The sequence below is a fragment of the Rhodopirellula islandica genome, assembly GCF_001027925.1.
GTDB classification, from domain to species: Bacteria; Planctomycetota; Planctomycetia; order Pirellulales; family Pirellulaceae; genus Rhodopirellula; species Rhodopirellula islandica.
This window is the reverse complement of sequence record NZ_LECT01000043.1, coordinates 1-57,452: the sequence shown is the minus strand read 5'-3', so window position 1 is coordinate 57,452 and position 57,452 is coordinate 1. Positions and strand designations below refer to the sequence as shown.

Genomic DNA, 57,452 nt, shown 5'->3' with positions numbered 1-57,452 from the left:
CAGGCGTTGTTCAGATTCGACCTTGTCACGAATTTCGCGAAAACGGGCGTCTCGTTCGTTGGCTTGCATGGTGAAAACTCGAGAGGAAGGCAAATCGAGAATGAGTCGTTGAAAGCACTCAATGATGAACCGCTAAACGACGCAGTCAATCACTCCGGCGGCCATCAATATCAAACTAACGATGGCATTGGTATGGAAAAAGGCTTGGTTGACACGAGACAGGTCGTTCGGGGAAACCAATCGGTGCTGGTAGACGACCAAGGCCGCGGTCAGCACCACCGCCACGATGAAAATGCCGCCCAGCCCTGACGAGCCGCCGGTCCAGGCCAGCAGGCCCAGAGCCAGAATCATCGCGACATGCGAAGCCGCCGCAACCCGCAGTGCCCCGGAAACGCCGCGGCGCGATGGAACGCTATGCAGTCCTTCGGCGGAATCGAATGCGGCGTCTTGGCAGGAATAGATGATGTCAAAGCCCGCGACCCAGAATGCAACGGCGACCGCCAACCAGCCAGGGACCCAAAAATCGGTGGGGAACTGGAGCACGATTTCGCCTCGGATGGCAGCCCAAACGCAGAGGGGGGAAAGGCTGAGTGCGACGCCCAACCAGAGGTGGGCTGACGAGGTGAAACGCTTCGCGAGCGAGTAACCACACAAAAACAGCAGCACTGGTAGCGAGGCAAACAGCGGCAAACGGTTGGGCAGGAACAACAGCGTCGCGGCGACGAAGCCCAGCCCGCACAGAATCGTGAACGCGAGCACCGCTGGAGCGGACAGCACCCCCGCGGGAATGTGCCGAGTCGCGGTCCGCGGATTGGCGGCATCGATCCGGCGATCGACCCAGCGGTTGAATGCCATCGCGGCACTGCGAGCCAAGACCATGCACAGCAGAATCCCCAGGATGTCTCGCAGCCGGACGTGGGGGTAAAGCAGTGCGTCAGCGGCGCCGGGCAATTCACCGGAAGAGTCGAGTGTCGGCGACGCTGGGATCGTGGTCGCTGTGGGAAGCGGCGTTGCCCAGGCCAGAAACGCGGCCAGAATGGCAAACGGCAGCGCAAAGATCGTGTGCGAAAACCGGATCAGACCCAGCCAGTCATTGAGTTTTGCCATGGTGATCGGTTCCCTCAGGCGTCCTTCCAGCGTTGGATCAACCCGTTGTCCAGCCCGATTTGGTCCATGATGCGGGCGACGACGAAATCAACCAAGTCCTCGAGTCGTTGGACGTCGTGATACCAGCCCGGCATGGCGGGCAAGATCACAGCGCCGGCGGCAGCCAGCCGATGCATGTTCTCAATTTGCAGGACGCTCATCGGGGTTTCTCGCGGCACGACGACCAGTTTGCGGTGTTCTTTCAGGTGCACTTCGGCGGCGCGTTGGATCAGGTTTGACGCGGCGGATCTGGCCACGCCTGACAAGGTGCTGCCGCTGCATGGGCAGAGCACCATGGCATCGGTCAGGAACGACCCACTGGCGATGGGCGTCATGTAGTCATCGTGTTGGTGATAGTGCAGGCGGTCATCGCCGCCGGAATCGATCGGGTCGAACTGCGGGGCTGGTTCGCTGGCCCACGCAGGAACGCAGCCGAGCAATTCATTCAGGTTGATCGCACGCAGGTTCAATTGCAGTCCCATCTCTTGTTGCAGCACCGCCGCGCCACTGGGGCTGATTGTCAGATGCACCTCGACGTTGGGGTCCCGCCGCATGATTTGCAGCAGTCGAACCGCGATCGGGGCGCCGGAGGCTCCCGTGATCGCCAGAACGATCCGTCGTCGACGTTTCGGTCCGTCGCTCATGTGCTCACCAAGGCTTCGTCTTCACGTTGAGCCGCTTGCTCGGCATGCGTGGTTGTCCTGCCTGGTTTTTCACCAACGTAAATCGTCGCGACACCCAGGGTCAGCGGCCGGAAAGTGACATGGAGCAAACCGATGTCACGCATCCGTCCGGCAAGAGCTTCGCCGCAGGGAAATTTGCCCACCGATTCGGGCAGGTACTCGTAAGCGGACTTGTCGTTGCGAGCCATCCACTGGCCGATGCGAGGCAAGACATGGCGGAAGTAAAAGCTGTAGGTCTGCTTCAGAACTGGCAGGGTTGGCTGCGAGAACTCCAGCACCAGGACTTGCCCACCGGGTTGGCAAACGCGAGCCATTTCGGACAAGCCTTGATCGGTGTCGGCGATGTTTCGCAATCCGAAGGCGACGGTCACGCACTGGAACGCGTTGTCATCGAAGGGCAGAGCCATCGAATCGGCTTCCAAGAACGGAATCGTTTGCCGCCCGGAACCGCCCGCCGTGTCGCGCACTCGAGCGGCTTCCTTGTCGCGAGCAATTTCCAGCATCGCGTGACAGAAATCGCTGCCGACGACTTGGATGTCCGGGCCGGCCGCATCGGCAATCGCGATTGCCAGGTCTCCCGTGCCGCAGCACAGATCCAAGATGGGGGCATCGCCTTCGATCTTCAGCGTCTGAACCGCTTTGCGACGCCACCACTTGTCGATGTTCAACGACAGCAGGTGGTTCATCGCATCGTATCTGGGAGCGATCTGGCGAAACATTTCTCGCACTCGCTCACCGCTTTTGTCCAAGCCGTCGACCGTTGCCGGAGGATTCGCTGACTCATTCGCCGAACCATTGGACTGGTGGGACCGGTCTACGTTTGGGACACTCATGCGACGACTTAGAAAGGCAACGAGAAGGAAGGGGAAGTGGTTTCGTGCGAGTGCTGCTATTTGACATCGACGGGACGCTTTTGACGACCGCGGGTGGCGGGAATCGAGCGCTCCGGCAAGCGATTGAACAAGAGTTTTCAGTTGAAAATCCAGACACCGAGATCTCATTTTCGGGCCGCACGGACCGCAGTCTGATGGTGGAATTGTTGCAGCGGAACAGGGTTTCGCCGACAGACGCCAATTGCGGTCGGTTGCGACGTCGCTATGGATCCCTGTTTGGGGGTGAGCTGCGTCGCTCGGGAGGCACACTGCTGCCGGGTGTCTTGCCTTTGTTTCAAGCTCTGCATTTGGTCCCGAACCTGGACATTGCTGTCATGACCGGGAATTTCCCTGAGACGGCAACACAGAAACTGGAGTATTTCGAGATTCGTCGCTGGGTTCGCTGGATCATCGGAGGCGACCTGGACGTGCACCGTGACGACATGGCACGGCGAGCGGCGACGTGGGTGGCTCGGCGGCACGGGGACGCTCACCAGCAAACCATCGTGATCGGTGATACGCCGGCGGACGTGTTGTGCGGGCGAGCGATCGGGGCCAGAACGCTGGCCGTCAGCACCGGCGAATTTTCGCGGGAAGAACTGGCACCGACGGAACCCACGATGTTGTTGGACGATTTGTCGGACACCGAGCGAGTCGTCCGGTTCCTGGTCGACGATGAGCTTTCGCCCGTGCTGGAGCGTTGAAGCTGACCTTGCCGGCGAGCTTGCTGAAATTCAGGCGATTCCGTGGGCGGGCATTCTTGAGCGAATCCGCGAATTTTTTCGCAACTCAATTCGAATCAGTGTTGTGAACAATGGGTTTCGTTTCGTAACGTCCCTGCCATGAACGTTCTGCGTCAACGCTCCGAAACAGCTTTCCTCGCGGTCACACTTTTGTGGGCCTGCGTTGCGACCGGCTGCTCGCAAAACCCGTACTTGGCGGGCGGGGGCACCTCCGTGTGGCAACCACCACCGAGCACCACCGCGGTCAATGGTATCCAAGCCCAGGTCTCCGAACTGAACCGACGTGTTCAGCTCCTCGACGACAACAATCGCCAGCTCACCACTCAGTTGGCACAAAGCGAACAGCAAGCCCAGGTTTACCGTGACGAACTGAATTTGGTTCGCAAGCAATTGTCCGACACAACGCAGCAGTACGAGTCCGCTCGCATTGTTGCTCAAGACGCACAAACGCAAGCACGGAGTTTCCAGGCGTCCGCTCAGATGCGTGGCGGGGCGACGATTCGCGCCAACACGAACCTCAACCAGATGGCGGGGCGTTTGAACCTCGGTGGTTTGAAGGTGGAGCAAGACGGCGAAGTCCTCCGAGTCATTTTGCCAAGCGACCAATTGTTTGCTCAAGGAACCGGGCAACTTCAACCTTCCGCCGGATCGGTCTTGGACCCCACCGCGGCTCAGATTCGGGCGGTGTTCCCTCGCCAGCGAATCGGCATCGAAGGTTACACCGACAATGCACCGGTGTATGGAGGAGCCGCAGGCAGTGCTCATCAGCTCACCTCCGCTCAAACGAGTGCGGTGCTGGATTGGCTGACTCGTCGGAGCGGCATGCCTGCTCAGCAGTTGTTCACCGTCGCTCAGGGTTCCAACAACCCACGTCAAGACAACGCGACTCCCGCTGGACGTGCCGCGAATCGCCGCGTCGAACTGGTGATCTACCCGGAGTCGTTCTGATCTCCCGGGTGGTGGTCGCCGAGTTTGGCGGTGGAGAGCGAAGGCGGGTGTTAAGCAGGTCGGCAGGAATGATCAAGCACAACCATGTGAGCCGTTTGGGCGTTAGCCCCGGTTGTGCGTGAAAACCGTGGCTAACGCCAACGGCTCACATACCCGATGACACATGCGTACCTGCTTAGCTCAGGTCGACCTTGCCGTCGCTGGTTCCGAATTGTTCCGCCTCGATTCCCATCGCGTTGAACATCGAAACATACAGATTGCACAAGCGTGATTTTTCAGGGGTGATCAGGCGCCGACCGGTGCGAATGGCACCGCCGCCCCGGCCAGCCATCAGCAACGGCAGGTTTTCGATGTCGTGTTTGTTGCCGTCTCGAATCGTCGATCCAAACATCACCATCGAGTTGTCCAGCAGCGTTGTGTCGCCTTCTTTGAGCGATCGCATGCGGTCGATCAGGTAAGCGTATTGCTCGATGTGCCAGGTTCCGATTCGCTCGTATTCAGCGATGCGGTCGGCTTCGTTGCGGTGATGTGAGATTCCATGGAAGGAACTGTTCACGCCGTCCAGGAACGAAAAGTTTCTGCCGGTTTGAGCGTTGCCCATCATGAACGTTGCCACGCGAGTGGAGTCGGTCCAAAACGCCAGCACCATGATGTCCATCATCAAGCGAACGTGCTCGATGTGTTGTTCGGGCAAACCTGGTCCAGGTCGCGGGACGTCAATCTTGCCTTCGTTGATCCAACGCCGTTGGGGCTTCATCGAGGCTTCAATGCGTTGCTCGACACTGCGTACGCTTTGCAGGTATTCGTCCAGTTTGGCACGGTCTTCACTGCCGAGTTGTCGGGACAACCCACGGGCGTCTTCGAGGACGATGTCCAGCACGCTGGTTGTGTCTCGCTGGAGTGATTTTGCGATCTGCGGGTCATGCAAGTTCAGTCCGGAGACGGGCGGTGACGCCGCCCCGCCACGGAACAATCGGTCGAATGCGAGTTGCGGAACGATCTCGTTGGGCAACGGTGTGTGTCGGTCACGCCAGGCGATGTGGGATCCGTAGATCCGAGTGAAACCGCCACCGACATTGTCGACGCCGGTGTACGCGGAATCGACGCCCAATTCCAAACTAGGAAGCGGCGTGTGGGAACCGAGCTTGGAAGCGATGAATTGGTCCGCCGACATGCTTCCGGTGTCCATGTCGCGACCGGACGTTCGCAGCACAAAACCGCCCGACAAGAACGCGGGCACTTTCGGCCAGTGACCATTCCGCATGTTCACGTTGGGATGGTGCAAATTCTCCAGCAAGAGGACTTCGTCGCGGACGTCTGCCAATGGTTTGAGCATTGGGGTGAGATCGAACTGGTCGCTGTTCTCCTTCACTTCGGGGGTCCAGTTCGCGGGGTTCACGCCGTTGGGCATGAACAGGAACGCGGCGCGAACGGGAGGCCGATCAAGTGGTTTGACTTTGCCGTTCTCGTCCACTGCTGGCGTGGAATCATCTGCGGGCTCGCCGGCCATCGCATGCAGCCAGGGCAGGCTGATCCCGATCGCGGAGCCTTGCGACAGTCCACGCAACAGGCGACGTCGTGACAGGCGGGCTCGCTTGGTTCGAATCAGCATTGTCTAGCCTCGGTTTTGAAAGGGAACGCTTTGGATGATGGCGTGAATCAATTCGCGAGTTTGCAGATCGTTCTCGAGCAATCGATTGCGAATGGAGTCGATGGTGCAGGCGTCGGCTTCTTCCAGGCTGCGTGCCAGTGCGAACCCAAGCATGCGGCGAATGTACTCGTCCAGGAAAGCCTCTTGGCGAGCCATCAACACCGCCCTCAGTTCATCGACACCGTCAAACGTTTCACCGCTTGGCATTCGGCCGGAACTGTCAATTTCGGGAAGGCTCTTCAGCTTTTCTGGATGCTTCTTCGCCTTCTCTTGCCAGGCTGCTTCGCTCTCGGGACCACGTTCTCGATCACGCCAACGGCCGATCACATCGAAGTTTTCGAGAGCGAATCCAATTGGGTCAATCAAATCGTGACAAGCTGCGCAGGTGGGGTTCTCACGGTGTTGTTCCAGTCTCTCGCGGACGGTGGTTTTGCCAGATTCCTTTTCACCGCCGGGCAGCGATGGCACGTCCGGCGGAGGGGCGGGAACTCGAGTTCCAAAGATGGTTTCCAAGACCCAAGCTCCACGAAGAACAGGGCTGGTCCTTCGCGAATAACTGGTCAGCATGTGAACGGCTCCCAGGCCCAATGCGCCGGCGCGTCGCGATGACTCGGGATCGTTGTCGGTTTCGATGGGCAAGAAGTCGTTCTTGTCGCCGTTCCATTTCTGGGCGGTTTGATCCATGCCATAGTGTTTCGCCAGTCGATGGTTGACGACGACCGTGTTGGAATCAATCCAATCGGTGACCGGCCGATTTTCGCGAATCATCCAAGCCATGGTTTGTCCGACCTGTTCGCGAAGATCGCGGACCAATTCATCGTTGTAGGCCGGTTTGAAGAAGCTGGTGTCAGGGATGACTGTGTTGCCGACGGCCGTCGTTCCGAGCCATTGGCTTGCGAAGGCATCAGCGAAACGTTTCGATCGCGGGTCAGCGAGCATTCGGTTCACTTCTTCGTGAAGCGTTTGGGGGACACTCAATTCATTTTGTTCGGCCAGTTTCAACAGACGCTCGTCTGGCAGCGAGTACCACAGGAAGAACGAGAGCCGAGTTGCGAGTTCCAGGTCCGAAATCGGATGGATGCCTGACGCGTCGTCGTCCGCTTCGCTGATGTAAAGAAAATGAGGCGATGTCAAAACGGCTTGCAGGGCCAACTGCAAGGCCGCCCGTGGTGTTTCACCACGCTTGACCACATGATCGAACAAGAGCATCCATCGATCGATCGTGGACGACTCAATCGGGCGACGCCAGGCCTTCCGGGCAAACCGTGACAATGCCGTCTTGGCATCTTCACGCGACAAGGCGTGTGTGAGCGCATCTTGGTCGGGCGAGAGCCCCAAGATTTTTGCGGTGGCGGACAATCGCTTCTGCAGCGAGTCGCCGCCGTGCTGGGTGAACTCACGAGAGAAATTTTGCTGGAGTTGATCGATGGGAGTCTTCGCGTTTTGGCTCGCGAATTCGCGAACGATCTCGGAGATCTTTTGTCGATCGCGTTCGACTTGTTGGCCTTTGCGATACTCCACGCGAGGCAACTGCAGCAGGCGGACTTGTTCGATCGGTGGTGCATTCGAGCCAGTTGCATTTGCATCGGTGGCATCTGCATCCGCGAGTGAAGTGCGGACTGCAATGACGTGTTGTCCCTTTGGCAATGAGACGGTCATCCAGTGCTGGCCATCGCGTCGATCGTTTGGTGCCAGTGTTCCGGCGACGATGCCGTCGACTCGAACCTGGACGTGCGTCTGTTCGGGGGCATCCGGAGGCAAGCGGATCCACAGCCCGAATGTTTCGGCGGTGCTGCTCAGCAACGAATGCCTTGCGTCGGCTGCGCCGGCAAGCGTTTTGAATTCACTGACGCGTGGCTTCAGCACGATGGCTTGGTCGATGACAGCGGACGTAACCTCCAGGTACCGTTCCATCAACAGGGGCGGCATGAAGAGTGTTTCGCCATTGTTGTTGAAGCCTTCGCCACCGCCACCGTCGGCTGGGAAGGTTTCGACGAAATCAAAGTCCAGACCAGTCAGTTCGTTGATCGCGTGTGTGTATTGGTCTCGGTTCAATCGGCGTGGGACCGGACGCCCGGCGAACTCGTCTCCATCGCACGCGGTGGCGGTCAGGTGATGGCTGATCCACTGAGACAGTTGCAGGCGTTCTGCTTCGGTGGGTTGAGCCACGTCGGCAGGCGGCATCGTTCGGTTGTGCAGTTGCTCGGCGGCGCTCGACCAGATCTCGCGGCGAAGTTGAATCTCGTCCGTCGTCATCGATTTTAAAAAGCCCACCGGGTCTTCTTCGTCATCGGGTGAATGGCAATCACCGCAGTAGGTGACCAACAGCGGGCGAACGCTGTCTTCGAACGAGGTCAGGGCGACGGGGGTTGGGACGATTGAATCTGTTGCTTCGGCATTGTCATCGCTGTAGCAATACGGAGAGACAGTGAGCGAGCCAAGCAAAAGGATCAGTCCCGGCGCGATCATGCCGAGCGGAATTTGAAGCCTGGTACACATAAGCAAGGGGCAGGAAAAGCGTTCGCAAATCGATCGCGAGAGCTTTGGGAGGGAGGGACGAGATCGGCGGGACGAACTCGGGGTGGGTGCCGGGGTGGGGCAGCATTGTCACCGCTGGCGAGAGCCAATGCAAGTTTCTCAGGGCGATGTTTCGACGCGCAGCATGCTCAGGCTCTTCTGAGTGGCATCGATTTCAAATTTGAATTCGCCCAGGTAGCTCATTCCCAGCATCGGGTCAGCGCGGGACGCGATCGGTTCCAAGATCGCACACGACACCTCTTTGGCTTCGAATTGCCCGACGCGGACGGAGGCCAGCTTGACGCGTTTGGCTGAGATCTCATCGCCATTTGCCATCACCAAACGCAACAGCGGAGCATCCGTCGGGATTTCGATTTGAAGCTCTTTCGCGATTTCTGCCGGCAATGTCACCAGCGTGGCGCCGCTGTCGACGACCATGCGGACGGGTTGGTTGTTGACGCTGACGGTCACGTACAGGGATCCGTTGCGTTCAATTTCCAGCGGAATCGATTCCGAGAAAACCTCTTGTTCGACCTTTGCCAGTCGAAGTTCGATCGTTTGCAAGATGTCCTCTGCCGAGATCGATGCCGGGATCCCTTGGTTCGCATTCATGACCTGAATCGCGATTTTGACCTTGGGGTCTTCCAGCTTTTCGGAGATTGAAACACGCATGGTGTTCAAGTCCTTGCGAATTTGAAAGACGGACTCGGCGTAGGCGGCCTCTTTCGAGTTCAACTCCGAACGCTGTTGATTGGCCAGTTCTTGTGTTTTGGTTCGCTGTGATCGGAACTGGCCGACACGAGTTCGGTTGGCGTTGATCAAGGCGACGATTCGGTTGTTGGATGCGACGTCGTTTCCAGCGACGCGAGCCAATTGCAGATTCAGTTCACCGTCTTGGGTTTCCAAGTTGCGAATTTGATCGTTGATTTGCTGGACTTGAGCGAGCAAGCCGTTCAGTTCTTTTTGTTCCAACGTCAATTCACGTCGTTGCTTGGAGAGAGCGGTCATGGCTCGGGCGATGTCAGCGGACTCATTGGCGATGAGCGATTTACCGCTGCGCCGGAGGCCCGTTTCTTGAAGAATCTTTTCCGCCTTCGCTTCGACACTGGCGGAATAGCGAGTCACCTGCGGCGTGTCGGCTGACGTTTGTTCGGAAGGATCGTCTTCGGCGAGCAACGTTTGGGCGGGTAGTTTTGAAAGGGGGAATGTCGCCAACCAACCGAAGGCCACGATCAAGCAACCCGTTCGAATGCAGTTGAAACTCGTTGATTTATGCGCGTTCGCAGAACGCGACGCCTGGTTCGGTCGGCAGTCCAGCAGGTGGCTGCGGAGGCGATGGCAGTTGGTTTGCATCGGACGAGCTTGACGAAAGGACGTGGGAAAGCCAGTTTGGTTGACGACGGCGATGCAGTCGAACGTTTGCCGGGATTGTGATTCGAGTTCGGTCAATCGAACCTTGCCAAAATGAGCAGGGAATTCCGCTGAGCATCGCTTGAGGCGATTGTAACAAGCCCTCCTGCGGAAGGAGTCCCTTTCCGACCCAGAAGGAGGCTTGTGACTTGAAAACACTGATGCTGAACGACCAACCAGATTCAACGAGGATCCTCCCATGCAGCCGCCTGTCAAAGTCAATTGCCCCACGTGCCATCGCCGTTTTCTTTCAGATGAGACGCCTGCGATGCCATTTTGTTCCGAGCGGTGCCAGCTGATTGATTTGGGCCGCTGGATGAACGAGGAGATTGGATTGCCGCATGAAGGTGAGCCTGGCGATGCGCCGGTGGAATACTTGGACGACCGTGATTCGTCTCAGCCCAGCCCGGAACGGCACATGGGGCAGTCGTATCGATTTGAGGATTGAGACGACTTCTTTGTTTGGGCGTTCTCTCAAAGTGCCTGATTGCAGATCGCGTGGCGACTGGGACTGGACTTTTCAATCAGACTGGCCGACAATTCGGGATTGCGAACGAACCTTTCCCTCGGGGAAGGTTTCTTTTTTTATGTCTCCAGCCAAACACACGTAGGATCGCGAAATGGTCGAATTGGTGCCAATGACCCGAGAGGGCTACAACAAGATCAAGGCCGAGATCAATCGCATGGAAAACGAAGAAATGCCGATGATCGTGCAGAAAATCGCAGAGGCTCGCGAAGAAGGTGACTTGAAAGAGAACGCGGAGTATCACGCTCAGCGCGAGAACCAGGGCATGTTGATGGCGAAGATCAACGAACTCCGCGACAAGATCGCGCGTGCGTCGATCATTGATGTCTCGTCGTTGCCCAAAGACGAAGTTGTGTTTGGCTGCACCGTGACGGTGGAAGACGTCGCCTATGGTGACGAAGAACAGTTCACCTTGGTGGGCGCTGGCGATGAAGATTACGACAGCGGCAAGATTCTGGTGACCAGTCCGTTCGGCCAAGGCTTGGTCGGCAAGAAGGTTGGCGAAGTGGCTGAGGTCGATGTGCCGGCCGGAAAGTTGAAATTCAAAATCCTGAAGATTGAATTCAACCTGTGAGTTCCACCAACGATGAAAACTCACCGGCATCGGCCCCGTCCGGTGCCGGTGCCGAATCCAGTTCGCGTTCGACGAGCACGCCCGAACAGCAAGAGCCGGGGTGCATGCCGATCGCGATTGCATGCACATTGCTGATGGGGATTGTGTCGTTTGTGTTTTGTGGCGTCACCACTTGGGTGCTGTTTCAGAAACGAACAGAGGTCGCTGTCCGAACATTGGTCGGGTACGTCGACGTCATCGAGCAGAGTCTGTTGCCACCCGATGAAAAGAAGTCCGTCATCGAGCAGTTGGAAACGACGATTAAAGAGATGCGAGCGGAGGATTATCCGCAAGAGAGAGCGTCTGCCGTGATGCAACGTTTGGTGCGTTTGCCCATTCCTCAGTACGGGGAACTCGACGTGATCGACGCGTTCATCCAAGACAACTTTGATGACGCGGAACGCGACGACGGTCTGAAGCAGATCTCTCGCTTGCGTCGTGCCATTGAACGAGGCAAAGCAACGGTCATTGATGTCAACGATGTCTTGCTGCCGACCACGCAAGTCGACACCACGCATCCGCTGGGACGAGTCCTGAAGCAACCGCTCGCTGCTGATGAGATTCGGGATGTGGTCGAGCGAGCCAAGTTGGTTGGTGACCGCGATGATCTGGCCGATCAATTCTTTGAGCGCAAACCAATCGATGAGATCCTGAAACGTGAGTTGACTGCCGCGGTCGACCAAGGCGGCTTCTGAAGGAATCCGCACCGGGAAAGCGTTGACGTTTGTTCGGCGGTTGGTGTGCCGGGAGCAGCGTTCAGTCGCCTTCGCAGGGGCTTCGCGAACCCAACATTCGTGATCCCTCGATCCAATCCGCCAAAATGTCCAGCTCGGCAATGCTTGCAAATGGGATTCTGTCGTGGCGGCTTCAGGCAGAAAATCTTCGACCGTTCTTCTGAATTTGCTGTGAAACAGCCAGCGTTCATTCGTGCGAATCGACGTCGTTTTGAGAACGTCTCGCATTTGGGGGGGATTGGTTTCGGGCGAATTCGTTGATCGATTGGCGGCCAAACTGTCAGAAAGGCACTCACGAAGGCGTTGAGAGCCGGAAAAGTTGAGTTGACCCGCACCAGTTGGTGCTTTCGTGCCCCACACCAGTGCCAGGAAGGGGTTCTGAGTTGCAATTCCCTCTCGCGCCTGGAATAATGCATACGCTAGCGATCGAACAGACCGGCGACTGCCGGATCGCGTCGTCTCTTTTCTCCTCGCCTTTGGACACCGCCATGAAAACCAAACCGTCCGGTTTCACTCTCGTCGAATTGTTGGTGGTGATTGCCATCATCGGCATCTTGATGGGACTGCTGATTCCTGCTGTCAACGCAGCACGGGAAACCGCCCGCCGCAATCAATGCAGCACCCAAATCAAGAACCTTTCTCTGGCGGCAATCCAATACGCGAACTCCAAGGGCGAACTGCCCGGTTATGTTCAAAGCTTCGGCCGTCACGACAGCTACATCGATCCATCGGATCCAAGTAACTCGGGTGCCGCACTCGCTCCTCACATGAAGATCGGGACTTGGGCAGTTGCATTGTTGCCATGGCTCGACGCACAACCCACTTACGAGCATTGGAGTGAGGATCGTTACCCGATCCTTCACACCAATGTGTCTGGTGCTGAGCATGAAGCCACCAGCGGTGCTTCTGGCGATGGTTTTCACTCGTTGGCCGCTCCTAACCTGGCGCTGATGCAGTGCCCTAGCAATCCCGTTGCTGTTGGTGACTACGCGAAGAACAGCTACATCGCTAACAACGGCCTGTGCCATACGACTGGCCCATCGGGTTTCTTGGCCGCTCCTTCTGGATCGAGCGTTTTCGGTGAGTCTCAGGACCGAGCCAACGGCGTATTCAATTGCAAGTACAACGTGACGAGCATCAACTCGCGCGGCGATGGCGTTCATGAGTACGAAGGTCCCAAGGTTCGTTTGGACGACTTCAAAGACGGTGCTGGTAACACCATGCTGTTCGCCGAAAGCGTTCAAGCCCTTCCTTGGAGTCGTGCTGGATTCATCAACGCCAGCAACGTGACTCTGGCTGATCCAGCTCACAACGACGTTGTGTTTTCGGTTGAAAATGCTCGTTATGTTCACGGGATGGTTTGGCACTACGCTGACCCGAAGAACTCGGATGCCGCCTTGGCTTCTTTCTGGAACAAAAACGGAAATGCCGGTCCTCAGGTTCCAAATGCTGTCTTGAGCTTCTACAAAATCAATGGCGGCGGAACATCGGTCTCCGACGAGATTTTCAATCTTCAGATGTCGACCGGCAACGCAGCCCAGCTTGCTCGTCCTTCGTCGGCTCACGTCGACGGTGTCAACGTTGCCATGGCAGACGGTGGGACTCGGTTCATTCCAGACAACATCGACTATCGTGCTTACCAAGCGTTGCTGACACCTCGTGGCAAGAGCAGCAATGTTCCGTTCCCCGAGTACGTCTACAGCGACGAAGAAAACTAAGAGACGGTTTGTTCGCTAGGTCAAACGAAACGGCATCCTTCGGGGTGCCGTTTTTTTTGCGTTGGTGTCGCAAGGCTTCCGTTTGACTGGGGCCGATTGGCAACGGCAAGGGGCTAGATTTCCAGGTCGTCTAGATTGACTTCATCGAGCGTTTTGGCGGAATTGGATTCGCTGGGTGAGGTCGACGCGTTGGCCGTTGCTGAGTGTTTGATGGCTTGGCTCTCTTCGACGCTCGCTGATCGCACTTGCAATTTTCCTGCTTGGACCCGGACGACCTTGACGGGCTGCCCGCGGTCGATGGGCATTCCGGTGCTGACGGCGTCGACCTTGTGGTCGTCCACGATGATTCGCCCTGCCGGTAGTAAGTCCGAGGCTGCGACGCCGTAGCGCCCCACCAGTTCGTTCAGCGGCGTTCCGTCGGGTGCGGTTGCGATGGGTACCGAGCTTTCTGAGTTCGGCCCACGGCGGTTCAGGATTTCTTTGCCGACGCCGGTTTGCGGCCAGAGTCGCAAGATGATGCTGAGTAGGATCGGGGTGAGCACCAGCAGTCCAAGAACGACCGCCAGCCCAAAGTTCAGGCTGACAGTGAACGCGATCAGCACCGCGGTGATCGCGGCCGCAACCGCGAACAGGCTCAGCAGGCCGCCGCTGGGCACGATGATTTCAGCAATCACCAGCGTCAGAAACAGAACCAGCAATCCAAGTGTGTAGAGAACGGGCATCAATCCACCGCCTCGACGGTGATTCGGTTCCCGAGAACCTGGATGACCCGAATGGACTGGCCCGCGTCAATCGCGGTGGCATCGCTGACGACCGGGACGATTGTCTCGCCGAATTTTGCCTTGCCGCTGGGACGCAGTGGGGTGGTGGCTTCTCCGGTTTGCCCGAGCAGGTCGTCGTAGTGTGTCAATCGTTCGGATTCGTCGAGGTGAGGTTCAGGAACTCCCATGGACAACCCCGTCGCGAGAGCCGCTTGGGGCAAGTACATCCGGACCAGGATCATTCCCAGGACGCATCCGCCCAGACCTCCCAACGCCACCCAGAGACCTCGAGTCAGTTCCCCGAGTTGGTAAGCGTTCTGGGGGACAACGAACGTTTGGCTCATCAGCATCACGCCAATTGACGTCAGGATCAGGCCACCCACGCCAAAAATACCAAAGCCGGGCAGCACAAATATCTCGATCCCGATGCACGCCAGCCCCAATCCGAAGGCGAGCAATTCAGCCCACTCCGCGGTCCCCGCCAGGTACTTGATCCAAAAGAAGAACGCGAAACAAACCATCGAAATGAACCCAGGCAACCCCAGGCCGGGGGCGCTGGCTTCGATCGACAGCATCATGAATCCAACGACCAGCAGGGTCACTGCGAGTCCCGTTTGGCTTCCCAAACGCTCGACCCAGCGGACCAGCCCGCGGTCGGAAAGTTCAGGTGGAACGGCCGGCAAACCGATTGCTGCGGAAGCTTCTTGCAATGACGGGGCGGTGCCTTCGGCCAGCCCCAGTTCCATTGCTTGGGAAGCGTTCAGGCCGGCGGCCAATTCGATCTTTTCCATCCGTTGCCAGTCACTCGCATTGCTTTCAATGGCGGGTCCTTCAGCGTTGGCGTTCGGATTGTCTGGGGGCGGGGCGTCTGAGTCTCGGTCGGGACTCGTTTCTTGGCGAATTTGTTCTGAGGTTGCGTATCGGACTCGTCCTGTTCGGCGGTGAACGTATCGATGCACCGAAATAGAAGGGTCCAGCAACCCGCGAAGGAGAGCAACGCTGCGGCCGGTGGATTCCGCGACCAAGTTGATCAATTCTGATTGTCGCTGCACATCAGCGGGTGACATCGCATCTGCGCCGCTTCCACCGATCGTCGCTTCGGGCGACATCAGCAACGGTTGGCACGCAAGTGCGATCAGTGCTGCATCACCGCGTGCTTCGCCGGTGACGAGGCCACCGACAGCCTGGATGACGGGACCGGGGTCGGCAAGTGTCGCTGCGAGGGAGGCGCTGCGAGTCAGGTTTCCGCCAGGCGAATCAATGGCAACCAGCCAGGTGTTCACATCCGGTGAGTCGATCGTGGCGGCCAGATTGCTTTGCCATCGGCGGACGCGGGATCCGGTGATGTTGCCCGTCACTCGAATCAGGCGTCCGACGGCTTGGTTCATGGAGCGGGAGTCCTCGCTTTGCAGGCGGGCCAGTTCCAGCCAATCAGCGACAGATTCTTCGGTGTCAACGATTGCCGCTGCCGCCCGAATTTGTCGAAGCTGGTCTGCGTCCAGCACGAGGGGTTCGCCCGCGCTCGCCAGCGTGGTTTCGGACACAATGCGACCGTCTGCTCGAGCGGTTTGCAGGGCTTCTCCCGCCAGGAAGCTTGATTCACCGTCAATCTGGTTGACCTTCGCGACTTCTTGGCCGGAATCCACCAAACCCTCCACCAGTTCGGGAGGAATCAACGCTCGACGGCGAGCGATGGACTGGTACAGCACCGCGATGGTCTCGTCGGGCTGCGCCTCAAATCGCCCGGCATCGCCGAGTGAACTCGAGGCGGAAACCAGCAGCGTCTCTGAAGCGAGCGGGAGCAGCACGTCATGCCCGCTCACGTCTCCATCGATCCAGGCAACCACCCGGACGCGATTGAGCTCCGAACTGGAAATCGCCCGTGCCAGTTTCAGGGCGTCCTCGAACTCGGTGGATCCGGCCGCGGAGGGCGGAACATCAGTCGATCGCTCTTGGTTGCCATCCGACTGTCGAGAAACGCGAGGGGTGAGGCCATCGCCCGTCGAGCTGAGCCGCAAGACCGCCGTGGTTCGGCCGCTGTCCAGGGCATCACCGCGTTCGGAGGCGACGGCCAGTTGAGATAGACGGGCCAGGATTTGATCCACGTCACGGCTGGACAGCGGCGACGGAACGTTGATCAACACGCCGATTTGTGGCGAATTGGCCGCTTGGCCCCAACCGAAGTGAAGCGGCATCAAACCCAGCAGTCCAAGCAGCAAGCACCACAGCGGTCGCTCCCAGACGGAGCCTCCCCTGAGCCGGAAACCACGCAAGATGAACCGATGATCTTTCATGCCAAGATTATACGGCGGATGGAAGGCAAAAGACCATGACTGGTCCAGATCGCACGCGATTCGAAGGCCTGAGTGAAGATCAGCATTTCTTCCACGGGCCGCATGCCGACCGCGACTGCTGGGTCAGTTCACCGGCGACGGTTCGGGATCGGGAATTGTGGTGCCAACGACCGCCGCACCAATGCTGTCGCCCAGAACGTTGACCGCAGTGCGGAAACGGTCGAGCAACCAGTCCACTGCCAGAATCAATCCCAGGTACTCCAGCGGCAGCCCCACAGCTCCCAGGACAATCAGCATGGTGACCAATCCGGCTTCTGGAATTCCGGCGGCACCGATTGCCGCCAGGGTCGCGGTGACGGCAATGATCAATTGGTCCGAGAGTGTCAGGTCGAAACCAATCGCTTGAGCGATGAAGATCGCAGCGGCGGCTTCGTAAAGCGCGGTTCCGTCCATGTTGATCGTGGCTCCCAAGGGGATCACGAATTCGGTGGAGCGTTTGGAGACGCCTGCTGACTCGGCGCACTCCAGCGTCACCGGCAACGTTGCGGACGAGCTGGCGGTGGAGAATGCCGTCAGCAACGCTTGGCTCATGGCAGCCATGTACGAGTACGGGTTCTTCTTGGTGACCAAGTAGTAGATCAGTGGCAAAACCACAAACGCGTGGACGGCCAAGCCAATGACCACGGCCGCAAAGTACCAACCGATTTGGCTGATTTCTTCAATGAACCGCCCGTCCGCTTGAGCCTTGCCGAACCGAGCCGTCACGAGGCAGAAGATGCCGAGCGGTGCGACCTTCATCAGCGCCATGACAAACCGCAGCAGCAGGTCGTTGGCTTCGGTGACCAGAGTCGTGATGGCACCGACGCGGTCGATCATGGTCGTCATCAAGGCGGCGATCGCAATCGCGAACACGATGATGGGCAGCAATTGAGTGTCTGCGGCGGCGGCAAAGAGGTTGTCGCTGATCAGCATCAACGCCAAGTTCTCGAGCACGACTCCCATGCCAGGTGCTTCGGTTTGTCCTTCGGGGAGTCTCGTTTCGCTCGCGAGTCTCTCAATGACGGCGGGATCGACCGTTCCGACTCCTGGCCGAATGATGTTGACCGTGATCAACCCAATCACGACCGCCAGCACCGTGGTGCACAGGTAGTACCCAATCGCGGCTGCGCCCGGGCGTCCCAGTTGCCGGACATCGCCCATTCCCAAGACGCCGCACATAACGGACGTGAATACCAGTGGTACCACGATCATTTTCAAGGCTCGTAGAAACAGTTCCCCGCCGATTTCGAAATGAGTCGCGAAATTCGGAACAATGAGTGCAACTGCGATCGCCGCCACAATCGCGCCCGCAATCCAGTACGTCAGCGCCTGACTGTGTTTCGGTGATTCCGTCATGCTTGGTTCCCTTTTGCCGTCCATCACGTAGGTAAATCTGCCTGCAGCGACACAAAATAGCGGTTTCTTTGACTCCCCGCACGGCATCGAGCGTGAGTGCGACCTAAGTTTTGGATGGAATGGTTCGTTCCCCACCCTCACGTTTTTCCATTGGCCATTGGCCACGCTTCAGCCCATTCAACGAGTAGCCTCGGATGCCTTTCTCGAAACGACGTAACACGCGACGTGCCGCAGTTGGCAGTGTTTTGTTTATGGCCGGACTCTTTTGTGGGACTCTGGTCGCGATCCCAAAGCTTCATCGCGCGTTGTTGTCGGAGCAAGTTCCGGTCGACCTGACCTGCGCTGAATTGATGCAACGTGGGATCGGCGAGTCATCGGTTGTTCGATTGACCGACGCAACGATCATGGAACCGACCGATGAGTTGGAATTCGCGATGTTGGAACCCGACCCGGACGCAACGCAAACGCTGCCGGTTGGAACGGGCATGCGAGCTTGGATGTCCGGCGACAAAGTTGCGATGGCAAAGTCAACGATCGCCGATGCACTCAAGCATCCACGATCAAAAAAAATGATGGACCAACTGGTTCGCGGCGAGGTGGTTCCTCGCGGATTCATTGGCGATTCGGTTCCACAACCGTTGAAGCTCACACCAGGACGCGAGATTGCGGCCCATGCTCTCGATGAAGTGCAGACAACCGGAACTCTGACGGCTTTCGTCACCGAAGACCCCACCTCCCACTGGATCGTTCAGGCGGCTGAAGTCTTGGATCTCACGTTGCCAACGCCATTTCTGAAGTCGGCTGAGATGGATCAGTATTCCCTGCATCCCATTTCGCTGACGGAATCCAAAGCCAACGCCGGCATTTGGGTGGGTGCATCCGTATTGGCCATGACAACGGGATGGTTGTTCTGCAGTTCAGCTGGTTGGGGGCTTTGGATTCTGTTTTGTCCCATCGCTGCGATCGTGGGGGTGTTTGGACTGCCGATGCGATCAGGTCGTGGCAACCGAGTCACTTGGATGCTCGCCTTTTTGGCCGGTGCATTCTGCTTGGTCGCCGCTTACGGCCTGGCGTTTGTTCTCGGTGGTTTGGGGCAGTCGCAATCCACGTGGGCGTGGCAAGCCGCCGGGTTCATCGCCGCATGTGCTGGCCTCGCGTTGTGGTTGGGCGTCCGCGGAAGTGTGAAAACCAAACGCAGTTTGGCGCTCTCGCCCAGATCCTTGGATGAATTGATTGCACCGGAAAAGGGACGCTCGAGAGGCAAGGCAAAACGCAAACGCGCTTCCAAAGCCAACCAAGATGACGCGGAACAATTCGCAACGACGGGCGTTCGACAAGACAAGCTCAAAGAGACACTCGAAAAAAACGCCAGTTACTCAAGGAAATACTTGGATCCACGACTGAGCGTTCCCGCCAACGCCGTGGCATCTCCGGAGGCAACGGAACACAGCCTGCATTGGCAAAAATCCGACTTCGAAGAGCCTCTGTTGGTTGAAATCGGACGCGGCGATGCGGCATGTTCCGTGACCATCCAAGTTGGTTGCCAAAGCTTGGTGCTCGGCATGACCGACGAAGTGGACGGCGAGGTTCGCCTGCGAATGGTCAGTGTGCTGGATGATGGCCATTGCCTGGTCAGTGTGGATGATTCCTATCCGGATCTTCAAACTTCCGGATCGAACGATCAAGCCACGCTGTCGGTCTTTGAGTCCGTCACTGCACAGAAGTTGTTGGCGAATCACTTGGAGCAATCCGCCAATGTCGCTGAGCAACGCCACGCTCGTTTGGTGACGCTTGATAGCAACGAGTGGCGAGACGTCGTGCTGCTGTCCGAACGTGTGCTCAAGTCCATCTTGCACGACGAAGGGCATCAGAAGTGGGACATCTGCGACATGACCTATGGACGCTTCACGTATCCAGCTCAACCGGTTCGGATTTACCAAGAAGCCTGAGTCGTTCCTCCGACTTTTGAAGGTCGATTGGATTCGACGTCATGCCTGCTGCATCGCAGCAGGCGTCGGCTGACTAGCGAGGCGGAATCTCGTACACGCTGAACTCTGCCCACACCGGCATGTGGTCACTGACTCGGAGTGCGTCCTCTTCCGAAATCTGCAACGTGGATTTCAGATCCAAGACGCCCGCGCGGCCGGTGAACTCTCGCGTGGTAGCCGTGTCGATCAGAAGATGGTCGTAAGTCTTGGTTTGCAGTGTGTTGGTTGGTTGGTCGCCGACCAGGGACTTCACGTTTGGGATCTGCCCGGTTTCCAGCAACCACTGCGTGTCCACGTTGAGGTCACCCATCAAGACAAAGTCCTCTTCCCCAGTGCTTTGGTACTCGTACATCCGGACGCTGTGAAACACATCGTCCAAGACGTTCATTTCGTTCTTGGGTGAGTCGCCCATGCGAGACCCCACTTCATCGGGGTCAGTGTGAACGTTGATCAACGTGAACCGAAATGGCATCCGATTCGGAGTCGGTGTCACACGAGTTTGAAAGCTGGCCACCATCGGTGCGCGATGCATTCGGTCCAGTTCATCGTTGACCAGGTAGTCGGAGCCCGAAACCAGGTCGATGCGATCAGTGTCCCAGAGGAATCCATATCGCTCCGTCTGCGTGGTCCGTCCCTGCGGCTCGCTGACAGTGGCGTTGTAGCGACCACCGAGGCTGGCGACCTCGTCAAGCAGCCCGTTGATAGGAAGTGCCGGGTCGCCTTTGATTTCTTGGATGGCGACGACATCAAACAGCAAGCAGACTTGCGCCAGGCGTCGCATCACTTCGGGTTTTTCCGATTTGCTTTTGCCGAAGACTTGAATGTTGAAGGTCGCCACGCGAATGGAGGCATCCGGCTTTTGGCTGCGGTCGCTGGCAGGCGTGATCAAGCTGACCGGCGCAATGTCACCGATCGGTGCATTTCCGGAGTATCCTCGAGAGCCCATTTGCTCGGGCGTCAACGATGCAGCGAGCGGATCGTCGTAGACGGGTGCTTCACTGCCTCGCAACGAGTCCAGGGTCGGTAAGTTGACCTGTCCAGTCAGCGCTGCGATGACCATCGCAATCACGCCGGTGACCGAGATGCCAGGTGTGAACCAGCGCAGGATCGAACCGCTGGATCGGCTCGATCGCCGACGCGATTTGGACTGATTGCCCCAGATCATTTTCCACAGAAGTTGGATCACCACGGCCTCCTTGCCGCGTGTATCACAAGCTCATCGATGTTCGCCGAGAATCCTTCTCAATGCGTTTCGATGGCTCTCGCTAGTCAAATTCCTGTTTCACAACGTCAACACAACAAACACCCTCTCAGAGAATGCATCGTCTGTCTTGTGTGAGCAGAACCTGCCTGGGCGATATCCAAAACGGTTCATTCGCGTCAACCGCAATATCTGTCTCACACCATTCAACTGTGGCAAACGAATCCCCCCGGTGAACGTTCGTCAAGGAGGGAACGATGGCGACCGAACCGCGTGAATTCATGTTGTAAATTTGAGCAACTGAATCAATTTTCATCCGCTGTTTCGATTGTGTCGGCATGTCTCATTGCATCCCTCGCTTGCCCATTGCATCCGTGATCACGGGGTTGGTTGTCGCCATGACCACCTTTGGTTTGGTGCAACTGTCGCCCGAGAAGAAGTCTTCCGTCGAACTCGATGCATCCGTCACCATGCCGGTCGAAAAGGCTCCTGCGCAGAGTGGCGTTCTGATTTCGTCGGTGGTCGATGCATCGAGTGTTGAGGGGGCCGCGGCAAAACCGGTGGACCCACACTTGACCATGGGCAGTGAAACTTGTGTCAAGTGTCACGCCAATGAAGTCAAGGTCTGGAAGGCGACGCCACACAACCGCACCTTTGAGGAGCTTCATCGTCGACCGAAAGCAAAGGAAATCGCATCGAAGCTCGGTGTGAGTTCGATCAAATACGATGGGAGATGTGTCGATTGTCACTACACGCAACAGGTCGACGTCGCGTCAGGCAACGTGCATGCGATCGAAGGTGTTAGCTGTGAGTCGTGTCATGGTTCGGCCAAGCAATGGTTGGACCTGCACCATGACTATGGTGGCGAACAGGTCACGCGTGCGATGGAAACCCCCGAACACAGGCAACAGCGATTGGCTCAAAGTGTCGCTGCGGGAATGCGAAACCCGGTCAATGTCTACTTGGTTGCACAAAGTTGCTTGCGTTGTCACACCACCGCGGACGAAGAATTGGTCAACGTCGGCGGTCACCCAACCGGCAGTCTGGACTTCGAATTTGTGTCCTGGAGCCAAGGCTCTCTTCGTCACAACTTCATCGATTCCGACGGCCAAACGAACGATCCAAGCACTCGTGACCGATTGCGAGTCATGTTTGTCAGCGGCATGATCGCTGACTTGGAAGCAAGCCTGCGGGCGACCGCCCAAGCGACTCAGAAAGCGAAGTACGGTGTCTCATCCGCACAACGAGCCGACCGGGCCGCGAAACGATTGTTGTCGGTCTCGCAAAAGGTCACCTCCAAACACTTGGAAGAGATCCTGCTGATCTACAGCGGTGTCACCTTGAAACTGAACAATCGTGAGCCGTTGGTTCAGGCCGCCGACGCCATCGCCGAACTCGGTTTTCGATTTGCTGCGGAAACGAACGGGCACGTGTTGAAACCACTTGATGCGTTCATTCCGCCGTCGAATCGCTGGAAGTAGCAAACAGTTCCTTGACCTGACGTCGAACGGCTTTGGGCAGGGGGCCAGCCGTTGCAAAGTCCGCGATCTGTTCCGGGCGGTGAGCGCCGACCAAAGCGGCCGTGACACCAGGCTGTGAGACCGCCCAAGAGATTGAAAGATTGGCAACCGAGCGACCGGTGTCCGCCGCGATCAGCTTCAGTTGATCGACAATGTCGTGGGCTCGCTGGCGAGCTTCCCCTTGAAAAATGGGATAGTTTGGACGACTGTCGCCTTCGGCAAAGACATGGTCCCGCTCAATCTTTCCGGCTAGCAATCCTTTCATCAGCGTCCAGTAGACCCACACGTCGCAGTCGTTCTCTTTGGCATCAGGAATCACAGTGGAAAGCGTTTCTTGCTGCAGCCCGTTGAGTGGGCACTGAATCGCCGAGCACGGAATCACGCTTGCAAATTCAGCTCGCTGTTCTGGGGTGGCGTTGCACACCCCCACGCGTTTCGCCATGCCACGCTGCATCAAGCGTTGCAGCGCCCAGGCACTGGCCTGGATCGGAACTTCTTCGTCGACACAGTGCAACATCAGGGTGTCAAAGCAACGAATGCCGATGCGTCGAAGCGAGTTTTCTGCGTCAACGACCAGCGTTTCTGGACGCCCATCATTCACACGGACTCCGTCTTCGTTGTAGCGTTGACCCACTTTTCCGATAATCTGGATTTCCTTGCGGGTGGACGCATCGAGGTCTTGGAGGGCCGCCCCCAGACGTTCGTCCGCCTCCCCCTGCAGGCCATAGCTGTAGGCTGTGTCGAATTGCCGGATGCCGGCTTCGATCGCAGTTCGAATTGTGGCAATTGCGTGTTCACGAGTCACGCCAACGGTGGTGACGCCAGCGATGGGCCACAGCCCCAAAATGATGTGTTGGTTCAAAACAGTTGCGAGATTCAAAAAGGGAACTAAGTTGGGCGCAGGACGTGGTTAATTCGGAGTGAGAATTGATCTTCGTTCGATCCGCTGACCTCTAAAAGAACAATTCAACAGCAAGATGGCAACGACTCCCACCACCGCGATCACGGTTGCTCCTGGTATCACCCGTGTCGAAAAAAACAATTCCAAAGGCTATGTGGTTCGAGTTTGCCGCGATGGCGTGAGAAATTCCGAGTACTACTCCGACACAATGTGCGGTGGAAAACGCAAGGCATTGCAGTTGGCCAAGCAAAGCCATGCGGCGTTGCTGGAGGTTCTCGGTCCCGCGAACAATTCCACCAAAGACAAGCTGACCAGTCGGAATACCACCGGGAAGGTGGGGGTTCATCTGGCTCACTCGGTTGATAATCGGTATCCCGGTTGCGAGTACCAAGCCTATTGTGCGTCTTGGAAAACGGAAGACGGCCGACGCAGAAAAATCAGTTTCGCCTTCAATCGATATGGCGAGGACGAATCCTGGGAACTCGCCTGCATTGCTCGGGATCGCGAAACCACGGATCGTGAAGAGGTGATCGCGGTTCGTGAGCGACAATTGAAACGGAAGAGTCGCAAGACCAAAGCACGCCGCAAGTAGTTTGCGGCGTCGGTGTTCAATTGCGGTCCGCCGGGTTTCCGGTGACCTGGTTCGCCCATGAATGGGGCTGCATCAAGACAGCAACAATTGCTCGCCCGGTTCAGCCTCGTCCATTTCTCGGCGAATCTCACGCAAGCCGTAAGCGCACAATTCAAATTGGTCGCTCAGTCGATCGAGCAGGTCACACGGCGGTCGTGATTCATCCGCTTGGATCGTCGAAGCGATTTTGTAAGATCGCTTGCCGTGCTGGAAATAGTTCAGCAGTTGGTCAGGCGAATCCTTGCCATCGCCACGCACCGATTCAGGGAACATCCCCGCCCAGAACAGGGTCACGTCACCGATGTGGCGATGGACCTCTCGTTTGGCAATTCCCATTCGGCGTTCCGCTTCGCATAGCAACTGGAAGACTTCCGTTGCCGGCCGGCCGTCGCCACGTCGCATCTTGTGAACCGCGTCGATGCGAACGAATCGCAGCATCAGGTCGCTGACGTATCCGATCAACTGAACGTCCGCGACGCCCAACTTGGTTTGGAAAATGGATTCACTCAAACCGCTTAGAAAGCGATCGAGTGCGGATCGTTTTTCAGGTGTGTGTTCAGTCGCCACGGCATCATTCCCCTTGTTCAGACTTCGAAAGTGATTCAGCTTCGAAAGGGGCCAAATGAATGACCTGAAATCCAGAACTAATAGCACTTCACCCCAATGTCAAGAGATCTTTTGGGGAGGGGGGTGGCCCGACTGGCCTGAAATCGGCTGCGGTTGAGAGGGCCTGTCTTGGGGCGGCGAAGCACGATGGAACGCAGGTTTCCGTTGTTTCAACCGATGGGAGCCGACCGCTTCATTGGTTCTGGTTGAGCGTCGCAGGCGGCGACGCATAGCTCGGCCGAATCCCGCTTAAAATGGCGGCGCCAGAAACCGCTGACAAAAACGCGATCAGAAGCCAGACGCCTCTCGCGGCGATCGAGCCGTAACGTTTTTGAATCGCGGCGATCGAGCGAATTTGATACGGAGCCATCCAGGGGCCGATGGCGATCGAGGTTGTCAGGGCTGCGATCAACAGCGCCAAACCGCCAACCAAGGTGTCATCTTGGATCAAAACTTCTTCCTACTATCCAGCCGGGGCGATGATTGAAGAGGACGCTTGTCTAAACGTCGCTTTGACGCATCCGACGACGAATGACTCGGCGTTGCATGCGAGCGGTTTCGACGTCGGGATTGATGTCCAAGCAACGGTTCAACGCATCAAGTGCCTTGGTGGGTTTCCCCAAGAGAGCACGCACCTTGGCCAGGCTTTGCCAAGCGGTGTAGTGGAACCGGCAGTGCCACAAGCAGGATTGGTACGCCGACTCGGCTTTTTCGAAGTCTTCCAAACCGTGCCAGCAAATCGCCAGCTGGTGATGAGCTTCGGCGTACAAAGGGGCTTGGTCGATCAGCACCATGACAGGTGAAAGCGCCGCAGCGTATTCGCCACCATCATTCAGATGAATGACGCGGAGCAGTTTTTGGTGATGCAGCGGCGCGGCGTCACGAACGATCACAGAGTGAAAGGAATCATCGGCAACCAAACGCACCCCGCGATCCACGTCCGAGAGGGCTCGGCCCAAAAAATCGACGCAGTGGCGGTCGCCCAACATGCCCAGAGCCAACGCGGCAGCCCGGCGGTGCTCGACTTCGCCTCGCGAAAGCAGGGCGGTCAAAGTTGCCGATGTGTAGTGCTCATCGACATCGTGCGCGAATCGGGGAGCGTCCGCTGAGCCAAGGTATCGCCGATATGCAGCGACCAGGCGAGTCGTGTGGACGATGGGAGCTGTCACGTTCGATTCCACCTTGGGCTGGTCGGGAGGGTCTGGGAGGATTGGGCGGGTCAAACGGGGCGATGCCGGCGATTCACTGGTATTTTGGCTGCTGTGGTTTGACTTCTCGATGTTAGACCGATCAAGCTGTCGGGCAAGACGGCACACCAAAAGAACTTTCCAACTCCACGGATCGTCGGATGCTATCCCAACCGCTTCTCCCGCTTTGTCTTCCCCTCGCTGACAGCAGATGTCATTGCGAAAAGGAGCTGGATCTTGCGGTCCTCGACGTTTCGGGTCACCCGCGAAAACCGTCGGGAAAGTTCCTGGGGAATTTTTACCAAGGCCGTTCTGCACTTTGGTTTTGGGGCGTGGTTTTTTTCGTCGCGTCGCCTTTATCGGCGTTCAGTCAGCCACCATCGGACACGCCTCTTCAGGCCGCCGTGTTCACGCGAACTGTGATCACGGTGACGCTCGACGGCCAATCGGCGGACGAGGCCATCGACCAGATTGTCGCTCAGGTGAGTTCGGGCAGCCCAGGTCGCCCCTGGACCTGGTGGCGTGATGGCGAGGTTGATCCCGGGAAAATAGTGTCTCTGAATTTGGCGGGAGGCTCCGCTGCGCAGGCGGTGACCCAACTGACGCGTCCACTGGGATGGGAAGCTTTTCCGATCCCGGGAATTTTGCTGGTCGGGCGACCCGAATGGATTGATCGGACGCTTGGCAACCTGGTGAGTTCGGCCAAGCCGCAGGTCATCGATCTGGAGTGGCCTCGTGGCACTGCATCCGAAACCGCTCTCGGTTCGGTCCTTCACGTGGCGGCCGGCCGGCAGGCAAACGGCGGCGCGGAAACAGGGGGTGAAAAACAGGACCAAGGGCTCGGATGGTTGCCGCATGACGTCTGGCCTGCGGGCAAATTTCAACAAGTCGATCCATGGCACGTGGCCTCATTGGCATTGGCGGAGTTTCGAATGTCTGCCCGCCCAGGAACGCCGCTGCAGCGATTGCGATCCAAGGATGGGGTGCTGCCAGAAGCGGTGCGGGTCATCGGCGACGACCAATCAAATTGGCGAGACACTCGCTTCCTGATGGTCTACCCGCTGGAAAGCAATGGCGCCGATGAAAGCAGCGAGGCGGAGTTGCGGCGAGCCGTTCGGGCGGTCGATGCGATGGCATCGTTTCGATCCGGGCGGGATCCGAAGACGCGCAAAAAGATGTTGCGGATCCACACGCATCCAGCTGGGCACCGTGCCGCGTTGGCGACTCAGTGGGCGGCGGCACCTGCTCCCGCTCAAGTGGCCGCGGCCGGCCGCGACGCCACCTATGACTTGAAACTGTTGAATAAACCAGCCCGCGAAGTGCTGCTGCAATTCGCCGGTGCGGCTGCCAAAAAGTTGGTCGTCGATGACGAAGCCAGCCTCCGCAGCCAAACGTTGGTGAGTCTCGATGCGACCAAGCAGACGCTCGAGCAACTGGCTCAGTCGATTGCCACGCAGGCCAGCTTGAAGGTCGAGTGGGGCGAGACGGTGGTTCGCGTCAGCTTGCCAGTGGAGTAGCGTGGATCGCCCGGTAGCAGGCGGGAATGGTTGGGCATCGGTTGCCGATTCGGCAAAGGAATATCAGTTGCCGGAACGACGCTTCGCTTGGTCCGGCCTACTTCTACGTCGCTGCCTACTTCTTTGCACACACGAAAAAAGGCCGGCGTGGAGCCGACCTTTTCTGCGTTGGATCAATTGCTGGGGCAACAATCGTTTGCCCCTTGCAAACTAAGCCTTGGGCTCTTTGCGAAGCTGAATCCACTCGCTGTGGAAGGCACCTTCTTTGTCCAAGCGTTGGTAGGTGTGAGCACCAAAGTAATCGCGTTGGGCTTGTAGCAGGTTGGCTGGCAAGCGTTCCAGGCGGTAGCCATCGTAGTAGCAGAGCGCGGTGCTGAACGCGGGAACGGGAATTCCCATGACCGAAGCCACGGCAATGACTTTTCGCCATTTCGCTTGCGCGTTTTCGACAGCGTCTTCGAAGTACTTGGCCAACAACAGGTTTTCCAAGTTGGGATCGGCGTCGAAGGCTTCTTTGATGCGATCCAGGAATTGAGCACGGATGATGCAACCACCTCGCCACAGCAGGGCGGCGGCTCCGTAGTCGAGGCCCCAGTTGTGCTCGGCCGACGCGGCTTGCAATTGAACAAAGCCTTGGGCGTAGGAAACGATCTTCGAAGCGTAGAGGGCTTGGCGAACCGCTTCGACGAATTCCGCACGGTCACCGACCAAAGATTCGGCAATCGCACGCATTTCTGGGTTGGCTGTTTCAGCTGGACCGTTGAGGGTTTTGCTGGCGCGTGTCCGGGCTTCCTTTTGGGCTGACAATCCGCGAGCGAACACGGCGGTCGTGACCAGCGTGCTGGGGACACCCAGGTCGAGAGCCAATTGGCTCATCCATTTGCCTGTGCCCTTGGCGCCGGCGACGTCCATGATTTGGTCGACGAGGAATCCGTCGCCGCCTTGGTCGTCTTTGACGCTGAAGATGTCGCGGGTGATCTCGATCAAATAGCTTTGCAGCTCACCACGGTTCCAATCATCGAACACGTCGTACAGTTCGTCGTTGGACAAGCCGCCGAGTTCTTTCAGCAATTGATAGGCTTCGCAGATCAACTGCATGTCGCCGTATTCAATGCCGTTGTGAACCATTTTGACGTAGTTCCCCGCACCGCCGGCACCCAGCCATTCACAACAAGGGATGTCGTTGTTGGGACCGACCTTGGCTGCGATCGATTGGAACATCTCTTTGATGTGAGGCCATGCTGCAGCACTTCCGCCGGGCATCAGCGAAGGACCTTTGAGAGCACCTTCTTCACCACCGCTGACGCCGCAGCCAACGTACAGCATGCCAGCTTCTTCGACCTGTTTGGTGCGACGTTCCGTGTTGACGTAGTACTCGTTGCCACCATCGATGATGATGTCGCCGGGTTCGCAATGCGGCAGAAGTTGCTCGATCAAGGCGTCCACGGCTGGGCCGGCTTTGACCAGCATCATCAACTTGCGAGGCCGTTTGACTGATTTGACGAATTCTTCGATCGAGTGACAGCCGACGAAGTTCTTGCCCTTCGCACGACCTTCCATCAAAGCGTCAACTTTGGACGTGGTGCGGTTGTAGACAGCGACTTTGTAGCCGCGGCTCTCAACGTTCAAGGCCAGATTTTCGCCCATGACGGCCAGACCAATCAGGCCGAAATCACAATCACCACTCATAGCTGTACTTTTGTTCGTGTGTTAGATGGGGGCGTGATGGCCCGGTTTGCGGCGATCCAAGCGTGCCGCAGCGGCTCACGCGGGGGCCAGCAGTGTAAATGACTGGGGCGGGGCGAAAAGGCCCAAGGGACGATTGCTGCCACCAATTGGCTCCATACACTTTCCCTCTCCGTTGGCGCAACCGCTGCATCCGTCTCATTCTCGCCATCCATCCCTCCCGAAAGCGGCCTGATTGGGCGGGAATGCACCGAAATGCACGGGGAATCCGGTGCCTTGGGGCCGTGGACGCTGTCGTTGCGATGGAGGGCCGTTGCCTCCAGGGAGACTCCCAAAAGAGATTTTCGTTGGGCCGACGGAGTCCGCCGGGGAGAGTCCAGTCCCGGGGAAGGAAATGGCGCTCCGGAATTTCATTGAGGTTTTCCGATCGCGTTATTAGACTGGGGTTCGGCTGCCGGTCGAGATCCGATCGACGACGGCCCTCATTCTCACTCTCGACGTTCTTCTCTGCAAAAGAATCCACCGATGCGACTGATCGATCGCCACTCTCGAATTCGCACCTTGGCCAGTTTCGCGTTCGCAGCGTTGTTGGCGATTGCGTTGGCTCCCTCCAGCTTCGGCCAAGACGGCGGCGATGGCGGAGACACCACCAATAACTTCGGCAGCCAGCCTGCTGGTGTCGACGTCGATGCGACCGGCGTGTTGAAAGTCCGGACGATCGACCCACGATTGGCTCGGCAGCAATGGATGCAATCGCGAGCCAATGCGACTCCTGGCGAGTCGATGGAAACCAGCGAGCTGAGAAAGGTTTCGCTGAATCGCCTCGAAGCAGCGATTTCCGAGTACGTCGAAGCTGATCGGCCGCTGCCAGCTGAAATGCTGGCGATGGCTGGGCTGACCTCGGTTCAGTACGTGTTCTTCTATCCCGAAACAAACGACATCGTTCTGGCGGGGCCAGCCGAAGGTTACGTGGCGGATGCGACTGATCGCTTTGTCGGCATGCAGTCGGGACGTCCCAGTGTTTTGTTGGAAGACGTCGTGGTTGCATTGCGAGCCTTCCCACCTCAAGGCAAACCGGCTCGAGTGATTTCGGTTTCGATTGACCCAACCCCGGAAGGCTTGCAGCGGATGCAGCAGTTCCTGATGCGAGTTGGTGGGCGTGCCGGTCGCGGTGACACCTTGCAGCTCGTTCGCGGCCTGAAGGAAAACTTGGGGCTTCAAACCGTTACGATCGAAGGCATCCCAGCGGCCAGTCACTTCGCTCGTGTGTTGGTGGAAGCCGATTACCGAATGAAGTTGATCGGCATTGGTTTGGAACAATTGCCGGTTCCCGTCCGCAGTTATGTCTCACGCACCAATCCCGTGACCGTCTCCGCGAACTCGATGGAACGTTGGTACTTCCAACCCAATTATGACGGTGTCTCGGTCAGCGAAGACAACCTGGCCATGCGAATCAATGAGCGTGGTGTTCAGTTGGTTGGCGCCAACGAACGTGTCCAAGGTGACGGTGCTCGCGTTGGCACAGGCCGCGTGAACCGAGCCAGCCAAGCGTTCACGAAAGAGTTCAGCGAAAAGTACAACCAGATTGCTGACCGAGTTCGCGTGTACGCAGAACTGCGTCAGTTGATCGATCTTTCGATCGCAGCCGCTTACATCCACGAGCAAGACTTCTACGGTCAAGCCAACTGGGCGATGCCAGTTTTGGGTGACGAAAGCAAGGTCAGCGTGCAGACTTACACCGCACCTGAAAAGGTCGAAACCGCTGTGAATGCGATCTGGCGAGGCAACACTTTGATGACTCCATTGGGAGGCGGCGTGAACGTTCAGCCCCGGATTGCACTGAAGAAAGACCACGTCACAATCGACACTGAAGGCCAGCACGTGCAGGTCAAACATTCCTCGGGGCCAGAACAATTGGCGCCCGGCCAATGGTGGTGGGACTGATTCAAGATGACTTTGATTGACACAACTCTCTTCGCCGTCGCGACTCGTTTCGCGGCGGCTTTTTCTTTGTTCGCGTGTCTCAGTGGGGTTTCGCCGCAAATGGTGGACGCCAACGAAAATGTGAGGCCGCCAAAATCGACGCCAATGATTGTGGCCCACCGGGGCGCGTCTCATATGGCACCGGAAAACACGCTGTCTGCGTTCCATTTAGCGTGGGAAGAAAACGCGGACGCGATCGAGGGCGATTTCTATCTGTCGTCTGACGGCGAGATCGTTTGCTTGCACGACAAGACGACCACGCGGACCTCGCCTGGCTCATCGTTGACGGTCGCCGAGGCGACGCTGGAGCAGCTTCGCAAGCTCGACTTCGGTGCTTGGAAACATGAACGCTACTCCGGCGAACGAATCCCAACTTTGGGAGAAGTGATGGCCACCGTGCCCGATGGGAAGGGAATCTTCATCGAAATTAAATGTGGGCCTGAGATCCTGCCAACATTGAAGAAACAATTGGAAGATTGCTCACTCAAACCCGAGCAGATCACGATCATTTGCTTCAATCAGGAAGTTGTTCGTCAGGCTCGTGAGATGATGCCTTACGACTGCAATTGGTTGACCTCGTACAAGAAGCAAGCCAACGGCAGTTGGACCCCAGGGGTCGATGGCGTTCGGAAGAGCCTGAAGGCAACCGATGCGACAGGGTTTGGAACGCAAGTCAAAGCCGACTTGCTTGGTCCGGTTCTAAGCCAGGACTTCTGCGATGCCGTTCGGTCGGCGGGGTGTGGCATTCATGGTTGGACCATCGATGAACCTGCGGTTGCCAAACAATTGGTCGGCCTCGGTTTTGAGAGCATCACCACCAACCGCCCTGCTGAAATTCGCTCCGCTTTAGAGGATTGAATACAGGTTTCCAAGCCCACTGAATCGTCGATGGGGCCGCCTTGTGAGGCATGCCCTGTTGGCGGGCTGTTGATCAGTTTCCGCGGAGGTCGAGGACCTTGCGAATCTTGGTCGCAACGTGAAGGTCGGATTCGACTTTTAAGCGTTCGTGCAGGCGTTGCTGGACCGTTCGGTTCTTCGATGGTGCCAGGATTGTGATCACATGCAATCGAACGTGGCGATCGGAATCGTCCAGCAGCATCGACAGCCAAGGCCAAGCGTTGAGACCTCCGGATTGCAGCATCGAATCGATCAACGTGATCCGATCGTTGGGTTCTGCGACGGCGATCGCTGTCCCGAATTCCAATTGAACCTTCGAAAAACCGCGTTCGATCAATTCTGCACGAGCTTGTTCGGCCAGCGACGCGTTGGGGTTTCCCAAGTGTTGCAAGATGGTTTGATCATCCATGGCGGTGAACGGTGACCCGGTCAGTTCCGCGTTGACCCGTAGGACTCGTCCGTCGGTGGACTTTGCCAGACGCGGCCCTTCGGTGAGTTGCTGTGCGAGTGACGCGTCCGGTGAACCGGGGACCTGTGTCAAAGGAACCGTGACCCCCTCGGGGACGCTTTCCAACTGGACGTTGGATCCTTGTTGCGAAGCGTTGGACGGTTGCGTCTGCAATCGAGTGGCCGTTTCGCGGACCTGGACTGCTTGAGTGTTTGACGTTCCCGAGCGAATGATTTCGACGGGACGTGATGGTGGCCAGTCGGTCCACATGGATTCCGTGTCGGCACTGGGCATTTCGTTGACGTCGGCTGTTGTGACCGGCGTTTTGGCAAGTGTCATCGTCGGTTGATCAAGTTGTGTCAACGTCTCGCGTGACGATTGTGACACGGATGCGATCAGTTGTCGGACTTCTTCGTCCACTTCCGACTCGCCGAGTGTTTCCGTGCCGGCAAACTCCAGCATGGTTTGCCGAAGCAGAGAACGCGACCGAGCGGTTTGCCGGGAGGTCCATTCGGCGCGTGTTCTCGTTTGCAAGTTCGCGCGAATGCCTTCGATCAGTTTTTGGTGTGATCGGGCGGCCAATTCCGGGGAGAGAGTCGTCCAATCGTTTTGCAATTGGTTCAGCAAACCAAAGGCAACTTCCGAGACGGCGTCCTCGTCGTCCATCAAGCTGCTGGACAGGGGAAGGATGGCTTCGATTCCAAACCCCGCGATCTGCATCAACCGATCGCTTTTCTCGGTGGCGTCGAGCGTTGGCAACTCTTGAACGAGTTGGTTCAACAGATACTGTTTGCCGTAGACCGTGGCCAACAACCAGATGGCAGTCACTCCGGCAGCAATCGCCAGGAATTGCAAGGCATGCACGAACCTTTGCTTGGCTCCACCGGCGGGAGGCAAGGCAATTGAGAAGGGGTTCGGCGTATCGGCCGTGGAAAGCGATTCGGAAGGGGACGTCAGCATGGCGGGATTGTGCCGGGCCATGCGTTCCGACAACAAGATCAATTCGAAAACGGCCAGCCTTCACTGGTTGGCGAAATGCCCACAGAAACGGGGGGAATATGCCGGCTGGGGGAGCAATGACGTTCGAAACGAAAGGTTCGGTGGATCAGTTTTTGAAGGTTTTACCGTTTTGACCAGCAATCTGGCTAAGCCTTTTCGATCAGACGAACCGATACTACCGGCACAACCCAATGCGGTTTGCTCAGAAAGTGGGGCGGCGGCGGGACTTAACAGTGATCAGCAGTGACGTTGGTTGAGCCAGTTCTCAATTGAACGTGACGGCAACTCCTAGCATGACGGTGGAACAACGATGTCGGTACGGAAGCTGACTGCAAAACTATTGGCAGCCCTGGCGGTTTTTGCTGGTGGCGCTTCGGTGTCCGCCCAGGAACATGCATTGGCGGACCCTTTCGCGTTTGACCCTGACTTTCAGTGGTTTGAACCAATCTACGATGCTGACATCGTGGATGCAAAACCGAAAAAACGGGCTCACACGGGCTGGTTCGGAACTTATGACAAGCTGCACTTGTGGGGCAAACGCCCTGAGGGTGAAGCGACAACTGTCGGAGGCGACAGTGGCGAGTACCAACTCGATATTGGCGAGGGAAATCGCTACGAGTTTGGCTACATGAAGCCGCGAGAGGACAACGGTTGGTTGTTCGGCTGGTCGGATCTGGACATTCATGCGGCTGAATACACTCAAGCTGAGCGTATCAACCGCCTCAATGTGAGTCAGTTGGAGGGGGATCCGGAATTCCCCGGCGGCCAGTTTGGCACCAACGTGCTCACCGACGACAACAATAACTTTGGTTACGACACGCGGTTCTACGAAATCGGTCGCTCGACCAACTTCGTCGAATACGACAGCTACGAAATCAACAAGACTTGGCGAATGGAACCGTATCACTACGGTGGAATCCTCGAGCCGATGGTCGGTGTCCGGTTCCTCACATTGGACGACCAAGCGGTGACACGCAGGTACTCACGGACTCGTGAAGACGGTGCGGCGATTCTCACGGGAACAACGGAACTGACCGAGAACCCATACTTCGTCGACCTTGGTGTCAGCGACGATGCGTATGAACGATTGGACCAGGACATTACCAAAGTTGACAACGAGATGTACACGATGCAACTCGGTTTTCGATACTTCAAGTTTGTCAACCGCTTCCGCTATTCGGCGGAGTTCCGGGCCTTCAGCGGTGTCAACCTTCAGCATGCGTCGAAATACGCAGTGGCCGACAACACGTTCTACGATGGTTTCGGTTCTGACTCAGACGTCACGTCGTTCTACCGCACCGAGAGCAAGGTCGAGCACTACCGCGATGACACCTTCTTCATCGGATACGACGTGCGAGCCGATCTGGGATATCAGCTGACCAACATGATTCATGTTCGAGGTGGATTCCAAATCTTCGACTTGGCCAAGGGGCTTGGACGAGCCTCCCACCGAGACGATGCACTGACCGAGATCGGATCATCCGACCAAAGCTTCTTGGCGGTAGGTGGAACGTTCGGGATCGAACTGAACCGCTGATTCAGTTCCCGTCCCACTGCTAGCTGATCACATGATCGAAGCCGGCGAGGTGAATTCACCTCGCCGGCTTTTTTTTCGTTCGCATGGGACACTTCTTCATCCATGTGGCTTGCCTGCTCAGCCGTTCGGCTTGCCAAGCGTTCGGACAGACACCCATTGGATTCGCGTTTCCCGCGGGCGACCGTGTTTCTGAGGGAAGCCGTCGACCAACGCGATCCAAGTTTTCAGCCGTGGATCTGGTTGCACTCCTGAGGCCGGAAGATGAGGTATCATGCAGATCCCAGTCGCCGCGGCGATTGCCTGCCTACCTTCCCTCCCCCCGCCTTGAATGGAAACTTGCCATGCGCGATGTCAAGAATCGACGTTCGTTTTTGAAGTCCACTGCGATTGCCGGAACCGCAATCACTCTCTCTGCAACGCAGTATTCGCGTGTTCACGGAGCCAATGAACGGCTTCAGATCGCGAGTGTTGGAACCGGCGGGAAAGGCTGGAGCGATTTGCTAGGTGTCGCCGCCAGCCCGCAGGTGGACGTGATCGGTTTGTGCGACATTGATAGTTCGCCCAAGCACCTTGGCCAGGCCGCAGAACGATTCGCATCGGCGCGGCGCTACGCCGATTGGCGAAAACTGCTGGATGAAGGCAATGATCTGCAAGGCGTCCTGGTCTCCACGCCAGATTTCATGCACGCACCGATTTCCCTGCCGGCGATTCAGCTGGGGAAACATGTCTTCTGTCAAAAGCCACTGACTCACACGGTGACGGAAGCTCGCCAGATGAAAAAGGCAGCCAAGAAGTTTGAGGTGGTGACTCAGATGTGCAATCAAATTCAATCCCACTCGGCGTATCGCACCGCGGTCCACCTTGTTCATGAAGGAATGATTGGCAAGGTTCGCGAGGTGCACTCGTGGCAAGGTGGAAGCCCCTCCTGGCCGCGAAACATTCCGCGTCCAAGCGGCAGCGATCCGGTTCCCGCGAATGTTCGCTGGGATTTGTGGCAAGGCGTGGCTGCGGAACGTCCCTACAAGATTGGTATGTATCACCCGTTCAATTGGCGAGGATGGCAAGCCTACGGCACAGGGCAGTTGGGCGACTTTGGTTGTCACATCCTGGATCCGGTCTTCAAAGCTTTGGAAATCCAGTCGCCAACGAAGCTGATCGTCGACGCACCCGAATTGATGCCAGAGACCTGGACCGATCGAGCGACGGTGCAATACGAGTTTCCGGGGACTCAGTACACGGCGGATTCAACGCTGTCGGTCACTTGGTACGACGGTGTCGGTGTGTCGCCACCGCGTGAGCGTCTGACGCACCTTCCCGATGACGCGAAACTTCCCGGCGCGGGATCGGTACTGGTTGGTGAAAAGGGATCGTTGGTGATTCCACATGTTGCGATGCCTGTGCTTTATCGTGCGGATCAATCCGTTGCGGAGGATCTGCCGGTGATCCCTTCGGTCGACCACTACACCCAGTGGGCGGACGCTTGCCGAGGAATGGGAGAAACAACTTCGCACTTCGACTATGCGGGGCCGCTGACAGAAACGGTCTTGCTGGGAACCATCGGGATCCGGTTCCCAGGTCAAGAACTGCAGTGGGACGCGGAGGCGATGAAGATCACCAATCACGCCGACGCTCAGCAGTGGGTTACCAAACCGTATCGCAAAGGTTGGGAACCCGACTGGATCTAGTCGACGAGCTGGAGGTCGCCTCCTGCTGCGTGTTTGTGGTTGGACGCAGGGTTGTCTGTGGTGGCCGCTTTGGCGGTCGGTTGCCTCCTCTGCATATTTCAATCGAGCGTTTGCCGACAATCACGAGCGGCAGAAGCATTCGATCCCAGACAATCCAATCGAGGAAACAGCATGAGTACGAACATCGAAGGCAAAGTGGTTGTTATCACCGGAGCCAGCAGTGGACTTGGTGAAGACGCCGCCCGCCATTTGGCTTCCCAGGGCGCAGCGGTCGTTTTGGGAGCTCGCCGCATCGAAAGGCTGGACGCCATCGTGTCCGAGATCCGTCAAAATGGCGGCAAAGCGGAAGCACTCGCAACGGACGTGACCGATGTCGAGCAAGTGCAGGCACTGGTCAACAAAGCCGTTGATGCGTTCGGCCGCGTCGATGTTGTCATCAACAACGCAGGCCTCATGTCGATCGCCCCGCTCAGCGAGCTGAAGGTTGACGAATGGGAACGCATGATCGACATCAACATCAAGGGTGTGCTGTATGGCATTGCCGCTGGTTTGCCGATTTTTCAAAGTCAAGGCACCGGGCATTTCATCAACATCAGTTCTGTCGCGGGACTGAAAGTGGTGGGTGGCGGTGCCGTTTACAGCGGAACAAAATTCGCGGTTCGTGCGATCAGCGAAGGTCTGCGAACAGAGGTCGGCGGAGCGATCCGCACCACGACCATCCTGCCGGGATTGATCGACACGGAACTGAAGCAGGGAACCTCCCACGGCGCCAGTTCACAAACCGTCGATGAGATGTACAAGATGGCAATTTCACCAACCGCGATCACCGACGCGATTGCCTACGCCATTTCGCAACCGGCTGACGTGGACGTCAACGAAATCGTCGTTCGGCCAACCGTCCAAGAATTCTAGTGGTCCGTCAAAGTTAAAAGTTAGGGTTGATCGTAGTGGACGAGGCCACGAGTCCTTGGATTTGACGCCGGTTCAGGACTCGTGGCCTCGTCCACTACCCTACAAACAAGTCCTGACAGACCACTAGTCGATCGAGAGTCGGTAAGCGTCGAGGCGTTCGTGGCCAAATGTTTGCGCGGACACAAGGGCTGGTTCCGATCACGAGTACGAGCACCGCTTCGCTGAGCACGAGTTTTTTGGATGCCGGAACGTCACTGATCACGGGGCGGCGGCGAGGGAGTTTCCATTGTCAAACAACGTGACTTCGCCGCTCCCGTGCATCGGATTGTTCTGCTTTGCGATGGCTGTACTGGATCTGCGGGACGTTTTGTCATCTCTGCGGGAACCTACTTGCTCGTTCAGTGAAATAGCGTTGAACGAAGTGTTCGTGGACCCATGTCATATCGGTAACTTCGTCCATTAAATATACCGACCCCTCCATTTTCGAGGGGTTGCGATCGATCTCTTGAAACAATTTCTTCAAAGCGGATGCAAGCCGATCCGTATCGTGGCCATTGGGTTGTAGGCAATCCACGGCACTTTTAATAGCGTTGTAACGATCGCGATCCATCGTCAAGTAGTTTCCGCTGTCGTCTAGAACATCGAGTGCCATGGCGTAGAGCATGACCAAGCATCCGTCGCAAATGAAACGGCCTGATCGGATTCCAATTCTTCTATCTGCAGATACTCCCAGTAGGGAAGCGAGAATACATCGCCGTAACAGAGGTCCCCCATGATGTACGAGTAATCGGCCAACTGATGGTACAGCAGGCAAATATCGCGTTCTACTCGCTGAACTTCGGTCCAGTCCACTTCCGAACCGTAGGTCACGCGAGACTCCTGTTTTCGCTTGGAAGTGTCACTCATGAAAGCTTTCAGTGGCAGGACGTTTGCGATGACCGGGCCGCCGCGATCGATCATCCATTTGAAAACGCGTTGTCGGCGGTTCAGCGTCCATCGCTTGGTTCGTCGTGACTTTTCCACTCTGAACGCCAAGCGTCCGCTACATCAGCAGAGGCCCACCACAAACCATTGTATGCTGTGGGCTTCCCGAATGCTTGAGACACGAACATTGCTCCGAAGAACGTCGGAATTGGCGGCACCATGAGCCAAAGTCCTAGAACCGAAAGCTGCGAGGGATCATTTTTCACGCAGATCCACAAAGCAATCCAGGGAACGGAACAGCCAATCAGTGCCGGCAAGGTGTATTTGAGTCGGGGCTTGAAACCAATTCTTGTTTCGCACCTCGAGCAACGAAATGAAGCTGTGTAACGTCGTGTCCGAGGAAAACGTTGCTCACAAATCGGGCAGGCGTTTTGCGGAGCGGACGCCTTGCGTTCGCTTGTTTTACCTATAGACGTGGACGATGCGTAAGGGGTCAACGAATCTCCGGTCGACGAACGGTTCCGATCAGCCGGCGGCGACGGTCTATCTTCCATTTTAAAACGCCCGATTTCGCCGCTCGATTGCATGGATGGTTCGCCGCGGTTCTTGGTGGTGTGAAGCAGTGGTGATGTCTACTTGACCAAAGCAGGCAAACGCGACTAAAGGTAAATGCTTAAAGTCCACCCGCCTCTGCCGGTGATTGCAAGCGACGCCATCAATTGGGTCAATTCGCACACCATGAATATTTGCAATGCGGCCAATAACTGGAAATGCATCGCCAAGTCCACGATTGCGTCAATTGTGCATGCGAACATCAACACCGCGAAAATTCCAAGCCCGATACGGAACGGCATGCTTATCCGCTGCTCTGAGGACTTCTCTACAGGTTGCCCAGTGTCGTCTGCTTCGGGCGGATCGTACGGATTCAAGTCTTCAACTTCGTCGGGCGAACGCTGGCGGTAACCGGGACGCGTCGAAAGATTTTGTCGTTGCCAAAACTTGCGACTCTGGTCCACGGCAATGTTATTTGTAAGTTTGGTGCGCAAATAGGCTCGAGGTCAGATGGACGAGCGGGTCAACTGTTGGAAAGTCCAGTGCCGTCTGAATATGATCGATACGACCGTTGCGAATCCAGACAAGTTCTCCCCATCCGCCTAATCGTTCAGGATACGGACGCCCTTCGCGTGTGGGCCACCCAGGAAGGGACGTAAGCGGCTGGTAGTCGTTGCTCACGTTTGTAAAGTCAACGAAATGGAATCCAATTGGATCAGTCGGATGGATTTCGCCCCACCGGATAGCAAGTTCGGCGAAACGGTCGAGTTGCGGACGCATAGGTGCCCACCCCACGTAAACAAAAACGATTGCACGTTTTGAGCTCGCGGCATTGTTGACGACGGTTTCAACGTCCGACACAGACATGACCCTCGCCTCATTGACTGATTCGAGCATCGTCACAACTGAGACGGTCGCCAGCGGCGCTGATTCGCTCCCAGGAGCGCAGCCGCAGAGCAAACAGCATGCGGAGACGAGAAAGCGATTGGCGATATTCATATCCATATCAAATGATCGTGCCCGTCACGGGGCGCGGGGGGGAAAGGTGTCCATTGCCAAATCGCTCGCAAGACCGACTCCGTGTGCAGTACGCCCGACATGGGCGTGATCTTATGGGGTGCAAGTCCCCTGTACTTCGTTCCGGTTTTTTTCGAGGAGTCAGTCTACCAAATGTAACTCTGAAGAAAGACAGTACGAGGCCATTCCCCAAGCCACCCGGAGCAACTGCGGGGAGGTGACAAACCGTGGGGAGGAAGCCTGCGAAGATGATCGGTAAGCCAGCAAAGAATCGTCGCTGGACATCTTCTCGCCAAGACCCACCAGGTGACGTACAGAAACTTGATACGAGGCCGACGACTCTAGGCCCGTCGCGGAGCGATCCCTTGGATCACAGTGGGCTACTGATCGAGAAGCCGAACCGGAAGCCCGGCGGATGCCTTGATGGAGTTCTGAGCGGAGGTAGATCAAGCACTTGGGCGGGGACAGATCACGTGTTCTTGAGCGATCAAGGACGTCCCTTATTTGGGGAGATCTCGATGCGTACCCGTGAGTAGGGGTTGCCCGAAAGGCGGGGCGGAATGCGGCAACGTATGCCCGTGCAGAGAGAAGTCAGCAGAGGGCATCGTAGTCGGCCCCGGTGGTCGACGAAGGCCTGAAGGGAACGAGCAAGCACGGTTCGACTTCATCTCGCGAAGGAGCCGTTGCCGGAGGGCAATCTCTTAGCGGCGAAGCGGTCGGTCCAATGGCTTGGGTCATCGCGGCGACGCGCTGATTTGAAACTCATACTCGACCTCCTCGGCAGGAATGATCGGGCATCATCATGTGAGCCGTTTGGGCGTTCGCCCCGGTTGTACGTGGGAGCAACGACGCTTACCGAAACAGTCCAAAAGCCGAAAGACTCTTGCCGACCTACCTCGTGCGGTCCCGCATGCAAGGTGGTGTGGGAGGGGCCCCGGACAACCGGGCCCCAATCCCGATTCGGCTGGTTATCCGTTTGCGCCGGGCATAGATCGGGTGAACCAGTCGCAACGGTCAGATGCGGCATGTCGAAGACCAAAAATCGAAGGGATGTTGCCATCAACGGCAAAGACAACGACGTAGGGAAAGCGATCAACTAAAGCACCACGGAAGTCACCACCCACTTTGCCAAACGATTCTGGACGTTCAGCAACGGATCGAATGATTGAGCGGACGTTCGCGCGAAAACGATTGCCAAGGTCGGGGCCAATCGTATCGTAGTGCAGACAGGCATCTGCGAGATCAACGGCGAAAAGCGGATGGTAGCGTTCAGTCGCCATCGACACGTCGCCAAACCTCGTCGGAATCAATCGCAATCGACGGGTCTGCTAGCATTTCGTCACGTCGTCGTTGCATTTCTGCAAGTTCATCGGACGGCAGCGTCAGCGGTGCGGAAACAGCTAAGTCGTTCCAAAGTTCCGTTACAATCGCGAGTTTCTGGTCTGGCGGTAAAGCGCGGAGAGATTCTTGCAGTGTCATGGGGTTGCCCTCTGTTTAAGGTTTGATCCATTGTACCACGGAAACGGCCTGGCGAAAGCGTTGGAACTCTGGGGCAAAACGCCTGGAAATCCGCAGCGTCATAGGCTGGTGAGTGCCCAGTCGGCGAACGAATTGCGATCTATGGAGGTGCATGCATAGATCGTGCGTTGAACTTTGTCGCCGCACTGGGGTGGGCGGGGAAGCGAATCAGGACGCCTGATTCGCTAGTAAGAGTCTACCAGATACGATTCTTGGTATGCCCGGGAAGCGGCAAGGCCGGGTAGCGACAGCTGAATCGCCGGTGGGCGATCTTGCTCGCGTTCCTTTGCACTTTCTACCTGAGTTTGCAGGTACCAATCGTGAAAGTCCTCTCCATAGGACTCCGCCCAGAACTTCCGATGCGACTCGTGTCGAAGTTCGGCATACCACCACGGGCAGCCGCAGGATCTCGGTGAGACTTAGCTTGGGCTGTTGGTCTCCGGGTTTCCGTTGTTCTCTTGGGGCGGTTGATACGTTGGCAGTTGTTTCACCGGCAACCAATCCAGTGGGCTGGGGACACTGTGCAGGTGCTCGCGTCGGCAGTGCAGGTAGATCATCGTCGTGACGAAACTTGCGTGCCCGAGCAACTTGCTGATCGTCAGCAAGTCCACGCCGGCTTCTAGCAGTCCGGTCGCGTAAGAGTGCCTGAGCACATGCGTATACACCCGTTTCTTGATTCCCGCTTTCTCGGCAGACCGTTTCATGGCTTTTTGAATCGACGTGTCGGCGTAGGTCTTGGTCGCTGAGTTGCCGGGGAACAGCAGGTCGGCCGGCCTGTACTTCTTCCAGTAAACCCTCAACTCGGTCAAGAGTCTTGGCGAGAGCGGCACGAGCCGATCCTTGGCTCCCTTGGCGTGTCGGACATGAATCATCATCCGATCCGAATCGAGGTCGGCGATCCTTAGGTGGGCTGCTTCGGAGAACCGGAGTGCGGCCGAGTAGAGCGTCATCAGGAAGGTTCGGTGTTTCAGGTTGGGCGTGCATTGAAGCAGCTTGTCGATTTCGTGACGGCTGAGCACGATCGGCAAGGTCTTGGGCCGTTTCCCGAAGGGAACCATCGCGACGGGCCAAGGGACCCGGATGGTGTGCTTGTACAGAAACCGTAGCGCGCCGCTATTCCCAGCAAGCTCTGGCGGCTTGGTTGAATGAGCTATAGGCGACCTTCTTCTCTTGGATCAGGTAAAGCTGGAAGGTTCTAACGTCTTCGACGGTTGCCTCGTCGAGCGGTTTACCGATGAAGCCGGCAAACCTTCTGGCGTGGTAGGTGTAGGCCTTGATGGTCGCGGGGGCCATGTTTCGGATGAGCATGTCCTCGGCCATTCGGCGAATCAGCTGGCAGGGATGCTTGTCGGAGGAAGTCATTGCATTTGTCTCAAAGCAGGATGGAAACATCGCACTCCGAGAGTTCAGTGTGCGGAAGCATTCCACAGTGCTTGCGAAACAGAAAAGCGCAAGTCCTACAACCATTTTAACCGTCGCCCGCTCGGCGAGGGCTCCGTTGAGTTGTCCCCGGGCCCACGCATTGCCATCCAAGCTGAGATGGGACGCACGCGCGATCGCGCGGCAGACTGCATGTCCGACAGGACAGAGTAATCGGTCAAGCGATTGAAGGAACGGAGTTGGCAGGGACGCCAACACTTTCTCACGCAGGATGCGTGTCAATCAAGACCAGGTTGCATACCCAGAAATGCACCGGAGAGAAGCGATTAGGTTCAACGTTACGCGTAACCGGGAACACGCGGGAAAGTTTCTAACGGACAAATCGCTTAGCTCGCGTTCTCCGGTTCACGCGATGGTTATCCGCCATCTTGGTTTTCCCGCCGTGACGTTACCGCGACAACAGCCACTCGCCGATCGGTTGGCCAGTGAAGAAGAGGAGAACACTTGCGATCAGGAGTAGCAATGCGGGGCCCGGCCGATCTCTAAGCCAGGACCGCGTCGCGTATGCCAGCCCGCACGTGCTCAAGCCGAAAACTCCAATGACCAACAAGGAAATCCACAATGGGACGCCAACTGCCGAGCCGTATCTAAAGTTGGTGTAAGCTGTTGCAATTGTAGCCAAACCAGCGAACGCGGCAAGGAATCCGGTAAGCACAGAAGCAAAAACAAACAGCAAATGCAAGCGATGCACTGACCGAATGTCTGCTGTTGATGGAGGCGTGTATGGATTCTCAGGATCATTCATTTGCGCGTATCTAGCAATGCCTCAAATGCTTCGGTCGGCGAACGTTGGTGATCAGCGAGGACGGGCGAAAGACTTGCAAGCAGACGAGAAAGGCACCACCCGTCCTTCGTTGCATCACATGGTTCGTCGTGGCCGCAATCTGCGGAGCACGACCGGTATCCATTTGAAGACGCCGAAGCATCCAAGGATGTCGTGGACCTCCTTCGTCACCTGGGATCCGGTGTACCCAAATTCAGCCAACATCCTAGCAGATTTGGTTCCGTCCGCGACAACGCCAATCATTAAGTGTTCGGTGCCGATATAGCTGTGCCACATTTCGTCGGCGGCGGCAAATGCGTTCGAGAACACGAGACGAATATCGTCGTCAATCGTGAAATCGGCGTCGGTAGAAATGTGGTCGCGCGCGGATACCGCGTCGTCGATTTGTTGAAGCGTAATACCAAGGCCATCGAGCACATGATGAGCGATGCCATCCGGTTCACGGTAAAGCCCGGGCAAAAGATGGCAGGAGTCAAAATGTCGATCGCCAAGTTCGTCAGCACAACGTACACCGAGGGCAACTGTCTCAATTGCACGGTCGGTCTCACGCCCAGGTCGCCCAACAGCGAGTATGTCATGTATGCGTTGGTCCAAAGTGAAATTCAACCGAATCGTTGCGTATGATGATGGTCTTTTGCTCGACGAACGGTACGCGTAACCGGGAACGCGCGGGAAAGTTTCTAACGGCCAAATCGCTCAGCTCGCGTGCTCCGGTTCACGCAGTGGTTACCCATCGTTGTTAGTGTGAAAGGTCGATTCTTGGGAAGCAGGGGAAGCTATTGTGTCGGTCCGGACATTCTCCGGGTTTGCTCGGTTCGTGTCACGAACGATAGTTGCGTTGTCGACATTAACAATGCAGTAGACACGTTCATCCGGTCCCCATTGTATGCGAATCTGACCATCGGTGAGCGTTTGGACAGAAGCAGGCGTTGAGGTTTTGGTTGGCAGTGGTCCGAGGAACCGGTGCGTAAATTTACCGCTTGGAGATTGAATGTAGTAGTGGTAACGCCCTTTGGGATCCGGACCTCCAAGGTCCACCGTAGCATTAGTCCCCGGTAACGGTGTCGATGACACAACCGGCAGGGCTGAGTCGCCAATACATCCGGCCATCATGGCCACGACGGCGAGGAGAGTGAGGTGTCGCATTTCAGTAGGGTAACGGTCGGGTTTTGCGGGTGGCGGCGATTGACTTGCAAGCAGACGAAAAAACGGACCACCCGTTCTCCCGTGCATTTCATGGTTCTGGCTCCCAGTCGTCCATATCCGCATTGAATGCGTTGAGATCCCGACGGAAGCGCTGTTTCATTTTCACGATGAACTTCATGTCATCCCGACAACCTGTTTGTGAGACTCGGTCGAGGGCACCCTCGTCATCGAGTGTTCCGATCACAATCAACCGTCCCTCATGTAAATTGATCGCGCGGTTGGCAATCGCAAGTACATCTGTGAATTTACCGTCACCGTTGTCTTTAACTTGGTAGATGAGAGTTGTAGGGTGCCCGTCTATCGTGACTCGAAATGTCCAGGCGGCGACTCCGTGCGTTTTGCTGTAGTAGGCATCTGTCACTTCAGCCTTGGCAATGGTGTTATCGCGAATAATGCTGAACGCGAGGGTTGGCTGGTTAAGATCACGAGTTGAGATTAGGAGCGAAAGAAATCGTCGTTCAGTCTCTGATGTGGGTTGCGCCTCAACGGAGAAGTCAAAGTCACCGCCAAAGTATCCACTTTCGATATGCGGTCCTTTCGAGTATCCACTAGCGTGATAATCACCCGCGTCTAGCTGCCCGATCGCCACGACAACTAGCGTCGCTATCGGTAAGAGCAGGGGGAGAGAACTCATGTTCATTCGGATGTCCATGCTGTAATGGAGAGGATCAACTTTGCGTAGTTCCGAGTGCCAGAACGTTGGAAATCACGTGGGACGGGCGAAAGACTTGCAAGCAGACGAGAAAACCGACCACCCGTCCTCACGTGCATTTCATGGTTCCCCTGCATTTGGTCATGTGGTCACCATCGCATTTCGTTCCATCGCGGCAAAGTAATTGCGGCGACGATCGCCGGTATGATCATCATAAGCACGACAGGACCGGGGCGGGAGTATTGTTCCAGCACCAATTTATTCGGTGGCCAAGTGTAAATTAAAACGCAGTTTAGCGTGAATAGTCCGAAATACAGCACCACAGCCCATCGGCGCATTCCGAGAAGTCCAATGCCACAAACTAGTGACGCACCCTTCGAGAATGTGTTCCATAAGTTTCGTTCAAAGGCAAATTCGGACCATGTAAGTGGTTTCATCAGCAGGAATAGCACACCGCCGATAATGAGGAACCATGCAAGGACTGTGATCGAAACCGGGCGTGGCTTCGATGCCGGGTCAGAGGTTTCCTTGTTGTCGTCAACAGTGCTCATACCAGGGTCGCTTCGATAGGCGTTGGTCGAGTAGGGGAACGGTTCAAATTACCGGGACAGCGATAGAAATTTGCAAGAAACTAGAAAACCGAACCATCGCCGACTTCGGTGCAGTACGCCCAACATGGGCGTGATCTTGTGGGGTGCAAGTCCCCTGTACTTAGTTCCGGTTTCTTTCCCGACGAGGCAGTCTACCAAATGTAACTCTGGAGAAAGACAGTACGAGGCCATTCCCCAAGCCACCCGGAGCAACTGCGGGGAGGTGAATAACGTGGGGAGGAAGCCTGCGAAGATGATCGGTAAGCGAGCAAAGAATCGTCGCTGGACATCTTCTCGCCAAGACCCGCCAGGTGACGTACAGAAACTTGATACGAGGCCGACGACTCCAGGCCCGTCGCGGAGCGATTCCCTGGATCACAGTGGCTTGCTGACCGAGAAGCCGAACCGGAAGCCCGGCGGATGCCTTGCTGGAGTTCTGAGCGGAGGTAGATCAAGCACTTGGGCGGGGACAGATCACGTGTCCTTGAGCGATCAAGGACGTCCCTTCTTCGGGGAGATCTCGATGCGTACCCGTGAGTAGGGCTTGCCCAAAAGGCGGGGCGGAATGCGGTATCGTATGCCCGTGCAAAGAGAAGTCAGCAGAGGGCATAGTAGCGATCCGCCGAAACCAACGGCGACGCGAAGGCCTGAAGGGAACGAGCAAGCACGTATCGACTTCATCTCGCGAAGGAGCCGTTGCCGTATGGCAATCTCTTAGCGGCGAAGCTGTCGGTCCAATGGCTTGGGTCATCGCGGCGACGCGCTGATTTGAAACTCGTGCTCAACCGCCTAGTGCGGTCCCGCATGCTAGGTGGTGTGGGAGGGGGCCCGGGCAACCGGGCCCCTATCCCGATCGCCATGGTTATCCGCCGTTACGACCTATTGCAGAATATCCTTTGTATCTGTTGCGTCTCACAAAGTCACCGATTCGTGCCCGGCATTCCGCGCTCATCGAAGTGTCAGATGCGTAGAAATTTGAAAGATTAGGAAAACCTAGAATGACGCTCTCGGAACGATCGGTTACGTCAGTGCCACTGATGTTTAAGCTCTCAATACTCGACAACGCTGAAAGCTCCACGAGGAATTCATCGGACAGCCTATTCTCTGCAACGTTGAGTTTTTTCAGCGTTGATAGCTTCGATAGATGAATGGAAGCTGAATCGTCGATCTTTGTATTTGAAAGACTAAGGTTTTCCAAGGAAGCAAGGCTGGAAAGGTGCAGCAGGTCGTCTGATCGCACAGCAGTGCCGGAAAGCCCGAGTCGCCGAAGTGACGCCAGTCGCACAAGATGCGACAAGCCTGGACCTTTTATCTTGGTCCCCATTAGGGAAAGCTCTTCTAGGTTCTCAAAGCCATCAAGGTACTTTAAGCCACTGTCAGTAATGATGGTAAATTCAAGGGCTAGATACTCTAGTGCGTCGAGGTTGGTGATATTTGCCAGCCCATCGTCGGAGACTTTCGTTCCGCAGAGATTGAGGTGTTTCAGGGAATGAAGGTACCGCAGTGACTCTAAGCCCAAATCTGTAATTGGCTGAAATCCGAGATATAAAATCTCCACATGCCGTAGGCTTTCAAGCGAGCGAAGCGAGTTGTCGTCAACGGTGGAAGCCGTGTCAGCCTCGGTTGCACTGCGTTGCCCGTCGACACATCGCACATGCCTGAGCAGTTCCCAATTTAGCCTGCCTAGTAATGTCTCACTCGCGTTCTCTTGTTCAATCTCCGGGTCGTTGTACCAATATCTACCGCGATTTCCCCAGGGATCGAACGATATTGCCAACCCGTCGGCCACTAGCTGTTCTTCAGCATTGCGTTCAGCTTTAAGCCGTAGAAATGCAAGACCCCCGACAACACAGAGTAACGTCGTCAATGCCAGGAGCGTCCGAAGGGATACGCGAAATCGCATGAAAAGTTTCAGTCGGATAACGACAGCGGTAACGGGGCCGCCGCCAAAAAACTATGGTTTCAAAACCCGCGTCATCGGCGGCTCCCGTTCACCGCATGGTTATTTGCTCTTGGTTGCGTTTCAGTTGCCAAACAACAGGTGCTCGTGATCATCATAGAATTGCTTGTCCCAAGACCGATAGCAGTGATGCCATTCACTCACCCAGTACCCAAGTATATAATCGTTTGACGAAATGCCGCCCTGTTCTCGCACGTAGTCAGTGTCGTACTTCAGCATGAAGCCGTGCTCACGGAACGCTTCAAATTCATGAAACCCTGGGCATCGGCCGTTCTCTGCAATGAATGCATCGACTTTCAGGATCATCGGTTGTAATTTCTTCTGCCACTTTTCTTTTTGCGTGAGAGTCCTGCGAGGTGACGATGCTGTGTTTGGCTCTGGGCTGCACGAAAGGCAGGACAGGAGAATCATCGAAAAAAGGATGGCGAGTGAAGGCCGGCAAAAATGCGATTCGAGTCGTTGCTTAGAGTGCCAGCGGGAGTTCACAGCGGATGACTCCAAATTCAGTAGAGAGTTCGCAAATAACGTTACCGATCAGCCGGCGGCGACGGTTGATCAACCACTTCAAACCGCCCGACTTCGCCGCTCGGTTGCATCGGATGGTTCCCCGCATTCTTGGCCAGCCTGATTCGAGGTGCCGTCATGCGAGTATTCGAGCATGCAAAACCAGGCCATGATTGCGGGGCATATCAACGCGACCATTGTATTAATGATGCCTGAGTGGGGCCAGTTGAGCGACACAACAGATTCTGGCGTTGCGTTTAGCGAAACCGCGAACCACGCGAGCGGTGTTGTGATCGAAAACAGAGTCAGGATTCCGATCAATGCGGAAAACGGCAAAACCCGATCACGCCGATACCAAAGGACACAACCAACAATGTTCATCAGCAAGCAGCATCCGAACGGCACCAATGCAATAGTGGGTTGGCCGTTGAACGCAAGAATCGCAGCGGTGGGAATCAGCCAAGCAGATCCGCCTAAAAGACCCCCAAACCATCCACCGATTTGCCATTGAAAACGACGAGGCCCCGTCATTGCCGATTTGCCTTGTGTTGTAGTCATGGTTGGAAGTCGGGAGCGATGCAATTGAGTCGGGGAACGTTACCGATCACCGAGGACCGGGAGTTTGGCATCCATTCGTGAAAACGATCCACCGGTCCTTCGGGCGAGTAGACCGAGGTCTCTTTGGTTTAGGTTAGGGTTTGTGTTCCCTGTTTGCCACGGGTTTCCTGTGGTGGTGTCACAATATTCTAACCATGCCGCATTGACCCTCGGCCCCTCTCAGATCCGGACGTGCCACTTTCTAGCATCCGGCTCCCAACCAACACCTCTCACACAGCACTCACCGACGCACGAGACATCGCGATCAGGTCCGTGAGCTGCCGCGGATTCGACAAGGGATGTCGCTCGCACAGACGGGCCAGGTGCGTCCAGTTCACGTAGCTGCTTTGGCTCCGACGACTGAGGTGACGCTTGACCAACACGCGGGCCTTGTTGCGGTACGCCATCAGCATCGGCCAATTGTCATTGATACCGTAGTACTGGTAGTGACCGCGAAGCTTCGCGTTAAGGGTCTGCCACATCTCGCCGATCGGAACGTCCAACTGACTCTTGAACCAGCGACGCAGTTCCACAACCTTCTGCCGATACTTCTTCCCCGACGTCTTCCGTTTCAGCTTGAACTTTCCAGCGCGGCTGCGCCCGCAGTAATGAGTGAATCCCAGGAAGTCAAAAGTTCCCGGAGGCCCTTCGCCCCAGCGTTTGGAATCACGCTGGGCAAAACGACCGAATCGGAGCAACTTCGTCTTCTCCTGGGCGACTGACAGCGAATACCGGGCAAGTCGTTTCGGCAGGACCGCTTGGTATCTCCGCGCATCCGATTCCAATTCAAAACAGCAGATGAAGTCATCCGCATACCGAATCAGAGTCGCTTGTCCTTGCAGTCGTGGCTTCATTTCACGTTCGAACCAAACGTCCAACACGTGATGCAGGTACACATTCGCAAGCAGCGGAGAGAGGCTCGAACCTTGTGGAACGCCCTCGTCGGTTGCTTCCAGTTTGCCTTCGATCATCACACCTGCTTTGAGAAAACGCTTGATCAGAGCGAGCAGCTTGGGGTCGCTGATGCGAACTTGCAACAGCTCCAAGAGGCTCTCGTGACACACGTTGTCGAAGAAGCCTTCGATGTCTGCGTCACTGATCCAGTTCACTTTCTCGGTCGCGATGCTTTGACCGAGTGCCGACAACGCTTGGTGGCATGATCGCTGCGGACGGAATCCATACGAGAAGTCGTAGAAGTCGACTTCGTAGATCCGCTCGAGGACCATCACCATCGCTCGCTGAACGAGCTTGTCTTCCACGCAAGCGATCCCCAGAGGTCGCGTTTTCCCATTCCCTTTCGGGATGTTCTTTCGCAAGCTTGGGTTCGGGCGATAGCTGCCACGATGAAGTCGATCGAGCAGGCCACGAAGGTTGCCCTCCAGATCCTCCTCGTAATCTTCCACCGCCACGCCATCGACCCCCGGCACTTTCCCTCGCTTCAGTCGGCGAAACGCATACCACAGCAACTCGTAATTGAGCAGCGAAAAGAGGTTATTGAAAACCTCTTCGGGATGCGTCTTCGCTCTTTCGGTGATGCGTTCAAGACGATCCAGAACCGTACTCCCGCCCCTGAGTGTGGGCGACTCGGCGTCTTGGACGCGTGTTGGCCTGACCGCCTTCCCTTCGCCAGCATTACCCGGCTTCATTCCACCTGATTGGACTTCAAGCTTCTGCGGTACTATTCGGTCATCCGACTCCCTGAATGTCATTTGTCTTCGTCGCTTATTCCACTTCTAGGACATACTCGATCGGCCAAGTTGGAAGGCTTGGGTTTGGTCAAGAACTTCAGGGTCTCACTGGTTGCCTGATTGGCTTGATGTGTAATGCGAATGGGCCGCCGACCCCGGGTCTCCGCTTGCTGCTCGCCAAGTGACGCTGCAAGCGATGTTGCCTTCAGGGATGCACAAACCTTGGGCCCTGAGCTCATTGTTGACGGGCCAACAGTTACCAAATTTCGGGGCTAAAATCCATTCAACGTCGCAGGGCCACCTACGAGCGCTTCATCCTCACTACCTCTCTGTGTACGCTTCAAACTTCGACTTCAGCTCATGGTGCCTATACGAAGCCTGCAACACTCGATACTGGGCGCGCGGCTAACGCTTACCCAGGCGGGATTCCCACCCGCTAGTCAATCAGACCTTGCCAGTCCGCACGTGCATGCTATGGTTATCCGCTCAGTGTGAAATACCGCCGACAAGACGTAACGCAACCCACATTAAGCCGGCGATAGCGAGTCCCGAGATCACCAAAGCAGCGCCTCGGTCAGCAAAGCCCCAAGTTTCAAGGTCTTTCGTTGTTACGTCGATTTGATTCTTGTAAACCGGGCCGGTCAAGGTCATGGCACAGACAAAGAGGACGCCGCCAATCATGCAAACCATGAGTGATCCGAGCAACCCCAAAATGCCAACACGCCCGATGACTGGCTCAAGGATCGGAATCAAGTAGGACATGCACATCGAAATAAGGATCGGGATGCCGAACGAAGTCGCAAGAATCTGTTGCAACACTGCGGCTTTCCGGAATCGCGGTTTACCGCCATAGCTTTTCTTTGCCTCGCGTCTTTGGGCGAGTTTGTCGCTCAGGTCCATTGGAAGTTAAGCACTTGCTTCAGCGATGATTCAGCCGGATAACGGAACACATCACCGAGTCGGGACGGTCGATGTTCCATTTGGAAAAGGCCGCAAGCCCGACTTCGGTGCATGTGATGGTTATCCGCCGTTTTGGGATACGTTGGATTGAATCATCGTAGTGTGAATCGACGCGACCGACGACAGCAGCGCAGGAGAGATGTCGTGCGGTGAGTCACGGACTATTTCGGAAAGTGAATCGTCGAGCGAACAGTCACAAATTAGCGACAAAGCAGCGGAGGCGATGACGGGCGAACGACTCATGCCAGCGGAACAAGCGACAAGCGTGGGGAAGCCGTCAGTCAAAAGTGAATACAGGGCGGTGATTGCGGTGCGAATCAGTTGCGGCGAGTTCGATCCGTCGTCGTGGAGTGGGAATCGGCAGTAGATGATGTCGCGGCCAAGTTGTGCGGGGGATTCGTTGGCGGCAAGGTCAACCACGGCGGAGATGTTGCGGTCGTAGAGTTGTCGCAAGTCACGGGCATTGATCGCGTCGCCGATGAGGAGCAGATCATGGTGAGTGTTGCGAATCAACGTGGCGGTTCCGGCGTGCGGTTTTCAGTCGGATAACGGTACGCGTAACCGGGCACGCGCGAAAGATTTTCCATTGCCAAAAGGCGAGCTCGCGTGCTCCGGTTCACGCATTGGTTACCCGTCGCCGCTATGGTCTGCACCGACCGGCAGTACGCGTTTCCTTGTATTCCGGCCAACCGAAACGGCCTTCGTGTTCCTCCACAAAGAAAGCGCAGTTACGAGCTAAAAAGTTGAATGCAAATCCGTTTTGATCCCGAATGTGAACGAGCGCATCACGAATTGTATTGCCAAATAGTTCGGCTGCGGACTCATCATCAAAGCCATTCTTGGGTGGTTTCCATTTTGGATCGTAGTGCTTCACATCGAGTTCGTAGTCGTCATCAAGATTCCAGTGCGGCATCGGCAGATAGTTGTGGCCAATCAATGATTGCCATTGACCATCCGACTGAGCGCGCGGCCGGCGGTCGAGAACCATAGAAAACCATCCGTTTTGCTCAAAAGAGAAGCCAGTCGCAATTAGGGACACTTTTCGGTCCGCATCACCCAACGCCCAATCCCAATCCGGTTCATAGTTGTCCAGCCGATTCCAGACGTACTCTTGGATCTGGCACTGGTCACGCAAAAGGTCGAGGGTTTTCATGTTGCGTTCGATGCAAATAGACTTTATCGGGTAACGACCGGCGTCACCGGGCGGGGAGAGTAAAGTTGTCCATTTCAAATCCGGCCGCAAGCCCCGCTCCGTGTGCACGCCATGGTTATCCGCCGTATGGAGTGCAAGCATACAGATTGTGAATCGGGCCGAGCTCAGGAGAGGGTAACGTCGTTTGGAAAGTCGGAGTTTTCGTCAGTATACAGTGCATCAATATCGCCACTGGCGACGTTTCGGCCGTGCCAGAAGCGGTTCAGGTGTGCGTAGATATGACCGAGCTGGATCATCGTATCAATTTCGTCGATCGCAGAGTTGTCTTCGATTTCAGTGATGAGTTGACCGAGGTGCATGTGGGCCTCGGTGATTTGGGCCATGAGCATGTCCCAGCGCACAGGGTCGTCGTCAGGACGAATCACGTCAGGATCAGGTTCTTGTGGCATGCAGGGATCTCATTCGGATAACGTTTGGGATCACGTGGTCGCCGCGAACGATCAACCACTTCAAAAAATTCAACTCGGCGACTCACGTGCATCCCTTGGTTCGCCTCAGTTTTTTCGGCCGTATTTTTCGATCCGGTCAAAGAATTCGGCTTCGGTAACAACTCGATCCGTGTCGTAGAACCGATGCTTGTCCTTGGCCATTTGCAGGGAACCACCGGTATCGACGAGCTCAAAAGTGTCGTAGTCTGCATCGCGAATTAGGCGATTGAAATAATAGACGCGAGAATCGTCCTTGCTGTAGTAGCCGCCAATCTTGTGCCAGTGCTCGACCTTGGCCTTGGGAAGCGTTGCCGTGCCACAGAACACAAAGCAATCGTCTTTGCCATAGTGCCCGTCGTTGAATGAAACAAACGATGATGTCGACGCCTTGCGTACGCGGTTCGGCTTGCCGTCGAAATCGTAGTAATAGACATGGTTTTTATCTTTGCCGAATCCGTAAGGGACTGGCGATCCGCTACCGAGGTAGTGCACGCCGTCATCACAGACGACAAACGACGCGGCATCCGCGTCCTTGATCTTTCCCCCCATAGTCCAGACCGAGGTTCCGTCGGTCGCATAGGTGAAATTCAGGGCACGGAACACGGCACCGATACCGCCAGTTAGCCGAGTGCTTGTGCAATAGCAGTGCTTGCGATCCTTAGCGAAACTTCCCAGATAAAAGGAAAACGAATCAACGTCGGCTCCGTTCAGCGGATAGTGGCGATACAGAATCGTGTTCCCGCGAATCCAATAGAGCGTGGTCGGGTCGTCCTCCCGAAAAGTGCGGGCTGGCGGAAATTCATGGATATGTTCAGGAACAGCCATCGTGTTTCTTGAAGGCGAACGGTCGGGATCAGCGGGTGGCGGGAGTCGACATTGATCTCACCAAAAAACGCACCACCGCCACTCCGTTGCATCCCATGGTTCGTCGCGTTCATGGTTCCGTCATGCCGTCCACCTCAAGAACACCCAACCAGTATAGCAAGAACATCGCCGGGAAAAACGTCAAGCACATCGTCGCGAACAAGCCTACGGCATGAAGCAGCCAATGCCCGATGCCACGGATGCCACGCGATGACAGCAAGTGAATCAATGATGCGACAGGCCATGTGAAAAAGAAGAGCAACTGCAGGATCGGAAGTCGCGTCTTCGAGAGTATTCGGCGGTCGATCGTGAACCAAAGTGTTGCAGACGTTGCGAAAGCAATTGCACTTGCGATGTAAAGCAGCGAATGATCGGGAAAGACAAGCTGTGCCACGCCCCAGAATGCAGACAGTCCATAAAGAGCGAACACCGCGTATCGGCGATGGGCGATTCGCGTGGCGTCAACGAATTCAATTGTTGGCATTACTGCGGTCATGGAAGGCTTGCGTCGACGAACGGTACGGATCACGCGGTCGCCGCGTGAGATTCTCCACTTCAAGAACCACGACTCGGCGACTCGTGTGCATCCGATTGTTCCCCGCCCTCGTCGACGTCGGTGAGGTATCGGGGATACCGAAAGCGTCGTTGCAATGAAGTTGGAAATTCTTCGACTGCGGCGATCGGACCGGTTACGGTGTATTGTTCCACACAGCATCCGCACCCGCCGGAAATTTCGAATTTCGAACAAGCTTGTAGCCACTTTCGCTTCCACGCTTCGAGAACAAGTTCGTCAGATTTATCGTTGTATACGAGTATTTCTACCTCGGCGGTGCATGTCTTCAAGAGTTCTGGTGGGTAGTCTTTATTGGCCTCGATGATCTCGATTAGCCATTGCTGTTCGTTCGACAAGAGCTCTTCAGGCGAATCATCGTTGGTGGAATCAGCATCTACGGTTGGAACGACGGTAATTGCTGCGGAATTCCCGAGGTTTGAAACACCAGCAGGCTCATTGCAACCGGTTCCGCAAAGCCAAAACAGCGCAAAGGAACAGAGACACAGTGAATTCAATTTTTGCGGACGCACTTTAGGCATTTTTGTCGGGGAACGTCCGTGATCACCGAGCCGGGACGGGTGATCATCCATTTCAAAAGACGCGCAAGACCGGCTTCGCGTGCATCACATTGTTCAAGTAAGCCGCTAGCGCGGCGGTTTCGGTTTGGTGGTGGAACGGGCGCGTGACGGATTGTTGGAAGCAACCTTTCAGGAGGAGCTGTTCGCTGGGAACAGCTCAGCAACTCCTCCTGAAAAGGAACACAATATGTCCAATTCTAGCTCAAAATGTCCGCAAAATGCACCTGGAGCCCACTTCCCCGAAGATCTTCGTCTGAGACTCTCCGAAGACTTGCACCTGACCGGCAAGGCCAAGCGAACTCACGATGGCTACATCCGAGCGGTCAGGCAGTTCTCTGATTTCGCCGGTTGCAGTCCCGACCAGGTGAACGAGCAGCATGTGCGGCAGTTCTTCTTGCACCTGAAAAACGATCGCAACTTTGCTTATGGATCACTCCGCGTGGCATTCTCGGGCATCAAGTTCTTCTTCACGCACACCTGCAAGCGTGACTGGGAAATCATCAAGATGCTCAAGCTCCAGAACATCACCACCTTGCCGGAGGTGCTGACGATCGAGCAGGTTCATGAATTGATCGGCTCAGCGACCACGCAGCGAATGTTCGTCTATTTCTGGACTGTCTATTCGCTGGGACTCCGACTCAATGAAGCGTTGCATCTGCAGGTCAGTGACATCGACGCCCAGCGAGGCTGGGTCCATGTCCATCGTGGCAAGGGAGCCAAGGACCGGTACGTGCCGCTGCCGACGACGACCGTTCGACTTCTGCGAAACTACTGGGCCAGTCATCGACATCCAAGCTTTCTGTTTCCGGCAGATGGACGAAAGCATGACCTCGCCAAAGACGGCATCAGCCAAGCGACGACTCCGATGAGCGAAACGGCCGTTCAAGGAGCAATGAAGCAGATCACGAAAAACCTCCGCTTTGGCAAGAAGGTCAGCATTCATACGCTGCGTCATTCCTATGCGACGCACTTGCTCGAAGCGGGCGTGGGGCTGAAGGTGATTCAAAAGTACTTGGGGCATTCGTCGCTGCAGACCACCTTGGTCTATCTGCATCTGACTGATACGGCCGAAGCCAACGCTCGCGAAGAAATCGAAAGGCTGTTCGGTAGTCTACCTGGCAGCGGCGAGTAAACCCGCTCTCGCAAATGCCCACGGTTGCGGAGGCTCTTCGCCAATTCGCACCGGCATACCTGCAGCAACACGCCGATTCGATCTCGGTCGCCGAAGACAAAGTTCTTGGCGCGATCACTCGTTGTCGCACTGGTGCACTGGGTGGTGTTCACTACCAGTGCGGCGGTTGCGGAAGCGATCACTGGGTCGGACGTTCGTGTGGCAATCGGCACTGCCCGAACTGCGGTCACGAGAAGACGCAGGCTTGGATCGAAACGCAGTCTGCCAAGCTGATGCCGGTTCATCACTTCTTGGTCACTTTCACGGTGCCCCGGGAGATCGGCTTGGTGCTGCGCGTTCACCAACGTGACGGCTACCGATGCTTGTTCGATGCCAGCAGCCAGAGCATTCGCGATGTGGGATCGGCAACCAAGAGCCTGAAAGGGTGCCAACTTGGGTTCTTCGGTGTGCTTCATACTTGGGGTCGCGATCCGGCCGTCTATCATCCGCACGTTCACTATGTCGTTCCTGGCGGCGGAGTGAAACTGGATGAGCATGGCAATGCCTTGTCATGGCAGAGTACGCCAAAGAACTTCTTGTTCCA

The 57,452-nt window shown here is 56.4% G+C and carries 55 protein-coding genes (1 of these 55 running past the window's edge); 18 read left to right on the top strand and 37 right to left on the bottom strand.

Going from position 1 to position 57,452, the window contains the following annotated elements:
* The 4 genes from mqnE to ubiE form a co-directional block, all read right to left on the bottom strand.
* Positions 1–69, bottom strand: the start of a protein-coding gene (mqnE, locus tag RISK_RS20500; RefSeq protein ID WP_047816196.1) for an aminofutalosine synthase MqnE. It extends 1,095 nt beyond the left edge of the window; the window shows 69 of its 1,164 coding nt (coding positions 1–69); the start codon lies at positions 67–69; its stop codon lies beyond the left edge, outside the window.
* A gap of 63 nt (positions 70–132) precedes the next feature.
* Complete coding sequence (locus tag RISK_RS20495) at positions 133–1,107, bottom strand: UbiA-like polyprenyltransferase (protein ID WP_047816195.1); 975 nt, start codon at positions 1,105–1,107, stop codon at positions 133–135.
* A gap of 14 nt (positions 1,108–1,121) precedes the next feature.
* Complete coding sequence (locus RISK_RS20490; protein WP_047816194.1) at positions 1,122–1,790, bottom strand: UbiX family flavin prenyltransferase; 669 nt, start codon at positions 1,788–1,790, stop codon at positions 1,122–1,124.
* Positions 1,787–2,662, bottom strand: a complete 876-nt coding sequence (gene ubiE, locus RISK_RS20485) for a bifunctional demethylmenaquinone methyltransferase/2-methoxy-6-polyprenyl-1,4-benzoquinol methylase UbiE (RefSeq protein ID WP_047816193.1) — start codon at positions 2,660–2,662, stop codon at positions 1,787–1,789. Before ubiE ends, RISK_RS20490 begins: the two co-directional genes overlap by 4 nt.
* Positions 2,663–2,706: 44 nt before the next feature.
* Here ubiE and RISK_RS20480 point away from each other — a divergent pair, with 44 nt between their 5' ends.
* Both RISK_RS20480 and RISK_RS20475 read left to right on the top strand, forming a co-directional pair.
* Entirely contained in the window at positions 2,707–3,405 is a 699-nt protein-coding gene (locus RISK_RS20480; RefSeq protein WP_047816192.1) for an HAD family hydrolase, read from the top strand.
* 138 nt (positions 3,406–3,543) lie between these two features.
* Entirely contained in the window at positions 3,544–4,392 is an 849-nt protein-coding gene (locus RISK_RS20475) for an OmpA/MotB family protein (RefSeq protein ID WP_047816191.1), read from the top strand.
* Between the two features lie 175 nt (positions 4,393–4,567).
* On the opposite strand, the gene RISK_RS20470 is transcribed toward RISK_RS20475, so the two are convergent.
* From RISK_RS20470 to RISK_RS20460, 3 genes are all read right to left on the bottom strand, one after another.
* A complete protein-coding gene (locus RISK_RS20470) occupies positions 4,568–6,004 on the bottom strand; it encodes a DUF1552 domain-containing protein (protein WP_047816190.1) in 1,437 nt (478 codons plus the stop codon).
* A gap of 3 nt (positions 6,005–6,007) precedes the next feature.
* A complete protein-coding gene (locus RISK_RS20465) occupies positions 6,008–8,512 on the bottom strand; it encodes a DUF1592 domain-containing protein (RefSeq protein ID WP_102017646.1) in 2,505 nt (834 codons plus the stop codon).
* A gap of 168 nt (positions 8,513–8,680) precedes the next feature.
* The gene (locus RISK_RS20460; protein WP_083435091.1) at positions 8,681–9,796 is read right to left on the bottom strand and encodes a retropepsin-like aspartic protease family protein; all 1,116 of its coding nucleotides are present in this window, start codon (positions 9,794–9,796) and stop codon (positions 8,681–8,683) included.
* Between the two features lie 373 nt (positions 9,797–10,169).
* Here RISK_RS20460 and RISK_RS20455 point away from each other — a divergent pair, with 373 nt between their 5' ends.
* The 4 genes from RISK_RS20455 (at position 10,170) to RISK_RS20440 (ending at position 13,561) form a co-directional block, all read left to right on the top strand.
* Complete coding sequence (locus tag RISK_RS20455) at positions 10,170–10,418, top strand: DNA gyrase inhibitor YacG (protein WP_047816188.1); 249 nt, start codon at positions 10,170–10,172, stop codon at positions 10,416–10,418.
* A gap of 172 nt (positions 10,419–10,590) precedes the next feature.
* Entirely contained in the window at positions 10,591–11,070 is a 480-nt protein-coding gene (gene greA, locus RISK_RS20450; RefSeq protein WP_047816187.1) for a transcription elongation factor GreA, read from the top strand.
* Positions 11,067–11,804 carry a hypothetical protein gene (locus tag RISK_RS20445; protein WP_047816186.1) on the top strand — a complete coding sequence of 246 codons (738 nt, stop codon included), beginning with the start codon at positions 11,067–11,069 and terminating at the stop codon, positions 11,802–11,804. Before greA ends, RISK_RS20445 begins: the two co-directional genes overlap by 4 nt.
* Before the next feature lie 527 nt (positions 11,805–12,331).
* The gene (locus RISK_RS20440; protein ID WP_449314171.1) at positions 12,332–13,561 is read left to right on the top strand and encodes a DUF1559 family PulG-like putative transporter; all 1,230 of its coding nucleotides are present in this window, start codon (positions 12,332–12,334) and stop codon (positions 13,559–13,561) included.
* Positions 13,562–13,674: 113 nt separating this feature from the next.
* Here the strand turns inward: RISK_RS20440 and RISK_RS20435 are convergent, their stop codons facing one another.
* The 3 genes from RISK_RS20435 to RISK_RS20425 form a co-directional block, all read right to left on the bottom strand.
* Positions 13,675–14,283, bottom strand: coding sequence for an NfeD family protein (locus RISK_RS20435; RefSeq protein ID WP_047816184.1), 609 nt, complete (start codon positions 14,281–14,283; stop codon positions 13,675–13,677).
* Positions 14,283–16,616, bottom strand: a complete 2,334-nt coding sequence (locus RISK_RS20430) for an NfeD family protein (RefSeq protein ID WP_047816183.1) — start codon at positions 16,614–16,616, stop codon at positions 14,283–14,285. The genes RISK_RS20435 and RISK_RS20430 overlap by 1 nt, the downstream gene beginning before the upstream one ends.
* A gap of 123 nt (positions 16,617–16,739) precedes the next feature.
* Positions 16,740–18,011 (bottom strand): dicarboxylate/amino acid:cation symporter, encoded by a 1,272-nt coding sequence (locus tag RISK_RS20425; protein WP_047816182.1) that lies wholly within the window; start codon positions 18,009–18,011, stop codon positions 16,740–16,742.
* 194 nt (positions 18,012–18,205) lie between these two features.
* On the opposite strand from RISK_RS20425, the gene RISK_RS20420 reads away from it, so the two are divergent.
* Positions 18,206–19,960: an MFS transporter gene (locus RISK_RS20420; RefSeq protein WP_047816181.1), complete on the top strand. Its 1,755-nt coding sequence runs from the start codon at positions 18,206–18,208 to the stop codon at positions 19,958–19,960.
* A gap of 73 nt (positions 19,961–20,033) precedes the next feature.
* On the opposite strand, the gene RISK_RS20415 is transcribed toward RISK_RS20420, so the two are convergent.
* The gene (locus RISK_RS20415; protein WP_047816180.1) at positions 20,034–21,188 is read right to left on the bottom strand and encodes an endonuclease/exonuclease/phosphatase family protein; all 1,155 of its coding nucleotides are present in this window, start codon (positions 21,186–21,188) and stop codon (positions 20,034–20,036) included.
* 350 nt (positions 21,189–21,538) lie between these two features.
* Between RISK_RS20415 and RISK_RS20410 the strand changes: the two genes are divergently transcribed.
* The gene (locus RISK_RS20410; RefSeq protein WP_047816179.1) at positions 21,539–22,681 is read left to right on the top strand and encodes a multiheme c-type cytochrome; all 1,143 of its coding nucleotides are present in this window, start codon (positions 21,539–21,541) and stop codon (positions 22,679–22,681) included.
* Here the strand turns inward: RISK_RS20410 and RISK_RS20405 are convergent.
* Entirely contained in the window at positions 22,653–23,582 is a 930-nt protein-coding gene (locus RISK_RS20405) for an aldo/keto reductase (RefSeq protein WP_047816178.1), read from the bottom strand. The two genes, RISK_RS20410 and RISK_RS20405, sit on opposite strands and share 29 nt — an antisense overlap.
* 115 nt (positions 23,583–23,697) lie before the next feature.
* Between RISK_RS20405 and RISK_RS20400 the strand changes: the two genes are divergently transcribed.
* On the top strand, positions 23,698–24,213 hold the full coding sequence (locus tag RISK_RS20400; protein ID WP_047816177.1) for a hypothetical protein: 516 nt from the start codon (positions 23,698–23,700) through the stop codon (positions 24,211–24,213).
* Between the two features lie 72 nt (positions 24,214–24,285).
* Here RISK_RS20400 and RISK_RS20395 read toward each other — a convergent pair whose 3' ends face one another.
* From RISK_RS20395 to RISK_RS20385, 3 genes are all read right to left on the bottom strand, one after another.
* Positions 24,286–24,819 (bottom strand): hypothetical protein, encoded by a 534-nt coding sequence (locus RISK_RS20395; RefSeq protein ID WP_047816176.1) that lies wholly within the window; start codon positions 24,817–24,819, stop codon positions 24,286–24,288.
* A 232-nt stretch (positions 24,820–25,051) separates the two neighbouring features.
* The gene (locus RISK_RS20390) at positions 25,052–25,309 is read right to left on the bottom strand and encodes a hypothetical protein (RefSeq protein WP_047816175.1); all 258 of its coding nucleotides are present in this window, start codon (positions 25,307–25,309) and stop codon (positions 25,052–25,054) included.
* A gap of 49 nt (positions 25,310–25,358) precedes the next feature.
* Complete coding sequence (locus tag RISK_RS20385) at positions 25,359–26,027, bottom strand: HEAT repeat domain-containing protein (protein ID WP_236696513.1); 669 nt, start codon at positions 26,025–26,027, stop codon at positions 25,359–25,361.
* Between the two features lie 422 nt (positions 26,028–26,449).
* On the opposite strand from RISK_RS20385, the gene RISK_RS20380 reads away from it, so the two are divergent.
* Positions 26,450–27,562 carry a hypothetical protein gene (locus RISK_RS20380; protein WP_236696512.1) on the top strand — a complete coding sequence of 371 codons (1,113 nt, stop codon included), beginning with the start codon at positions 26,450–26,452 and terminating at the stop codon, positions 27,560–27,562.
* A gap of 210 nt (positions 27,563–27,772) precedes the next feature.
* Here RISK_RS20380 and gnd read toward each other — a convergent pair whose 3' ends face one another.
* Positions 27,773–29,251 (bottom strand): decarboxylating NADP(+)-dependent phosphogluconate dehydrogenase, encoded by a 1,479-nt coding sequence (gene gnd / locus RISK_RS20375; protein ID WP_047816173.1) that lies wholly within the window; start codon positions 29,249–29,251, stop codon positions 27,773–27,775.
* Positions 29,252–29,773: 522 nt separating this feature from the next.
* Between gnd and RISK_RS20370 the strand changes: the two genes are divergently transcribed.
* Together RISK_RS20370 and RISK_RS20365 are read left to right on the top strand one after the other, a co-directional pair.
* Complete coding sequence (locus tag RISK_RS20370) at positions 29,774–31,192, top strand: DUF1598 domain-containing protein (protein ID WP_047816172.1); 1,419 nt, start codon at positions 29,774–29,776, stop codon at positions 31,190–31,192.
* 6 nt (positions 31,193–31,198) lie between these two features.
* Positions 31,199–32,089, top strand: a complete 891-nt coding sequence (locus tag RISK_RS20365; protein WP_047816171.1) for a glycerophosphodiester phosphodiesterase — start codon at positions 31,199–31,201, stop codon at positions 32,087–32,089.
* 73 nt (positions 32,090–32,162) lie between these two features.
* On the opposite strand, the gene RISK_RS20360 is transcribed toward RISK_RS20365, so the two are convergent.
* Positions 32,163–33,572 (bottom strand): hypothetical protein, encoded by a 1,410-nt coding sequence (locus tag RISK_RS20360; RefSeq protein ID WP_236696511.1) that lies wholly within the window; start codon positions 33,570–33,572, stop codon positions 32,163–32,165.
* A gap of 313 nt (positions 33,573–33,885) precedes the next feature.
* On the opposite strand from RISK_RS20360, the gene RISK_RS20355 reads away from it, so the two are divergent.
* The 3 genes from RISK_RS20355 (at position 33,886) to RISK_RS20345 (ending at position 37,709) form a co-directional block, all read left to right on the top strand.
* Complete coding sequence (locus RISK_RS20355; protein ID WP_047816169.1) at positions 33,886–35,112, top strand: hypothetical protein; 1,227 nt, start codon at positions 33,886–33,888, stop codon at positions 35,110–35,112.
* A gap of 341 nt (positions 35,113–35,453) precedes the next feature.
* Complete coding sequence (locus tag RISK_RS20350) at positions 35,454–36,797, top strand: Gfo/Idh/MocA family protein (RefSeq protein ID WP_047816168.1); 1,344 nt, start codon at positions 35,454–35,456, stop codon at positions 36,795–36,797.
* 171 nt (positions 36,798–36,968) lie between these two features.
* Positions 36,969–37,709 carry an SDR family oxidoreductase gene (locus tag RISK_RS20345; RefSeq protein WP_047816167.1) on the top strand — a complete coding sequence of 247 codons (741 nt, stop codon included), beginning with the start codon at positions 36,969–36,971 and terminating at the stop codon, positions 37,707–37,709.
* Between the two features lie 370 nt (positions 37,710–38,079).
* Here the strand turns inward: RISK_RS20345 and RISK_RS20340 are convergent, their stop codons facing one another.
* From RISK_RS20340 to RISK_RS20275, 12 genes are all read right to left on the bottom strand, one after another.
* Complete coding sequence (locus RISK_RS20340) at positions 38,080–38,373, bottom strand: hypothetical protein (protein WP_150122652.1); 294 nt, start codon at positions 38,371–38,373, stop codon at positions 38,080–38,082.
* A complete protein-coding gene (locus RISK_RS20335; RefSeq protein WP_150122651.1) occupies positions 38,343–38,615 on the bottom strand; it encodes a hypothetical protein in 273 nt (90 codons plus the stop codon). The genes RISK_RS20340 and RISK_RS20335 overlap by 31 nt, the downstream gene beginning before the upstream one ends.
* Before the next feature lie 677 nt (positions 38,616–39,292).
* Positions 39,293–39,649: a hypothetical protein gene (locus tag RISK_RS20330; protein ID WP_047816164.1), complete on the bottom strand. Its 357-nt coding sequence runs from the start codon at positions 39,647–39,649 to the stop codon at positions 39,293–39,295.
* A 7-nt stretch (positions 39,650–39,656) separates the two neighbouring features.
* Complete coding sequence (locus tag RISK_RS20325) at positions 39,657–40,184, bottom strand: hypothetical protein (RefSeq protein ID WP_150122650.1); 528 nt, start codon at positions 40,182–40,184, stop codon at positions 39,657–39,659.
* Between the two features lie 1,287 nt (positions 40,185–41,471).
* On the bottom strand, positions 41,472–41,681 hold the full coding sequence (locus RISK_RS20315; RefSeq protein ID WP_047816162.1) for an addiction module protein: 210 nt from the start codon (positions 41,679–41,681) through the stop codon (positions 41,472–41,474).
* 458 nt (positions 41,682–42,139) lie between these two features.
* Positions 42,140–42,778 carry a tyrosine-type recombinase/integrase gene (locus RISK_RS20310; protein WP_236696510.1) on the bottom strand — a complete coding sequence of 213 codons (639 nt, stop codon included), beginning with the start codon at positions 42,776–42,778 and terminating at the stop codon, positions 42,140–42,142.
* A 55-nt stretch (positions 42,779–42,833) separates the two neighbouring features.
* Positions 42,834–43,082 (bottom strand): site-specific integrase, encoded by a 249-nt coding sequence (locus tag RISK_RS33160; RefSeq protein WP_236696509.1) that lies wholly within the window; start codon positions 43,080–43,082, stop codon positions 42,834–42,836.
* A 937-nt stretch (positions 43,083–44,019) separates the two neighbouring features.
* Positions 44,020–44,550 carry a Clp protease N-terminal domain-containing protein gene (locus RISK_RS30160; RefSeq protein ID WP_083435081.1) on the bottom strand — a complete coding sequence of 177 codons (531 nt, stop codon included), beginning with the start codon at positions 44,548–44,550 and terminating at the stop codon, positions 44,020–44,022.
* 628 nt (positions 44,551–45,178) lie between these two features.
* Positions 45,179–45,784, bottom strand: coding sequence for a hypothetical protein (locus RISK_RS20290; protein ID WP_236696508.1), 606 nt, complete (start codon positions 45,782–45,784; stop codon positions 45,179–45,181).
* A 167-nt stretch (positions 45,785–45,951) separates the two neighbouring features.
* Entirely contained in the window at positions 45,952–46,353 is a 402-nt protein-coding gene (locus tag RISK_RS20285) for a hypothetical protein (protein WP_047816157.1), read from the bottom strand.
* A gap of 901 nt (positions 46,354–47,254) precedes the next feature.
* Positions 47,255–48,259 (bottom strand): leucine-rich repeat domain-containing protein, encoded by a 1,005-nt coding sequence (locus tag RISK_RS28385; protein WP_053061250.1) that lies wholly within the window; start codon positions 48,257–48,259, stop codon positions 47,255–47,257.
* 156 nt (positions 48,260–48,415) lie between these two features.
* On the bottom strand, positions 48,416–48,658 hold the full coding sequence (locus RISK_RS20275) for a hypothetical protein (RefSeq protein ID WP_150122645.1): 243 nt from the start codon (positions 48,656–48,658) through the stop codon (positions 48,416–48,418).
* Between the two features lie 352 nt (positions 48,659–49,010).
* Here RISK_RS20275 and RISK_RS32305 point away from each other — a divergent pair, with 352 nt between their 5' ends.
* A complete protein-coding gene (locus tag RISK_RS32305; protein ID WP_160311473.1) occupies positions 49,011–49,367 on the top strand; it encodes a hypothetical protein in 357 nt (118 codons plus the stop codon).
* A 316-nt stretch (positions 49,368–49,683) separates the two neighbouring features.
* Here the strand turns inward: RISK_RS32305 and ltrA are convergent, their stop codons facing one another.
* The 8 genes from ltrA to RISK_RS20230 form a co-directional block, all read right to left on the bottom strand.
* On the bottom strand, positions 49,684–51,099 hold the full coding sequence (ltrA, locus tag RISK_RS20265) for a group II intron reverse transcriptase/maturase (protein ID WP_083435080.1): 1,416 nt from the start codon (positions 51,097–51,099) through the stop codon (positions 49,684–49,686).
* A 528-nt stretch (positions 51,100–51,627) separates the two neighbouring features.
* Positions 51,628–52,041, bottom strand: coding sequence for a hypothetical protein (locus RISK_RS20260; protein WP_047816154.1), 414 nt, complete (start codon positions 52,039–52,041; stop codon positions 51,628–51,630).
* Between the two features lie 120 nt (positions 52,042–52,161).
* Complete coding sequence (locus tag RISK_RS20255) at positions 52,162–52,614, bottom strand: protein-tyrosine phosphatase family protein (RefSeq protein ID WP_053061249.1); 453 nt, start codon at positions 52,612–52,614, stop codon at positions 52,162–52,164.
* 127 nt (positions 52,615–52,741) lie between these two features.
* Positions 52,742–53,254: a hypothetical protein gene (locus tag RISK_RS20250; RefSeq protein ID WP_047816153.1), complete on the bottom strand. Its 513-nt coding sequence runs from the start codon at positions 53,252–53,254 to the stop codon at positions 52,742–52,744.
* Between the two features lie 164 nt (positions 53,255–53,418).
* Entirely contained in the window at positions 53,419–53,703 is a 285-nt protein-coding gene (locus RISK_RS20245; RefSeq protein WP_047816152.1) for a hypothetical protein, read from the bottom strand.
* Positions 53,704–53,808: 105 nt separating this feature from the next.
* Entirely contained in the window at positions 53,809–54,567 is a 759-nt protein-coding gene (locus RISK_RS20240) for a DKNYY domain-containing protein (protein ID WP_053061248.1), read from the bottom strand.
* 109 nt (positions 54,568–54,676) lie between these two features.
* Positions 54,677–55,102 carry a hypothetical protein gene (locus tag RISK_RS20235; RefSeq protein ID WP_236696507.1) on the bottom strand — a complete coding sequence of 142 codons (426 nt, stop codon included), beginning with the start codon at positions 55,100–55,102 and terminating at the stop codon, positions 54,677–54,679.
* 59 nt (positions 55,103–55,161) lie between these two features.
* On the bottom strand, positions 55,162–55,749 hold the full coding sequence (locus RISK_RS20230; RefSeq protein ID WP_047816150.1) for a hypothetical protein: 588 nt from the start codon (positions 55,747–55,749) through the stop codon (positions 55,162–55,164).
* 79 nt (positions 55,750–55,828) lie between these two features.
* Here RISK_RS20230 and RISK_RS20225 point away from each other — a divergent pair, with 79 nt between their 5' ends.
* A complete protein-coding gene (locus RISK_RS20225) occupies positions 55,829–56,869 on the top strand; it encodes a tyrosine-type recombinase/integrase (protein ID WP_047816295.1) in 1,041 nt (346 codons plus the stop codon).
* Positions 56,870–56,883: 14 nt separating this feature from the next.
* Positions 56,884–57,452, top strand: a 569-nt coding sequence (locus tag RISK_RS20220) for an IS91 family transposase (protein WP_047816149.1), incomplete at its 3' end; no start/stop codon positions are given.

Excerpts from the sequence above, each read along its gene's own strand:
- greA (WP_047816187.1), top strand. The coding sequence starts at position 10,591 with ATGGTCGAATTGGTGCCAATGACCCGAGAGGGCTACAACAAGATCAAG.
- RISK_RS20250 (WP_047816153.1), bottom strand. The coding sequence starts at position 53,254 with ATGAAAACCCTCGACCTTTTGCGTGACCAGTGCCAGATCCAAGAGTAC.
- RISK_RS20490 (WP_047816194.1), bottom strand. The coding sequence starts at position 1,790 with ATGAGCGACGGACCGAAACGTCGACGACGGATCGTTCTGGCGATCACG.
- RISK_RS20230 (WP_047816150.1), bottom strand. The coding sequence starts at position 55,749 with ATGGATGATCACCCGTCCCGGCTCGGTGATCACGGACGTTCCCCGACA.
- RISK_RS20290 (WP_236696508.1), bottom strand. The coding sequence starts at position 45,784 with ATGAGTTCTCTCCCCCTGCTCTTACCGATAGCGACGCTAGTTGTCGTG.
- RISK_RS20355 (WP_047816169.1), top strand. The coding sequence starts at position 33,886 with ATGTCGGTACGGAAGCTGACTGCAAAACTATTGGCAGCCCTGGCGGTT.
- RISK_RS20340 (WP_150122652.1), bottom strand. The coding sequence starts at position 38,373 with ATGCTCTACGCCATGGCACTCGATGTTCTAGACGACAGCGGAAACTAC.
- RISK_RS20350 (WP_047816168.1), top strand. The coding sequence starts at position 35,454 with ATGCGCGATGTCAAGAATCGACGTTCGTTTTTGAAGTCCACTGCGATT.
- RISK_RS20430 (WP_047816183.1), bottom strand. The coding sequence starts at position 16,616 with ATGAAAGATCATCGGTTCATCTTGCGTGGTTTCCGGCTCAGGGGAGGC.
- RISK_RS20310 (WP_236696510.1), bottom strand. The coding sequence starts at position 42,778 with ATGGTTCCCTTCGGGAAACGGCCCAAGACCTTGCCGATCGTGCTCAGC.
- ltrA (WP_083435080.1), bottom strand. The coding sequence starts at position 51,099 with ATGAAGCCGGGTAATGCTGGCGAAGGGAAGGCGGTCAGGCCAACACGC.
- RISK_RS20400 (WP_047816177.1), top strand. The coding sequence starts at position 23,698 with ATGGCAACGACTCCCACCACCGCGATCACGGTTGCTCCTGGTATCACC.
- RISK_RS20260 (WP_047816154.1), bottom strand. The coding sequence starts at position 52,041 with ATGGACCTGAGCGACAAACTCGCCCAAAGACGCGAGGCAAAGAAAAGC.
- RISK_RS20335 (WP_150122651.1), bottom strand. The coding sequence starts at position 38,615 with ATGAGTGACACTTCCAAGCGAAAACAGGAGTCTCGCGTGACCTACGGT.
- RISK_RS20285 (WP_047816157.1), bottom strand. The coding sequence starts at position 46,353 with ATGAGCACTGTTGACGACAACAAGGAAACCTCTGACCCGGCATCGAAG.
- ubiE (WP_047816193.1), bottom strand. The coding sequence starts at position 2,662 with ATGAGTGTCCCAAACGTAGACCGGTCCCACCAGTCCAATGGTTCGGCG.
- RISK_RS20370 (WP_047816172.1), top strand. The coding sequence starts at position 29,774 with ATGCGACTGATCGATCGCCACTCTCGAATTCGCACCTTGGCCAGTTTC.
- RISK_RS20425 (WP_047816182.1), bottom strand. The coding sequence starts at position 18,011 with ATGACGGAATCACCGAAACACAGTCAGGCGCTGACGTACTGGATTGCG.
- RISK_RS20410 (WP_047816179.1), top strand. The coding sequence starts at position 21,539 with ATGTCTCATTGCATCCCTCGCTTGCCCATTGCATCCGTGATCACGGGG.
- RISK_RS20435 (WP_047816184.1), bottom strand. The coding sequence starts at position 14,283 with ATGCCCGTTCTCTACACACTTGGATTGCTGGTTCTGTTTCTGACGCTG.
- RISK_RS20275 (WP_150122645.1), bottom strand. The coding sequence starts at position 48,658 with ATGATCCTGAAAGTCGATGCATTCATTGCAGAGAACGGCCGATGCCCA.
- RISK_RS20325 (WP_150122650.1), bottom strand. The coding sequence starts at position 40,184 with ATGAATATCGCCAATCGCTTTCTCGTCTCCGCATGCTGTTTGCTCTGC.
- RISK_RS20420 (WP_047816181.1), top strand. The coding sequence starts at position 18,206 with ATGCCTTTCTCGAAACGACGTAACACGCGACGTGCCGCAGTTGGCAGT.
- RISK_RS20465 (WP_102017646.1), bottom strand. The coding sequence starts at position 8,512 with ATGATCGCGCCGGGACTGATCCTTTTGCTTGGCTCGCTCACTGTCTCT.
- RISK_RS20455 (WP_047816188.1), top strand. The coding sequence starts at position 10,170 with ATGCAGCCGCCTGTCAAAGTCAATTGCCCCACGTGCCATCGCCGTTTT.
- RISK_RS20470 (WP_047816190.1), bottom strand. The coding sequence starts at position 6,004 with ATGCTGATTCGAACCAAGCGAGCCCGCCTGTCACGACGTCGCCTGTTG.
- RISK_RS20345 (WP_047816167.1), top strand. The coding sequence starts at position 36,969 with ATGAGTACGAACATCGAAGGCAAAGTGGTTGTTATCACCGGAGCCAGC.
- RISK_RS20475 (WP_047816191.1), top strand. The coding sequence starts at position 3,544 with ATGAACGTTCTGCGTCAACGCTCCGAAACAGCTTTCCTCGCGGTCACA.
- RISK_RS20440 (WP_449314171.1), top strand. The coding sequence starts at position 12,332 with ATGAAAACCAAACCGTCCGGTTTCACTCTCGTCGAATTGTTGGTGGTG.
- RISK_RS33160 (WP_236696509.1), bottom strand. The coding sequence starts at position 43,082 with ATGACTTCCTCCGACAAGCATCCCTGCCAGCTGATTCGCCGAATGGCC.
- RISK_RS20315 (WP_047816162.1), bottom strand. The coding sequence starts at position 41,681 with ATGACACTGCAAGAATCTCTCCGCGCTTTACCGCCAGACCAGAAACTC.
- RISK_RS20495 (WP_047816195.1), bottom strand. The coding sequence starts at position 1,107 with ATGGCAAAACTCAATGACTGGCTGGGTCTGATCCGGTTTTCGCACACG.
- RISK_RS20235 (WP_236696507.1), bottom strand. The coding sequence starts at position 55,102 with ATGACCGCAGTAATGCCAACAATTGAATTCGTTGACGCCACGCGAATC.
- RISK_RS20245 (WP_047816152.1), bottom strand. The coding sequence starts at position 53,703 with ATGCCACAAGAACCTGATCCTGACGTGATTCGTCCTGACGACGACCCT.
- gnd (WP_047816173.1), bottom strand. The coding sequence starts at position 29,251 with ATGAGTGGTGATTGTGATTTCGGCCTGATTGGTCTGGCCGTCATGGGC.
- RISK_RS20365 (WP_047816171.1), top strand. The coding sequence starts at position 31,199 with ATGACTTTGATTGACACAACTCTCTTCGCCGTCGCGACTCGTTTCGCG.
- RISK_RS32305 (WP_160311473.1), top strand. The coding sequence starts at position 49,011 with ATGCAAAACCAGGCCATGATTGCGGGGCATATCAACGCGACCATTGTA.
- RISK_RS20240 (WP_053061248.1), bottom strand. The coding sequence starts at position 54,567 with ATGGCTGTTCCTGAACATATCCATGAATTTCCGCCAGCCCGCACTTTT.